Source organism: Zobellia sp. OII3 (assembly GCF_002211465.1).
GTDB classification, from domain to species: Bacteria; Bacteroidota; Bacteroidia; order Flavobacteriales; family Flavobacteriaceae; genus Zobellia; species Zobellia galactanivorans.
The window spans coordinates 115,343-173,013 of the sequence record NZ_MWRZ01000002.1; the positions used below are offsets into that span (position 1 = coordinate 115,343).

Annotated in this window: 46 protein-coding genes, 1 tRNA gene and 1 pseudogene (1 of these 48 cut by a window edge); 26 read left to right on the plus strand and 22 right to left on the minus strand. The window is 42.5% G+C overall.

Annotated features, from left to right (window positions below; translation table 11 throughout):
• Positions 1–219: 219 nt before the first annotated feature.
• The 5 genes from B4Q04_RS07630 (at position 220) to B4Q04_RS07650 (ending at position 8,063) form a co-directional block, all read left to right on the plus strand.
• Positions 220–1,170: a FecR family protein gene (locus tag B4Q04_RS07630; RefSeq protein WP_123772345.1), complete on the plus strand. Its 951-nt coding sequence runs from the start codon at positions 220–222 to the stop codon at positions 1,168–1,170.
• A 92-nt stretch (positions 1,171–1,262) separates the two neighbouring features.
• Positions 1,263–4,769 carry a SusC/RagA family TonB-linked outer membrane protein gene (locus tag B4Q04_RS07635; RefSeq protein ID WP_088696469.1) on the plus strand — a complete coding sequence of 1,169 codons (3,507 nt, stop codon included), beginning with the start codon at positions 1,263–1,265 and terminating at the stop codon, positions 4,767–4,769.
• Between the two features lie 12 nt (positions 4,770–4,781).
• Positions 4,782–6,515 (plus strand): RagB/SusD family nutrient uptake outer membrane protein, encoded by a 1,734-nt coding sequence (locus B4Q04_RS07640; RefSeq protein ID WP_088696470.1) that lies wholly within the window; start codon positions 4,782–4,784, stop codon positions 6,513–6,515.
• A 10-nt stretch (positions 6,516–6,525) separates the two neighbouring features.
• The gene (locus B4Q04_RS07645; RefSeq protein ID WP_161496052.1) at positions 6,526–7,392 is read left to right on the plus strand and encodes an endonuclease/exonuclease/phosphatase family protein; all 867 of its coding nucleotides are present in this window, start codon (positions 6,526–6,528) and stop codon (positions 7,390–7,392) included.
• Between the two features lie 146 nt (positions 7,393–7,538).
• A complete protein-coding gene (locus B4Q04_RS07650; protein WP_088696472.1) occupies positions 7,539–8,063 on the plus strand; it encodes an RNA polymerase sigma factor in 525 nt (174 codons plus the stop codon).
• 130 nt (positions 8,064–8,193) lie between these two features.
• On the opposite strand, the gene B4Q04_RS07655 is transcribed toward B4Q04_RS07650, so the two are convergent.
• Both B4Q04_RS07655 and B4Q04_RS07660 read right to left on the minus strand, forming a co-directional pair.
• Positions 8,194–8,979, minus strand: a complete 786-nt coding sequence (locus B4Q04_RS07655) for a ThuA domain-containing protein (protein WP_088696473.1) — start codon at positions 8,977–8,979, stop codon at positions 8,194–8,196.
• Positions 8,980–9,010: 31 nt separating this feature from the next.
• Entirely contained in the window at positions 9,011–10,315 is a 1,305-nt protein-coding gene (locus B4Q04_RS07660) for a sugar phosphate isomerase/epimerase family protein (RefSeq protein WP_088696474.1), read from the minus strand.
• Positions 10,316–10,641: 326 nt separating this feature from the next.
• Between B4Q04_RS07660 and B4Q04_RS07665 the strand changes: the two genes are divergently transcribed.
• From B4Q04_RS07665 to B4Q04_RS07675, 3 genes are read left to right on the plus strand one after another with little or no spacing between them, the layout of a single operon-like run.
• Positions 10,642–12,027 carry an endo-1,4-beta-xylanase gene (locus B4Q04_RS07665; RefSeq protein ID WP_161496053.1) on the plus strand — a complete coding sequence of 462 codons (1,386 nt, stop codon included), beginning with the start codon at positions 10,642–10,644 and terminating at the stop codon, positions 12,025–12,027.
• Positions 12,028–12,057: 30 nt separating this feature from the next.
• Complete coding sequence (locus B4Q04_RS07670; protein WP_201723382.1) at positions 12,058–13,254, plus strand: endo-1,4-beta-xylanase; 1,197 nt, start codon at positions 12,058–12,060, stop codon at positions 13,252–13,254.
• A 39-nt stretch (positions 13,255–13,293) separates the two neighbouring features.
• Positions 13,294–13,695, plus strand: a complete 402-nt coding sequence (locus B4Q04_RS07675; protein WP_088696477.1) for a hypothetical protein — start codon at positions 13,294–13,296, stop codon at positions 13,693–13,695.
• A 144-nt stretch (positions 13,696–13,839) separates the two neighbouring features.
• Here the strand turns inward: B4Q04_RS07675 and B4Q04_RS07680 are convergent, their stop codons facing one another.
• Both B4Q04_RS07680 and trpB read right to left on the minus strand, forming a co-directional pair.
• Positions 13,840–14,736 (minus strand): gluconolaconase, encoded by an 897-nt coding sequence (locus B4Q04_RS07680; RefSeq protein ID WP_201723383.1) that lies wholly within the window; start codon positions 14,734–14,736, stop codon positions 13,840–13,842.
• Between the two features lie 297 nt (positions 14,737–15,033).
• Complete coding sequence (gene trpB / locus B4Q04_RS07685) at positions 15,034–16,233, minus strand: tryptophan synthase subunit beta (RefSeq protein WP_088696478.1); 1,200 nt, start codon at positions 16,231–16,233, stop codon at positions 15,034–15,036.
• Between the two features lie 577 nt (positions 16,234–16,810).
• Between trpB and B4Q04_RS07690 the strand changes: the two are divergent.
• The 6 genes and pseudogenes from B4Q04_RS07690 to B4Q04_RS07715 form a co-directional block, all read left to right on the plus strand.
• A pseudogene (locus B4Q04_RS07690) lies at positions 16,811–16,996 on the plus strand (hypothetical protein); the annotation flags it as partial.
• 298 nt (positions 16,997–17,294) lie between these two features.
• On the plus strand, positions 17,295–17,993 hold the full coding sequence (gene rnhA, locus B4Q04_RS07695; RefSeq protein WP_201723384.1) for a ribonuclease HI: 699 nt from the start codon (positions 17,295–17,297) through the stop codon (positions 17,991–17,993).
• Positions 17,993–22,810: a RecQ family ATP-dependent DNA helicase gene (locus B4Q04_RS07700; RefSeq protein WP_088696479.1), complete on the plus strand. Its 4,818-nt coding sequence runs from the start codon at positions 17,993–17,995 to the stop codon at positions 22,808–22,810. The genes rnhA and B4Q04_RS07700 overlap by 1 nt, the downstream gene beginning before the upstream one ends.
• Positions 22,811–22,812: 2 nt before the next feature.
• The gene (locus B4Q04_RS07705) at positions 22,813–25,113 is read left to right on the plus strand and encodes an McrB family protein (protein WP_088696480.1); all 2,301 of its coding nucleotides are present in this window, start codon (positions 22,813–22,815) and stop codon (positions 25,111–25,113) included.
• Positions 25,106–26,326, plus strand: coding sequence for an McrC family protein (locus tag B4Q04_RS07710; RefSeq protein ID WP_088696481.1), 1,221 nt, complete (start codon positions 25,106–25,108; stop codon positions 26,324–26,326). Before B4Q04_RS07705 ends, B4Q04_RS07710 begins: the two co-directional genes overlap by 8 nt.
• Before the next feature lie 232 nt (positions 26,327–26,558).
• The gene (locus B4Q04_RS07715; protein ID WP_088696482.1) at positions 26,559–27,992 is read left to right on the plus strand and encodes a DNA/RNA non-specific endonuclease; all 1,434 of its coding nucleotides are present in this window, start codon (positions 26,559–26,561) and stop codon (positions 27,990–27,992) included.
• Positions 27,993–28,478: 486 nt separating this feature from the next.
• Here B4Q04_RS07715 and B4Q04_RS07720 read toward each other — a convergent pair.
• Positions 28,479–28,552, minus strand: a tRNA-Met gene (locus B4Q04_RS07720).
• A 137-nt stretch (positions 28,553–28,689) separates the two neighbouring features.
• Between B4Q04_RS07720 and B4Q04_RS07725 the strand changes: the two genes are divergently transcribed.
• Positions 28,690–29,073, plus strand: coding sequence for an START-like domain-containing protein (locus tag B4Q04_RS07725; protein WP_013995285.1), 384 nt, complete (start codon positions 28,690–28,692; stop codon positions 29,071–29,073).
• A 57-nt stretch (positions 29,074–29,130) separates the two neighbouring features.
• Positions 29,131–29,976 carry an aminotransferase class IV gene (locus B4Q04_RS07730; protein ID WP_088696483.1) on the plus strand — a complete coding sequence of 282 codons (846 nt, stop codon included), beginning with the start codon at positions 29,131–29,133 and terminating at the stop codon, positions 29,974–29,976.
• A 14-nt stretch (positions 29,977–29,990) separates the two neighbouring features.
• Here B4Q04_RS07730 and B4Q04_RS07735 read toward each other — a convergent pair whose 3' ends face one another.
• The 5 genes from B4Q04_RS07735 to B4Q04_RS07755 form a co-directional block, all read right to left on the minus strand.
• On the minus strand, positions 29,991–30,551 hold the full coding sequence (locus tag B4Q04_RS07735; RefSeq protein WP_013995287.1) for a YqgE/AlgH family protein: 561 nt from the start codon (positions 30,549–30,551) through the stop codon (positions 29,991–29,993).
• Positions 30,552–30,668: 117 nt separating this feature from the next.
• Entirely contained in the window at positions 30,669–30,941 is a 273-nt protein-coding gene (locus tag B4Q04_RS07740; protein ID WP_013995288.1) for an HU family DNA-binding protein, read from the minus strand.
• A gap of 174 nt (positions 30,942–31,115) precedes the next feature.
• A complete protein-coding gene (fmt, locus tag B4Q04_RS07745; protein WP_088696484.1) occupies positions 31,116–32,063 on the minus strand; it encodes a methionyl-tRNA formyltransferase in 948 nt (315 codons plus the stop codon).
• A gap of 49 nt (positions 32,064–32,112) precedes the next feature.
• The gene (locus B4Q04_RS07750; protein ID WP_013995290.1) at positions 32,113–34,011 is read right to left on the minus strand and encodes an ATP-dependent DNA helicase RecQ; all 1,899 of its coding nucleotides are present in this window, start codon (positions 34,009–34,011) and stop codon (positions 32,113–32,115) included.
• Positions 34,011–34,574: an AAA family ATPase gene (locus tag B4Q04_RS07755; protein ID WP_013995291.1), complete on the minus strand. Its 564-nt coding sequence runs from the start codon at positions 34,572–34,574 to the stop codon at positions 34,011–34,013. The genes B4Q04_RS07750 and B4Q04_RS07755 overlap by 1 nt, the downstream gene beginning before the upstream one ends.
• Before the next feature lie 87 nt (positions 34,575–34,661).
• On the opposite strand from B4Q04_RS07755, the gene B4Q04_RS07760 reads away from it, so the two are divergent.
• From B4Q04_RS07760 to B4Q04_RS07775, 4 genes are all read left to right on the plus strand, one after another.
• Positions 34,662–34,949 (plus strand): DUF493 family protein, encoded by a 288-nt coding sequence (locus B4Q04_RS07760; RefSeq protein ID WP_013995292.1) that lies wholly within the window; start codon positions 34,662–34,664, stop codon positions 34,947–34,949.
• Between the two features lie 79 nt (positions 34,950–35,028).
• Complete coding sequence (locus tag B4Q04_RS07765; RefSeq protein ID WP_013995293.1) at positions 35,029–35,685, plus strand: DUF4290 domain-containing protein; 657 nt, start codon at positions 35,029–35,031, stop codon at positions 35,683–35,685.
• 16 nt (positions 35,686–35,701) lie between these two features.
• Positions 35,702–37,009: a UDP-N-acetylglucosamine 1-carboxyvinyltransferase gene (gene murA / locus B4Q04_RS07770; RefSeq protein ID WP_013995294.1), complete on the plus strand. Its 1,308-nt coding sequence runs from the start codon at positions 35,702–35,704 to the stop codon at positions 37,007–37,009.
• 15 nt (positions 37,010–37,024) lie between these two features.
• Positions 37,025–37,345, plus strand: coding sequence for a GNAT family N-acetyltransferase (locus B4Q04_RS07775; protein WP_013995295.1), 321 nt, complete (start codon positions 37,025–37,027; stop codon positions 37,343–37,345).
• 58 nt (positions 37,346–37,403) lie between these two features.
• On the opposite strand, the gene B4Q04_RS07780 is transcribed toward B4Q04_RS07775, so the two are convergent.
• Entirely contained in the window at positions 37,404–37,853 is a 450-nt protein-coding gene (locus B4Q04_RS07780) for a VOC family protein (protein WP_013995296.1), read from the minus strand.
• A 299-nt stretch (positions 37,854–38,152) separates the two neighbouring features.
• Here B4Q04_RS07780 and B4Q04_RS07785 point away from each other — a divergent pair, with 299 nt between their 5' ends.
• Positions 38,153–39,202, plus strand: a complete 1,050-nt coding sequence (locus B4Q04_RS07785) for a DUF6340 family protein (RefSeq protein ID WP_088696485.1) — start codon at positions 38,153–38,155, stop codon at positions 39,200–39,202.
• Between the two features lie 20 nt (positions 39,203–39,222).
• Here B4Q04_RS07785 and B4Q04_RS07790 read toward each other — a convergent pair whose 3' ends face one another.
• From B4Q04_RS07790 to B4Q04_RS07800, 3 genes are read right to left on the minus strand one after another with little or no spacing between them, the layout of a single operon-like run.
• Positions 39,223–40,533, minus strand: coding sequence for a cryptochrome/photolyase family protein (locus B4Q04_RS07790; RefSeq protein ID WP_088696486.1), 1,311 nt, complete (start codon positions 40,531–40,533; stop codon positions 39,223–39,225).
• Positions 40,534–40,537: 4 nt separating this feature from the next.
• On the minus strand, positions 40,538–41,230 hold the full coding sequence (locus tag B4Q04_RS07795; protein WP_088696487.1) for an SDR family NAD(P)-dependent oxidoreductase: 693 nt from the start codon (positions 41,228–41,230) through the stop codon (positions 40,538–40,540).
• Between the two features lie 13 nt (positions 41,231–41,243).
• The gene (locus tag B4Q04_RS07800; protein ID WP_088696790.1) at positions 41,244–41,741 is read right to left on the minus strand and encodes an SRPBCC family protein; all 498 of its coding nucleotides are present in this window, start codon (positions 41,739–41,741) and stop codon (positions 41,244–41,246) included.
• 159 nt (positions 41,742–41,900) lie between these two features.
• On the opposite strand from B4Q04_RS07800, the gene B4Q04_RS07805 reads away from it, so the two are divergent.
• Together B4Q04_RS07805 and B4Q04_RS07810 are read left to right on the plus strand one after the other, a co-directional pair.
• Entirely contained in the window at positions 41,901–43,163 is a 1,263-nt protein-coding gene (locus B4Q04_RS07805; RefSeq protein WP_088696488.1) for a T9SS type A sorting domain-containing protein, read from the plus strand.
• A gap of 80 nt (positions 43,164–43,243) precedes the next feature.
• Positions 43,244–44,089: a DUF2911 domain-containing protein gene (locus B4Q04_RS07810; protein WP_013995302.1), complete on the plus strand. Its 846-nt coding sequence runs from the start codon at positions 43,244–43,246 to the stop codon at positions 44,087–44,089.
• 103 nt (positions 44,090–44,192) lie between these two features.
• On the opposite strand, the gene B4Q04_RS07815 is transcribed toward B4Q04_RS07810, so the two are convergent.
• The 7 genes from B4Q04_RS07815 to B4Q04_RS07845 all read right to left on the minus strand — a co-directional run bounded on the left by B4Q04_RS07815 (position 44,193) and on the right by B4Q04_RS07845 (position 52,114).
• Positions 44,193–45,935: a sodium:solute symporter gene (locus B4Q04_RS07815; RefSeq protein ID WP_013995303.1), complete on the minus strand. Its 1,743-nt coding sequence runs from the start codon at positions 45,933–45,935 to the stop codon at positions 44,193–44,195.
• A 107-nt stretch (positions 45,936–46,042) separates the two neighbouring features.
• A complete protein-coding gene (locus B4Q04_RS07820; protein ID WP_088696791.1) occupies positions 46,043–48,568 on the minus strand; it encodes a PIG-L family deacetylase in 2,526 nt (841 codons plus the stop codon).
• Positions 48,569–48,716: 148 nt separating this feature from the next.
• The gene (locus B4Q04_RS07825; protein WP_013995306.1) at positions 48,717–49,262 is read right to left on the minus strand and encodes a mechanosensitive ion channel family protein; all 546 of its coding nucleotides are present in this window, start codon (positions 49,260–49,262) and stop codon (positions 48,717–48,719) included.
• An 8-nt stretch (positions 49,263–49,270) separates the two neighbouring features.
• The gene (locus tag B4Q04_RS07830; RefSeq protein WP_088696489.1) at positions 49,271–50,218 is read right to left on the minus strand and encodes a septum formation inhibitor Maf; all 948 of its coding nucleotides are present in this window, start codon (positions 50,216–50,218) and stop codon (positions 49,271–49,273) included.
• Between the two features lie 36 nt (positions 50,219–50,254).
• Positions 50,255–50,836, minus strand: a complete 582-nt coding sequence (locus tag B4Q04_RS07835; protein WP_013995308.1) for a Maf-like protein — start codon at positions 50,834–50,836, stop codon at positions 50,255–50,257.
• A gap of 2 nt (positions 50,837–50,838) precedes the next feature.
• On the minus strand, positions 50,839–51,366 hold the full coding sequence (locus B4Q04_RS07840) for a KdsC family phosphatase (RefSeq protein WP_013995309.1): 528 nt from the start codon (positions 51,364–51,366) through the stop codon (positions 50,839–50,841).
• Entirely contained in the window at positions 51,350–52,114 is a 765-nt protein-coding gene (locus B4Q04_RS07845; protein ID WP_088696490.1) for a Rossmann-like and DUF2520 domain-containing protein, read from the minus strand. The genes B4Q04_RS07840 and B4Q04_RS07845 overlap by 17 nt, the downstream gene beginning before the upstream one ends.
• Positions 52,115–52,411: 297 nt before the next feature.
• On the opposite strand from B4Q04_RS07845, the gene ccsA reads away from it, so the two are divergent.
• The gene (gene ccsA, locus B4Q04_RS07850; protein ID WP_013995311.1) at positions 52,412–55,615 is read left to right on the plus strand and encodes a cytochrome c biogenesis protein CcsA; all 3,204 of its coding nucleotides are present in this window, start codon (positions 52,412–52,414) and stop codon (positions 55,613–55,615) included.
• An 11-nt stretch (positions 55,616–55,626) separates the two neighbouring features.
• On the opposite strand, the gene B4Q04_RS07855 is transcribed toward ccsA, so the two are convergent.
• On the minus strand, positions 55,627–56,211 hold the full coding sequence (locus B4Q04_RS07855; RefSeq protein WP_088696491.1) for an RNA polymerase sigma factor: 585 nt from the start codon (positions 56,209–56,211) through the stop codon (positions 55,627–55,629).
• 119 nt (positions 56,212–56,330) lie between these two features.
• On the opposite strand from B4Q04_RS07855, the gene B4Q04_RS07860 reads away from it, so the two are divergent.
• Both B4Q04_RS07860 and B4Q04_RS07865 read left to right on the plus strand, forming a co-directional pair.
• Positions 56,331–57,482, plus strand: a complete 1,152-nt coding sequence (locus B4Q04_RS07860; RefSeq protein ID WP_088696492.1) for a FecR family protein — start codon at positions 56,331–56,333, stop codon at positions 57,480–57,482.
• A 168-nt stretch (positions 57,483–57,650) separates the two neighbouring features.
• A protein-coding gene (locus B4Q04_RS07865; protein WP_201723385.1) for a SusC/RagA family TonB-linked outer membrane protein crosses the window boundary here: on the plus strand, positions 57,651–57,671 show its 5' portion. The gene runs 3,354 nt beyond the window's last position; 21 of the gene's 3,375 nt are visible here — the first part of the coding sequence; it begins with the start codon at positions 57,651–57,653; the stop codon falls past the right edge of the window.

Below are 57,671 nucleotides of genomic sequence, written 5' to 3' on the forward strand. Positions count from 1 at the left end.
TTTTTGGCTTACCCGGGAAGGGCTATTCTTTGACGGCCTTCTCATACTTCAAAAGACGAAGGCACTACTAGCGTTCTTACCTCTAATGTTAAGGGAATATTGTGTAGGGATAGAGGAATGTTACGTAATGATTAAATACCCGATATTCTCGAAACCCATTTACGTGTATAGCCATTTTTAGGTGTCTACTTAGTAGTAGCAACACTAAAAATTGTGCTTTTGAATACCGATGAATTCATAAAAATATTAGAGAAGTATGCTTCGGGTCACGCCACGGAAGAGGAAAGGGAGATCGTGGATGCGTATTTTGATAAACAACAATTACCATCTGACCTTACACCTCTATCTACAGCGAAGACAAAGTCGAATCTGTATCGACGAATAGAAGGGGAGATGAAAGAGGTCAAGCATATAGGTCCCTCGTACAGGTCCTTTTATAGCATAGGCATTGCGGCCAGTATTCTTCTTGTGATCGGCCTCTTTATATTTCTAGGCTACGGGCCCGAGCCCACAATGCGTACGGTACAAACCCGCTATGGCGAAAAGCAGGAAGTGCTATTGCCCGATGGTACTTTTGTGATGCTGAACTCTGGGAGCTCCATACAGTTTCCCGACCAGTTCCAAGAAGGTTTACGGGAAGTTGTATTGGAAGGGGAAGCCTTTTTCAGGGTGCACCGAGATACGAGCCGTCCTTTTCGTGTAAAGACCCAAGAGCTGACCACCGAGGTGTTGGGCACCTCGTTTAATATCAATTCATTTCCTGAGAAAGACAGCATTACCGTAAGTGTGGCCACGGGGAAGGTCATGGTAAAAAACAGCGATGGGCTAAAGGAAATTCTACTTCCCGACCATCAATTGCATTATCACAAAACCACATATGCTTATAGAAAATCGGCCGATGAATCTGCTATAGATGCAGCTTGGACCTCCAACACCATTTATCTCAATAACATAAGGCTTGAAGAGGCCCTATATATGTTGGAAAAATGGTTCGATGTGTCCATACGTCTATCCGACCCCTCCTTGGCAGATAAAAAAGTAATAGGGAAATATCGTAATCCCAATTTACGGCAGACCATGGAGAGCTTGAGTTTTTTACTCGGAATAGAATTTAAGGAGAAGTCGCCCTCTACCTATACAGTCATTCCTAAAACCCGCTTGCCTATGTAACATGTCCCCCTGAACAAAAAAAGCCTTTCCTACACGAATAGAAAAGGCCGAAGATTTTACTAAAAGCCTGAAGAACTAATAGAAAACCTAAAATGAAAATAAAAGTACTAAAAAATAGATTGAAGCTAAAAGTCATCGGATTTTTACTTCTGTCGACCTGTTTTACCGCGCTTGCAAAGCCAAGCAATGGAGAGGTCGATGAAATCAAAATTACGCTAGAGGAGAGCAATAAGACCTTGGTCGAAATATTCGATCATGTTGAAGCGGTTTCCCATGCCTCCTTTGTTTACAATGAAAGGATACAGCGTTTGAATATTACCAAAAGTGTCGATTTTAAAGATGCTTCACTAGAAGCGGTAATGTACCGTCTATCAAAAGAATTCCCCATAAACTATAAGATTATCGCCAAAACGGTCACCGTAACCCTTGCCGATATCGTACAAGACAAGGTGAAAGTTTCGGGAACCCTAGAAGACGTACAAGGCGTGGCCTTAATGGGGGTCGGTGTGATGGAAGTGGGGACCCAAAATGGTATTGTTACCGATTTTGATGGCAATTTTTCAATTCAAATGGCACGTGGCGGTACACTTGAGTTTTCCTATATGGGGATGTTGACCCAGACCATGACGATTTCGGAAGATCAATCGGGATTGATCGTTGTTCTTAAGTCTGACGAACAAATGTTGGAAGAGGTAGTCGTTATCGGCTACGGTAGCAAAAGCAAGGAAAAGCTGATCGATGCCGTAAACAAGGTCGATGTTTCCACTATCGAAAACAGACCGCTGTCAAATGCGGCCAATGCTTTGCAGGGGGTGAGCCCAGGTTTGAACATTACCCAATCAAGTGGTAAACCGGGGCAATCGCCTCGAATAAATATTCGCGGTTTTACTTCCATTAATGGAGGATCTCCCTTGGTTATTGTCGATGGGGTAGAAGGGGATATCAATAATTTGAACCCTAGCGATATTGAGTCCGTTAGTGTATTGAAAGATGCCGGTGCATCTGCCATTTATGGGGCCCGAGGTGCTTTTGGGGTAGTCTTGGTTACGACAAAAAAAGCGAAGAAGGGCAATATTTCCGTGAATGTAAACCATACCACGGCCTTTAGTTCCCCGACCATGAACACGGACTTTTTAACCGACCCGTATAAGTCTACCATGTTGGTCGATGAAGCGTTCAGAACGGCGGTAGGAAGGTCGTATACCGGTTATACCGAACAAGATTACGATGCACTTTTGGAAGTGTCCCAAGACCCGTCAAAGGCTAGGGTGGTCATCGATAATAGAAATGGGCGCGACCAGTACGTGCATTATGGGGCAACCGATTGGTGGAATACCTTCTTTAGAAAAAGCGCACCTTCGAACATTACCAATGTTTCCCTTTCGGGAGGCTCGGATAAGGTTAGGACGTTTTTCTCGTACCGAAACTATGAATCTACGGGTATTCTAAAGGTTCAAGATGATATCTATAAGCAATACAACTTAAGGGGAAAGATAGAGGTAGATGCGAATGATTGGCTGACCTTTACGAACAACATGCAGTTCAACCGTTCGAACGACCTACAACACGGGGGCAGTCAATACGGAAACTATGCCGACCCTTGGGGCAGTTTATTGTGGGTACATGCCATTCCGGCCTATAGCCCTACCAATCCCGACGGTAATGCACTTTGGAGAACCGAATTGAACAACTATACGGTCGGCGACGGGGTCTATGCGGCCCTCTTGCACGGTAAGTCAAAGCAAGAAACCGTAAATCAGGAATTCTCGAATATCGCTACAGCGGTCATTAGTCCTTTTGAAGGTTTGGATATTACTACGAGCTACGCCTTGCGAAAGCAAACCTACAACAGGTACCAAAGGTCAACGCGAATACCTTATTCCATATTTGTTGGGGAGGTCGGTACCATGGGTAGTGATCGTTTAAAAGAGTACAACACCCAATCGAGTTACGATGCCTTTAATATCTATGGAGAGTACAAAAAACAATTGGGCGACCATTTCGTGAGCGGTATGGTAGGTTTCAACCAAGAGTCTTTTGAAACCAAGAGTTTTGAAGCCAGCAAGCTGAATAGTATTTCAGATGATTTAAACTCCCTAGGTTTGGCCACCTCCAACGCCGAAGCCAGTGGTAGCGCCTCGGCCTGGGCCTTACAGGGTGTTTTTTACCGCTTGTCTTACGACTATAAGAAAAAGTATCTCTTGGAGATGAACGGTCGCTACGATGGATCGTCGAGATTTCCGTCTGATTATCGTTGGGGCTTTTTCCCCTCGGTTTCTGCAGGCTGGGTAGTTTCTAACGAAGATTTCCTAAAGGAGGTCCACGCCGTCAGCCAAGTGAAATTACGTGCCTCTTATGGGTCATTGGGCAACCAAAACATTGATGACTACGCCTATATCCCTACCTTGAATAAGGATATTGATTCCGGTTATGCCATGGATGGGTCTACCTTAGATTATATCGAGTCGCCCAACCTGAACCCAAGGGCAATTACTTGGGAAGAGGTAAAGACCTTGAATTTGGGTACCGACCTTTCCTTCTTTAAGAACCGCTTGACCACTAGTTTCGACTGGTATCAGCGCAATACCGAAGGGATGTTGACCAAAGGAGCGACTTTGCCGAGTGTATTGGGTGCCCCATCGCCCCAAGAGAATGCGGCCGATTTGCAAACTAGGGGCTTTGAACTGTCTTTGGGCTATAACGATTCCTTCGAAATTGGGAATGATTCTTTTGAGTTTTCGGTCGTAGGTACCTTGTCGAATTCCAAAACAAAAATTACCCGCTTCGATAACCCGAACAATAGTCTATCCGATTTTTATGAAGGTATGACGATCGGCGAGCTTTGGGGCTATGATGTGGAGGGACTCTTTCAAACGGAAGAGGAAGTGGCCGCCCATGCCGATCAGACCAGGGTGTCGAACCGAATTGTGGCCGCCGGAGGTCTACAGCCCGGTGATGTAAAGTATACCGACTTGAATAACGACGGGGTGATCGATGATGGTGAAAATACCTTGGAGAATCCTGGCGATAGAAAGATTTTAGGGAATACTGCCCCTCAATACCTTTATAGCTTTAAGTTGAATGCCGCCTACAAAGGTTTTGACTTTTCCGCCTTCTTTCAAGGTGTTGGCAAGCAAGATTGGTACCCGAATCGCGATTCGAGATTGTTTTGGGCCATGTACAACCGACCTTATGATTCCTTTATCCGAAAGGATATGGTCGGTGAGATCTGGACGCCCGAAAACACCGATGCGTATTACCCAAGGCTTTTTGGGTATATCGCACTTTCCGAAAGCGATGCACTGGGAGCGGTAAACAATCGATATTTACAGAGTGTGGCCTACCTACGGATGAAGAACCTGACTTTGGGCTATACCTTGCCAAGTGGTATTACCGAGCGTATGCCCTTCAATAAACTAAGACTTTATTTTAGCGGTGAGAACCTTTTGACCTTTAGTAAACTCACCGATTACATCGACCCCGAAGCGGCCAGTAATTCGGTAAACCTTAATTCTCCCTCGACTTCCACGAATAGGAGTACGGCCCAATCAACGCCGTTTTCCAAAATATATTCACTAGGTATTTCACTACAATTTTAAAATACACCCACTATGAAATTTAAATATACAATACTGATTTGCATCTTGCTTTTGGTTGGCTGTAGCGATGATTATCTCGATAAGGAACCGCTCTCCGACGTCACCGAGAACAATTTCTTTTTAAAGGCAAGCGATTTACAGCTGTACACCAATGGCTTTTATAGAATGTTGCCAAGTACGAGTATCTATGATGGGGACGCGGTTGCCGACAATATCGTTTCAACGACCCTAAGTGAGGAAATGAGAGGGGCCAGGACCATACCTACCACAGGCGGTGGATGGGATTGGGCCTATCTGAGGGACATCAACTATTTTATCGAGAACTACGAAAAGTGTGAAGATGAGTCCGCCAAGCTCCATTATAGCGGAGTGGCCTACTTTTTTAGGGCGTATTTCTATTTCCAGAAACTCCAAAGGTTTGGCGAAGTGCCCTATTACGAGACGACCATTAGTGCCGATGATATGGAAAGCCTTCAAGCACCACGCGAGAGCCGTCAGTTTATAACGGATCAGATCTTAGAGGATCTGGATCGTGCAATCGCCAACTTGAACGAGGAAGTCCAAGCCTATCGTATTACGAAATACAGTGCCCTTGCCCTAAAATCACGGGTGGCCCTATATGAAGGTACCTTTGGCAAATACCGCAATCTGCCCGGATTTGAAACCTATCTAAATGCCAGTGTCGATGCTTCCCTCGAACTGATGGAAAACTCGCCATACGGTGTGTATAGTACAGGAAGTACAGGCACTGATTACATGAACCTTTTCAATTCCCAAGATGCCCAGACCAGCGAAATGATCTTAAGTAGGCAGTTTACCCAAACGGTTGCCGTAGATCACAATGTGAACTACTATACTACCACGTCTTCTTACGGTAGGCCTGGTATGCCCAAAGACTTGGTCAACAGTTATTTGATGGCCGATGGTTCACGCTTTACCGATTTACCGAACTACAACCAAATCTTTTTTACCGATGAAGTGGCAGATAGGGATCCAAGGCTTTCGCAGACCGTGCGTACCCCGGGTTACACCCGTAAGGGAGAAGCTATGGAGCTTGCCCCGAACCTTGGGGCGACCATGACCGGCTACCAATTGATCAAGTATGTTTCGGAGCCGGTATACGATACCTATGACGAGTCGATTTCCGACCTACCGGTCCTTCGCTTTGGGGAAGTACTGTTGAATTTTGCCGAGGCCAAAGCCGAACTTGGCACCCTTAGCCAGGCAGATTTGGATGCATCGGTTCAATTGTTGAGAAATAGGGTAGGAATGCCCGCCATGAGCCTCGATGATGCCAATAGTAATCCCGATGCCTTTTTGGAAGACCAATACCCCAATGTTAGTGGGGCGAACAAAGGCGTAATTCTTGAAATCAGAAGGGAAAGACGTATAGAGCTCTATATGGAAAACCATCGTTGGAACGACGTTGTGCGTTGGAAGGCCGGTCAAGCATTGACCAAGCCCTTACGCGGACTCTATTTTCCCGGGGCGGGAGAGTACGATATGGATTCCGATGGGAATGCCGATGTGGTCTTGTTTGAAGGTGATGAGCCCGAAGGCCAGGTACAGGGGGTGCAGTACATTAAGATCGGGTCGGATATCTTCTTTGACGCCGATAATTTAATCGACCCGCAACCTGATTTCAACAATAGGATGTTTGACGAAGAGAGGGACTATCTATACCCTTTACCGAGAGTGGAGTTGCAATTAAACCCGAACCTGACCCAAAATCCGGGTTGGGAATAATATGAGGCAAATGAAAAAAATAAAGAAGATAAGTATACTGGCCCTACTGTTGCTAGGGCCCTTTTTATCCCGTGCACAGAGCGCCGAAGTGATAAGTGCCATGACCTTTAACATTAGGTATGCCAACCCCAAGGACGGAATCAATATTTGGGAAAACCGAAGGGACTGGCTTTGCGAGGGCATCAATTTTTTTGATGTGGATGTCTTTGGGGCACAGGAAGTGATAGAAAGCCAATTGAACGACATGGTCGAAAGGCTTCCTGCCTACGATTACGTCGGTATTGGAAGAAATGGGGACAAGGAAGGGGAGTTTTGTCCCGTATTCTTCAAAAAGGAGACCTTTGAACTCATGGACAGCGGCACGTTTTGGCTTTCAGAAACGCCGGAAAAGGTGAATTCCCAAGGTTGGGATGCAGCTTTGCCGAGAATCATGACCTGGGTAAAACTTCGAAAAATAGAAACGGGAGAGGCGTTTTATTTTTTCAATACCCATTTTGACCACCGTGGTAAGACGGCCCAATTGGAAAGTGCCAAGCTCATACGGCAAGAGATCCAAAAGATAGCGGGGGATAAGCCATTTTTGATTACGGGCGATTTTAATTTTGCGCCTTCCGAAGAGGCCTATACCGAATTGACGAGCGGAAAGCCCAAAAGCCTTGTCGTAATCGATAGTAAAAATAGCGCCCAAATGGTTTACGGTCCCGACTACACTTTCAACGGTTTTGCCTTGGAGCCTGATCAAAGTAGGGAACGAATAGATTATGTTTTTACTGCCCAAGGCGTAAAAGTCCATAAGCACCACATTATAGACGGGCAAAGGGGAGGCAATTATATTTCCGACCACTTTCCTATCAAGGTAATTGTTAGTTTACGTTAATGTCATGTTTAAAATGCCGCCTGCTGCATCAAAGTGGGCGGCATTTATTTTATCCTTTCTAACCATTTCTTAACAAAGGCATATAATCTAAATTACTTCGCGCGACTATAGCATACGTAATTTAGAGGCTCAATACCAACCCGAAAATGAGTGACCATTTATCTGATAAGGAGCTACTTGATAAAGTAAGATTGGGCGACCAAGAGTCATTCAGACAGGTCTACGATAGATATTTTAACGACCTATATGGCTATACCTCGGCACTGTTACAAGATCGGCAACTGGCAGAAGACCTGATACAGGAACTTTTTATACACCTGTGGGAAAAGAAGTCCACTATCGAAATCGAACATTTAAAGGCCTACTTGACTACGGCACTCCGCCGCAAAATCATCAATGTATATCGTAACAATAAGTACGTAGATTTAGATGAGACCATCATTGCGACCCTTCCCAGCCCGAATGGGATAGATGATAAGTTGCGTGAAAATGATTTGGAACAGGAGTTTAAGACCACCTTGAACAAGCTTCCCAAAAAATGTAGGAACGTATTTTATCTCAGTCGGATCAAAATGTACAAAAACAGGGAAATCGCCGAAGAGCTCGATATCTCTATCCGAACGGTCGAAGCACATATCAGTAATGCACTGCGGCATTTCAAGGTACACTAAACTGGAATAAACGACCAGCATGGACTCAAAAAAGCCATTGTGGCCTTAGTGAACCCAAATCCCTGATCATTTACCTGACAACCGAGATTAAATGCTCCGAGGCTTGCCTCGAAATCAAGGGGTATTCCTTTTAATGCCTCGCGGGCTTGCCCCCAGGTAGTTTACTTTCCCCCTGGGCGGCCCAGTAGATACCTCCGAACAGGTGGTCTAAAAACATTTGATCTTCAAACGCTTCGGGCTTATGGCCCAGTGCCGTATAAAAAGAACGCCCACCATCGTAGAATTGATACCATGCTATAGGGTGGTTTTTGCCCATACCTTTTAGCGGTATTTCGTCATATCCCTTCTGGTAATCATAGGTGTCTTCGTCTACGGATAGAAGTACTTTGATGGCATCAGATTTCAAGAGGTCAAAATTGTACCATTCGTCGCTCCACAACCATTTTTCCGGCAGATGTAGGTTTGAGGGGAAATTGGCATCATGATTGCTTAGAACGGCAGCTTGAAATTGCGGATGGTCCCTAAAAACCCCGCCTATAAGATTGTCGAACCAAAGGTTTCTGATCTCACTATCGGAGGTGGAGTGGACTCCCACGAAGCCGTTCCCGTTTTGAATGTGCGTTTGTAAAACCTTGAGCTGTTCATTGGTTAAATTGTCGGTATTCGCATTTAAAAATACCACCACGTCGTAGGAAGGTAATTTTAGGGCGAGGTCTTCGGAACTTTGCGTCCAATCAAACTTAAACTGATGTTCGGCGGCCATTTTGTGAAAAGCGTCTACCGCATTGGGAATACATTCGTAGTGCCAGGTGTCTTGTACGGTGAATAACAACACCTTAAATTGGTCTTGGGCAAAAGCCATATGGTTGAAAGTTAAAATGATAAAACAGGTGAATTGTAAAATTCTGGATTTCATAAAGTGAGTGTTGAGTGTTGAGAGTCGATTGTTATAAGATGTTAAAGTATAAATAGTTCCAAGCGGCATTGATGCTGTACCACACGGGATAATTAAAGGCTTCCACTTCGGCCACAACGTATTTTAGGCCAGCGGTTTTCGCATATTTAAAATATTCCTCAAAATCCATTTTCCCGCTTTGGCCCAATTCTTCGTAATCTTTTACATGCCAGCTTATAAAGCGGTCGTCGTATTTTTTAAAGTAGTCGATTGGGTCGACATCCGAAAAATGCATCCAGTATAGGTCGGCTTGAAAATGAACATATTCGGGGTCGGTATGCTCTATGAAGTAGTCATAGACCACCTGCTTCTCTATGGTTTTAAACTCATAGGAGTGATTGTGGTAGGCGAATTGAATTCCCCTTTCCTTACAAAGTTTCCCAATGGCATCATAGTAGGCACAATAGCGCTTGAGTTCGTCAAGGGTGGTGATTTCCTTGATTTGATTGTTCGATATGGTGAGGTATTCAACACCGGCCTGTTTGTGGTCATCGATGCATTCCTTCCACCATTTCATGGCTTTTTTCCACGCTTTATCGTCCTTCGTAGGCAGGTCGTAAAACGTCATAGATCCCGTAAACTTCAAATTGTTTTCTTCTACCAATTTTTTAAAGTCTAAGGGGGACAGTCCATAAAACGAGCGGTCTTTATAGACAAAGGTCTCAATATAGCTATAGCCCATCCTATCCAAATACTTCAAGGTTTGCTTAGGATCTTCCAGCATTTCATTGTGTACCGATACGAGCTGGATACCTATGTTTTTGTCCTTAGGGTTTTTCTTGATATAGCGGGTTTCCCAAAGCACCTCGTTTTGTGGGTCGGTCCCCTTTACATAAACATCGGTCTGGTGCTTAAAATCAAAAGTGACCGTCATGGTTTCTCGGCCTGTAAAGTCGCGGTCTTTCATTACCCAATGCTTTTTACTTGTAAATCCGCCTTTCCCCAGAAACATTTCACCTTGGGCACTTTTTCCCAATGCAAAAACGGAATCGGTCTTGGTGTCGTATCCGATAAGTTCTGTTAAGGTGTGTTTGTAGGTTTTCCCATCCCTTTGAAATACATCTACCGACATTGTGGAATGATCTATTTTAGGATAGTTGTTCATTTTGATACTTGGCAAGGGGGCGATACTGTCCGTTTTGGGACCGACCGAACTCACCCAAAAGCCTAAATACTGTTCCAATCTTTCCGATTGTTTCGGGATGGGCATTTGGGAAAAAAGGGGACAGCTTCCCATTAGAAAAAAGAATAGCGCGGACGTAATAGTGAAACGATGTAAATGCAAATTGTTGGTCATTCCTCTTCATTTTTATGGTAGTAAATTTAGAGGAGGCCTAGGCGTCACACTATAATCTTTGAAGCCATAATTATCATTTCTGTTGCAGATCGTCGCGTTTCCCGTTAAAAGGAACAGGGCATCCTATATCGGGATGATACCATTCTTCCGATCCTAGGGGGTAGAGTGGCGTTATATGTAGGAAAGAACAGGGGTGAAGCATGAGGGAATGCTACATCCTTACTAGACAATGCACAATTTATTATAGCATTCCGATAGGCTAAGCTATACTTTCGAAGCATGTGTTTTTAATGGAATCATCAGTAATCTTGTTAAATAATTTTGAAATGGAATTTAAAATAAAAAAAATCAAGAAATATTTACTGCTACCCCTTATCCTCTTTGGTTTAGGCTGCTCCTCCGATAAGGAAGGGTTCAATGACGATGTTGCGGGCGATGAAATTCAGGAGGCCAAGGTAGAAGCTTCCTTCGATTATACGATTTCCGACGAAGACCCTTATGCCATTTTATTGGACAATACTACGGAATCGGAGCGTGAGTATACCGCGGTTTGGGATTTTGGAAAGGGAGGCGAGAAAGTCGCGGATAAAGCGGGACTCGAAGAAGTGCGTTACACGGAAACCGGCGAATACACGATTACACTTGAGGTAAGCAATGCGGCCGGGACTTCAATCGCCAAAAAAACGATAAAGGTAGACCAGCGGTATGGTGTGTGCCCTACCAGTGGTTGCGAGGACCTATCGGACAAGGGGCTAAAGGAAGAAACAAATACATTTAGCGTTGGGGTAATAACCCAATCGTACCGAATTAACGAAGGAGGGAGCCACACTCAAGTATTGAAAAAGGAATTCAATAGTTTGACAGCGGAGTTCGAGATGAAGATGAATATCATGTATCCCTCGCAAGACAGCTATGATTTTAGTGCAGGCGATGCCATTGTTGATTTTGCGGTGGCAAATGACATGTACGTTCATGGTCACGCCTTAATTTGGCATGAAGCCTCTCCTGATTGGGTAGAGAATTTTACGGGTAGCGATGCTGAATTCGAAAAGATGGTAGAAGACTATATTACCACGACCATGACGCGATATAAGGGTAAGGTACGGTCTTGGGATGTCGTTAATGAAGCCGTTGACGAAAGTACGGGCAATCCCTTAAGAAACTCGGTTTTTAGGCAAAGAATGGGGGACGATTATGTCAAAAAGTGTTTTCAGTTTGCCCGTAATGCAGACCCCGAGGCTATTCTGTTCTACAATGATTTCAATATAGCGTCCAGTTCCGGCAAGAGGGCAGCCATATTTGATTTGGTGGATCACTTGGGAGATCTGATCGACGGTCTCGGGGCGCAAATGCACATTTCAATCGATAATCCTTCGGCCGTGGATATTCAAGCCGTGGTCGATGGGGCCGTTTCAAGAGGATTGAAGCTGCATTTTTCGGAACTCGACATTCGTACCAACTTGGAGAACGACAAGAACCTATCTTCGCTATCCGCGGAAAAGGCCGCACGCCAAAAGGCCAAATTCAAGGAAGTGGTAAACATATACAATGCGGTTCCCCCTGAAAATAAATTTGGGATTACCGTATGGGGCCTTCGCGACAATGAGTCTTGGTTGGTCGATTTCTACGGTGTACCCGAATGGCCTTTGCTCTTCGATGGGAATTATAATAAAAAACAGGCCTATGATGGTTTTTTAGAGGGATTGCGATAAGCGAAAATAGAGATATATTAAACGAAAAAGATGGTAAAAACAAGAGGTATTAAGCTAAGGACAATTCAGCTGCTAGGTCTTCTGTTGTTGGTGTCAATGGGCTGTAAGGAAAAGGAATGTAGTAAAAACACGAGCTTGGATACAAAGTCCGACACCAAGAAAATTCCCCTAAAAACAGCCTTTAAGGACCATTTTAAGATGGGGTCCGCCATAAACGGGGCGGTGGTTTCAGGGAAGGATGCGACCTCGCTACAAATCGTAACCCAAGAGTTCAATACGATTACGCCCGAGAATTGTATGAAGGCGGAATCCGTGAGCCCGGCGCGCAATGTGTATAATTTTGAGGAAGCGGATGCGTTTGTGGCCTTTGGTCAGGAACACAACATGTTTATCGTAGGCCATACCTTGATCTGGCATAACCAGACTCCCGATTGGTTTTTTACCAATGAAAAAGGGGCGCCGAATACGCCCGAGCAGCAAAAGGAGCAACTGCGAAAGCATATCGAGGCCGTAGCCGGAAGATATGCGGGAAAAGTGCATGCCTGGGATGTGCTCAACGAGGTTATGGACAATGATGGCTCCTATAGGTCCACGAACTGGATACAACATATAGGCGATGGGGATGAAATGGTAAAATTGGCCTTTAAGTACGCCAGTGAATACGCCCCTGACACCGAACTTTATTACAACGATTTTAATGCATGGCGACCCGAGAAGAGAGACGGGATCGTACGTATGGTAAAGATGTTGCAGGAGGAAGGTATCCGAATAGACGGAATAGGTATTCAGGCCCATTGGGGACTCAACTTTCCTAAGAACGCTTACATTCAACAAGCCATAGATGCCTATGCCGCTCTGGGGGTGAAGGTGATGATAACCGAGTTGGATGTAGACGTGCTTCCCTTGACCAAGGAAGGCCAGATCATTGGAACAAGTATGATGGAACCCCAATTTCAGTTAGAGGAGTTTGAATCCTTCCTAGACCCCTATAAAGAAGGGCTTCCGGATTCGGTTTCGGTGGAATTGGCCACCCGTTACAAGGAGCTTTTTGAGATCTTCCTAAAGAACCGCGATAAAATCGATAGGCTTACCCTTTGGGGCGTACATGACGGATTGTCTTGGAAGAATGGCTATCCCATCCCCAATAGAACCAATTATCCCCTTTTGTATGACCGGGACAAAAAACCAAAATTGGCCAAAGAGGCCATTTTAGAAACCGTAAAATAAAGAAAGTTTCCATTACAAATAGTTAAATAAATACAACGTATGAAAAATGTGATTTTTGCCGTATGGGCGATGCTATGTATAACAAGTCTTTCCTATGCCCAATCTTCGGATGCCGATAAGGGGGATTCGGACAAATTGCTGTTGACGATCTTCTTAAAACACGATCAGTCGATGAACCTGAACGAGATAGAGGAGGTTAGAAAGAAGCAGGGCTTCTATAAAAACTTCCCGCCCGAAGGGGTTTCCGTTGTGAACTGGTACGTAGTAATGGGGATTGGCCAAATGGTGGTGCTGGAGTTGCCCGCCTCAAAGCTTAAGGATGTAAATTTGGCCATAGAAAGAAGCGCTTGGAAAGCCTTTCGTTCCGAGATTTATCCTACCTATGATCTGTACCCTATCGTAGAAGATAAGCTTAACAATACATCAAAAGTGAGTTATTAAGGGGAATTCCAACCCATCCAACTTGCCGTAAAATTAAAACAGCATAGTTCTAAGGCGATTTGGATGGGTTCAAACCCTTCACGGGAAGGCGTCCAACCAAGGTTCTACAAGGTTTCTTGAGGGAGGAAGGACTTCCCTCCACAACTAATTTTTAAGCGGAACCGCATATATTTTTCCGGCCATCATATCGGGCACCAACAACCTTCCCCTATCTTCCTCCAGATAAAAATCCGCAGCCGATTCCAATCCTTCGATCAGTACGGTAGAGGCTTCGGTCTTAGGGTCTATTTTCCAAACTTTTCCAGAAACCCAACTACTGACGTAATAGTTGCCCTTACGATCTTGCTCTACGGCATCGGCCCCTCTATATTCACCTTTAAGCGGACGAAGCGCGCCATTTTCGGTAATCAGGAAATTTCCCTTGAAAAAAGCACCTACCATAAGGTTTCCATCCTTGTCAACCCCCACGCCATTGGGGTTTGGCATAAGTGGGGAAGTATCTTGTTTTATGGTAATGAGCCCTTCTGAACTTATATGGTAGATACGCCCAAGTTCTGGGACTTTCTTGGCTTCCTCACTATCTAGGGGCCATAAGTTATTTTCGGGGTCGCGCATGTATTGGGTCGCCCCCATATCGGCTACCAAGATTCCCTTTCCCTGAGCATCTAGGGAAACATCGTTCAAATAGAGGACGGTTTCGGGAAAGTCGCTTTTATCTACAAAAATACGGGCTTGGCCTTTTCGGTCAAGCTTCCAGATACGGGTCACATCGGAGAAGTACAGCTCCCCGTTTAGGTAGACGATTCCCTTGGGTTCATCAAAACCCTTGGCAAACACCTTTACACCCTTCTTGGAAATCTCTACCACTTCGCCATCCCCGGGTTCTTTTGCGTTCATTACGGTTACGTAATAGTTGTCGTTAAAGCCCTTGGTAATGCTCTCCGGTTTCATGCCCACTTCAACTGGAAATTCCACTTCGGCTTGTGCCTGAACTATACAAACGAAGAATAAGGCGATTAAGGTGATTCTTTTGCTTCCCATAATAGTGTTTTAGGTTTAAATGGTTGATAAACAGCCATTGTCCCGATAGGGCCATTAGGCCGATATTTTGGCGAAGGTCTTCGCAATAAAGTGAGACCTTTGGTTATGAATGATTGCTCAATTACAAAGCTATCAGTCCTTTAGCTTCGTGTATGGTAGTTATGAAGCAGATCGTATCAAAATTGTTGCGAGAGCGATTCCAATACTCATAAAAACAAAAAAAGGACCAATGCGCAGGCATGGTCCTTTTGTTTTCTAGTCCCCATAAATTCATAGGCTAGGGGAGGCTTAGGTGTTCTATTCCGGAAGGCCGTAGGTATCCACCACATAGTCGATATCCTTATCCCCTCTACCGCTCAAATTGATGAGTATGGATTTCTGGGGATGCTCTTGGGCCAGTTTTATACCATAGGCAACGGCGTGGGAGCTTTCAAGGGCGGGAATGATCCCTTCGAGTCGGCTTAGCTCGTAAAAGGCGTCTATGGTTTCCTTGTCGTTGATGATGTCGTAGTTGACGGCCCCCATGTCTTTGAGCATACTGTGCTCGGGTCCGACACCCGGATAATCGAGTCCGCTCGCCACGGAATATACCGGTGCCGGGTCGCCATTCTCATCCTGTAGGGTATAGCATTTAAAACCGTGGATGATGTTCGGGGTACCAAAGGTCATGGTAGCGGCATGCTCGCCCATTTCCAAGGAGCGACCTCCCGGTTCAACGCCGTGCAGTTTGCAATCATCGTCTTCGAGAAATGCCGAGAATATCCCTATGGCATTACTTCCTCCGCCCACACAGGCCACGACATGGTCGGGCAATTCCCCGGTCATATCCATAAACTGCTCTCGGGCTTCGATTCCCACCACCCGTTGAAAATCACGGACCATCATGGGAAAGGGGTGGGGACCTACCACCGAACCGATGCAGTAAATAGTGTTTTCAGGATCCTTAAGGTAGGCCTCAAAGGCCGAATCGACGGCTTCTTTCAAGGTTTTTAGACCGTGGGTCGCGGGCACCACCTCGGCCCCCAATATTTTCATACGCACCACGTTCGGATGCTGCTTTTTAATATCGACCTCGCCCATGTGTATTTCGCACTCCAATCCGAAATAGGCTGCGGCAGTGGCCAAGGCCACCCCGTGTTGGCCCGCTCCGGTTTCGGCAATCAGTTTCTTTTTACCGAGGTGCTTGGCCAGCAAGGCCTCGCCCATACAGTGGTTCAGCTTATGCGCTCCCGAATGGTTCAGGTCTTCCCGTTTTAAATAAATCCGTCCCCCGTATTTTTTGGACAAACGGGAACAATAGTAGACCGGGGTAGGGCGCCCCTGGTAATGTTTACGGATGCTACGCAACTCCTCTATAAAGTTGTGCGATTTGCTAATGGTCTGATAGGCATCCGTTATTTTTTTCATTTCGACCTCTAGGGCCGGTGGTATAAAGGCACCACCATAATCTTCGAAAAACCCTTGGTCATTCGGGTATTTTTTTAAGTAACTGCTCATGCTATGTTATTAAAATTAATTTTTGGTTCGCGCATCCCATAAAAATACGCAAAGCATTCAATTGAGCCCAAAGAGGGAATAGTAAATTAGGGGGATTTAGAAAAAGTTATCATTTCTTTAGGAAAAGAAGGCAGGGGTTAGACTTCGTGTTAGGTTGGTAGGGAGTTCGGGAGTAAGTGGTTTTGAGATTTTGCGGCAATATTGAATACTAGCAAAATTTATAAAGGATATAGAATCGCATGTTTGTGCCGAAATAGATACCCCCCTTAACCAACGACTATATTGCTTTGATTCTGTAAAAACAGTTCTAATATTCCAGCTTTACGCTTTTCCATAAAGCTTATTTAATAATGTTGTGTATTTTACACGATTATTAGATGGAATGGCGGGTTGTATTTAATTATTGAAGGTGAGGGCTTATAAAATCAGGCTTGTTGATTTCATATGAGCACAAACTGAATAATGGTAAATTAAATTTGGATAATAGGTAATGTGTTAACGATTCGATGCACGAGAAATAGCTTACAAAAATATAAAATGGTATTTTTAGCATTAGGCTGCCAAACCAATATTGTAGATGAATAAAAAAGAACTGTCAGAGCGTGATATATGCTCTAAATTCATTAATCCTGCTATTGAAAAAGCGGGCTTGAACATGAGAAAACAGGTTCGTGAAGAAGTGTCTTTCACTGACGGACGAATAATTGTTCAAGGCAAATTATACACAAGAGGCAAGAGTAAAAGAGCAGATTACATTCTTTATGTATGCGGAAAGTTATCTTTTAGAATATTATGTCAACCAATTTGGAGAACTTCCACCACTTAATGGGCAATATGGTAAATATGAATTTGCTGAAGCAGGACACTATTTATTAACTCACCATATTAAATTAGAACAACTTATTAATGTTGTAAACCAATGAACAAAAAGCCATTGTAAAGGTGAATCGTTTAATGGCCTTATGCGATAGTTTGGAAGAGCATATAGAAAACAGCCACACCCAAATAGCGCAACTCATGCAAAGTTGTTTGAGGGAGGTTTTTGAGGGAAGCTAAACAAAATGGAAAACAACGAAATTCCAGAAATAGAATTATTCACGGACGGTGGTGCAGAACCCAACCCCGGTAAAGGTGGGTTTGGTGTAATTCTGAGTTATAAAGGAAGAAAAAAGGAGTTTTTTGAAGGTTACGAGCTTACGACCAATAACCGAATGGAGCTAATGGCCGTAATCTTTGGCTTGGAAAAAATTAAGGTAAAAGCCAAGGTTACCGTGTATTCAGATTCTAAATATGTGGTAGACGGCATTGTAAAAGGTTGGGCAGAAAATTGGGAGCGAAACAATTGGACTCGAAAGAAGGGTAATTTAGTACTCAACAAAGACCTATGGGAAAGGTTGTTGAATGTTATCGATAAACATGAGGTGACTTTTAACTGGGTAAAAGGGCATGCGGGCCATGAGGAAAATGAACGATGTGACTTTTTGGCCAACAAAGGTATTAAGTCTGAGCATAAAAATACGGATGAAGGATACTTGGAATACCTTGAACATATAGATTGGTACCAAGAATCGAAAATTGAAAAAGAAGGTGATTTGTGTAGAAAGTGCAATACGCCTGTAGTTAAGAAGAGTACAAAGAAAAAAAAGTTAAAACCGGGTCAAAATTATTATTTTGAGTATTACTTGTACTGTACTAATTGTAAGACGATGTATATGGTAGAGGATGCAAAGAGAGAAGTGTCTAATAACAAATTGTTTTAATGCAGAATATTCTCTTTTTAGACATAGAAACCAATCCTAAAAGTAAAAGCGTTGATTACGGTGCAGTATTTAATAGTAAAGAATTGCACGAAAGGAATACCGTTAAACTTGAACAATGGATAAAAGAGGCAAAATATATTTGTGGTCATAATATCATAAAGCACGACATTCCTGAACTCAAAAAAAAATTGGGAAGTTTAATTTTTGAGAATAAGAAATATGTTGATACCCTACTATGGTCACCATTACTTTTTGTAAAACGTCCCAATCACAAACTCACCAAGGGCTACAGGATTGTAAATCCTTCAGAAGTAAATAATCCGCTTTCGGACTGTAAGTTAACTGAGGAATATTTAATAAAAGAATGTAATAGATTTAATGCCTTAAGTAGTTCAGAAAAGAGTGTTTATTATTCGCTTTTAAAAAATCAATCTACGTTTAATTCTTTTTTTGATTTGGTTGGTTTTAATAGCGACAACCTAGAAGTAACCAGTATAAAAGAATTATTACGAGAGACTATTTGTTCTAATATCAATTTAGAAAATTATATACAAAACAACCCGATTGCTTTATCATATGTGTTCACATTGTTAAAATTGGGAGATAAAGACGCTGTATTACCTCCATGGGTTCAGCACGAGTACCCAGAGACAGAACAAATTCTGGATCAAATTAGGTTTGATTCTTGCAGTGACCCAAAGTGCGGTTACTGTCAAAATAAATTGAATCCCAAGAAAGCTTTGCAGGAGTACTTTAATTATCCTGATTTTAGAAAGTTCGAAGAGAACAGGACCATAAGTTTGCAAGAACAAGCGGTGAAAGCTGATTTGCAAAGAGAATCCTTTGTAGCAGTATTTCCTACGGGAGGAGGTAAATCATTGACCTTTCAATTGCCGGCCTTAATGAGAGGAGCATCAACCAGGCATTTAACAGTTGTTATTTCCCCCTTGATATCTCTAATGAAAGATCAAGTTGATAATCTAAGGGATCGTTTTGGAATTACTAGGGCTGTTGCAATTAATGGGCTATTATCCCCTTTAGAGCGCCAAGAAGCTTTTGAAATGGTTTTGGATGGAAGAGCAGATTTGCTGTATTTGTCACCAGAGTCTTTAAGATCACCGTCTATTTATCGTTTATTACTTTCTAGAACCATTGGTAGAGTAGTAATAGATGAAGCGCATTGTTTTTCTAATTGGGGTCAAGACTTTAGGGTAGATTATCTTTTTATTGCAGATTTTATAAAGCGAATTCAAAAGGAGAAAAATGGGAACCAAATACCTGTATCTTGCTTTACGGCTACTGCCAAACCAGAAGTTATAAAAGATATTAAATTTTATTTTGAAGACAGGTTAGGACTTGAGCTGAATGAATACATAACCAATAAAGGAAGAACAAATTTATCCTATGAGGTTGTTAATGTTGAAGATCCAGCGCGCAAGATGAACTATTTGCTACCTATTCTCGAAACTTGTGAAAAACCCGTTATTATTTACGCTACAAGGACTAAACGTGTAGAGGAAATAAGTAGACTTATAAATGAAGCTGGTTTTGATGCCACTTTTTTTCATGGAAAATTAGATAAAGACCAAAAGAAAGAAAACATGAACCTCTTTATGCAGGAAGCAAAAGAAATAATAGTGGCAACGTCTGCTTTTGGTATGGGGGTAGATAAAGACAATGTTAAAACAGTCATTCATTATAATATATCGGATTCCTTGGAAAATTATATCCAAGAGGCGGGGCGTGCAGGTAGAGATGAGCGTATTCAGGCCAAGTGTTATATCTTGTATAGTGATGAAGATCTGAACAAACATTTTAGTTTATTACAACAAACCAAGCTTAACCATAAAGAAATTAAGGATATATGGAGAGCTATAAAAGGTCAAGCTAAATATCGTAGTAAAATTAGTCAGTCTGCTTTAGAGATAGCCAAAAAGTCTGGATGGGATGCAGAAATGCTAGATCTTGAAACTAAAGTAAAGACAGCGATCTCAGCATTAGAAAATCAAGGTTTTTTGGTTCGGTCTTTAAATACACCTAGAGTTTTTGCAGATAGTTTACTGGTAAAAAGTTTTAGTAGAGGACAAGATATTTTACACAAAAGCAAACGTCTCACTGAAGAGGATAAAAAAGATTGTGCAACAGTACTCAAAAGAATTATTACAGATAAAGAAACACGTGTAGATTATCTGGCGGATATTACGCAATTGAACACACGCAGAATACAAGATGTTATTCGCATATTAAGAGATCATGCAATTTTAGGTGATGCTAAAGATTTAACGGCTTTTTTAAATTTGGTGCAATCTAAGAATGGTTCTTCTAAGATATTAGATACAATAATAAAAATAGAAAAAGGCTTAGTTCGTCAAATTAAATCTAATAAAATTACCATTCCATTAAGGGAGCTTAATCAAAGGTTGTTAGATGATGGTTTGGTAGAATCTAATGTTGAACATATTAGATTGCTTTTAACATATTGGGACAAAAATAGATTTGTAAAGAAAAGTCGAAAAGACAAGGAGAGAGATATTTATGAAATTATTTTCCTTAATAAAGATAGGTTAGTTGATGATATTAATTGGCGGCATAATCTCACATTATCAACTCTAGGTTATTTAGAAAATCTAGCAAAATCAAACATAAAACACCAAGGTAATAGGGATGAAGTGCCAGTATCATTTAGCTTAATCGAACTAAAAGATTCTAATCAATTTATGGGAGAGCTCATAGAACAAAATACCAAGAAGTATGAGCAATGCTTATTATACTTAAATGATATAAAGGCAATCAAATTAGAAGGAGGCTTTATGGTTTCCTACAATAAGCTAAATATCTCAGAAGTTGATACTCAAAAAAGAACTTTTACGGTCGATGACTACGAAAAAATGAAAAAATTTTATTTACATCGAACAGAACAAATTCATATCGTAGGTGAATATGCAAGAAAATGTGTTGAAAATTATGAATCTGCTTTAACTTATGTGAATGATTATTTTACGCTAGACTATGAGGAATTTTTGGCAAGATATTTTCCCAGAAAGAAAAAAGAAATTCAGCGCTCAATAACACCAAAACGATTTATTGAAATCATTGGAGATTTAGATACAAATCAAAGTAAAGTTATAAATGATAACAAATCAGATAAGATCCTAGTATATGCCGGTCCTGGAAGTGGCAAAACAAAGGTATTAGTGCACAAGATTGCAAGTCTATTATTAATAGAAGATATAAAACCAGAACAGTTTTTGATGCTTACCTTTTCAAAAGCTGCAGCATTAGAATTCAAACAGCGTGTTAGAAAACTTATTCCTGAATATTCTGGATTAATAAAAATAAATACGTTTCACGGTTTTTGCTTTCAATTATTGGGGCAATTAGGAGATCTCTATAAATCACAAAATGTTATTAGAGATTGTATTAAGGCAATTGAAAATGATGACATTGATATTTCACAAATTGAAAACAAAAGCATATTAATGTTTGATGAGTTTCAAGATATTAATAAAGAGGAGTGGGATTTAATTGAATTAATAATTAAAAAAGCAGAAAATCCAAGGGTTATTGCAGTAGGAGATGATGATCAAAATATTTATAGTTTTAGAGGGTCATCTAATGCTTATATGTCAAAATTCAGAAAGTTCTACGGAGCCACACTTTATACCTTACCAAAAAACTATAGGAGTTATCCGGAGATAGTTGATTTTAACAATAGGGTTCTCGTTTATTTAAGTAATAGACTCAAGTCACAACGGCTAATTGCGGGTAAAAGTAGAGGAGGGGGCAGTGTTCATATTACAAAATATGATGGAAATTATATAGAGCGGCCCACATCTAATTACGTGGCAAATATGAATTTAACTGGAACAAAAGCTGTTCTGACAAGGACAAATATGGAAGCCCTCTTAATTAGTTCTTTATTAAATAAACAGGGTGTTGCAACGAGGTTGATAGCCGGTTTTGAAGGGTTTCGTGTATCTGATTTGTTCGAGATTAAATGTTTTGATCATCAGTTATTACAATCGATAGGTGAATCAGGTATTATTTTAGAATCAAATTGGGAAGATGCCATTACTTGGTTTAAACAGCAATTCCATAACTCCTTACATTTTCATACCTGTATGGATTTAATTCGAAAATTTGATTCTGTAAATCCTGAAAAAAAATTGCTGGTGGATTGGCGGGAGTATTGTAGGGAAATCAATATGGAAGATGCAATTAAACCTAATTCTGACAAAGTTATTGTGGCAACAATGCATAAATCAAAAGGGAAGGAGTTTGATCATGTAATAATGATGCTTAATAACTTCGATTACTCAAGTTCTGAATCAAGAAGGTTATTATACGTAGCAAGTTCGAGAGCAAAAAAAACGTTACATATTCATGCAAACGTGCAATTTTATGATGCTATTAAAGCAGATTATCTTTATACGTTAAAATATAAAGGTAAACTTGAACCTCCTTCCGAGTATGATATAATATTAAGTCATAATGATGTTAATTTAAGCTCACAGAAATATCCAGACGCACTAAGAATACTTAAGAGTATAAAAACAGGTGAAACACTACAGGCCGACGAAATGGATTTTGGAGGTGATAAAGTACCAGGATTGAAAAAGTCTAATAAGGGCAATTTATTATTGTTTTCAAAAAAATTCATCGAAAACACGTACAATCCAATGTTAAGTCATGGTTACAAGCTTTTTAATGCTCGTGTTGAATATATTGTGTTTTGGTACAATAAGGATGATAACAAACGATACAAAATTGTACTGCCAAGGTTAACATTTAAAAAGGATTTAAGTACATATCAATAATTATGAATTTTGATTTAGTAACAAAAGAACACATTATACAAGGTATAAAAGACTTTGAGGAAAAAGGATTTCCTAATGGTTTTGGACCTTCTTCAACGTATGACCTGATTTATGAGGGAAAAGCATATCCTCCAAAAGCTGTTATGGCTTATGCCAATTATCATGCAAGTGGGCGAAAAGTTGAACGTTATTTTAAAGGTGGGGTGGGTACGGATTGCTTTAAAGCTTTCGAACGGAATAATTTTGAACTAAAGGAAAAACAAATACTTACCAACTCAGAGCAAATCAAAAAGGAGTTTGCTCAATACTTACTTAAATACGCTCCGCCTTCTTATACCTCTTATCTAGGTAAGTCCATTAAATCTGTAAAAAGACGCTTGGACGAAATAGACACCTTTTTTCCTGAAAAAGATTTATTTGATGTTACAGAATCAACTTATAAAGATATTATTGATTATATCTCATTCAAAAACAGAAAATCAGAAAGGTTAAAAAATCAAGAATTTTATGAATATGATAGAAAGCATAGCAAGGGTATTCCTATTGCTATTCTAGGAAAGTCAAATTATATCAAATTCCTCGAAAAAAAGTTTAATGTTGATGTAACGAACTATTGGATTTTTCAAGGTAGTCCAAAAATTTATGATACGACAGCTGCTTTAAATGCCGGTCATGTAAGAAGCTGGAAGGTAGGCGCTCACGAAAAGAAAATTACTATCGGAGATAAAGTCATATTATGGCAAACAGGAGCCCAGGCGGGCTGTTATGCTTTGGGAGAGGTGATTTCCCAGGTTTCCCAATTTGATGAAGAAGATGAGGAGTTACAATATTATGTTGCCCCTCAAGCCATTAAAAATGGTGCTCGGGTTAAAATAAAAATTGACCACAATTTAACCGACCGGCCTGTTTTGTATAGGGATATTAAAGAAAATGCATTATTTAAAAATTTTAATGTGGGTAACCGAGGCACCACTTTTTCCGCGACCCAACAAGAATATGAAGAAATAAAGGCCTTAGCTATGGAACCAGATAATGATAACTCTCCGCCACTTGCCCTTAACACAATTTTTTATGGCCCTCCAGGAACAGGAAAGACCTATAGAACAAAAGACAAAGCCTTAAATATTTTAGGTGTTGATACTCAAGGTTTGGAACGAGAGGATGTAAAAGAGCTTTTTGCAAAAAAGGTAGAGGAAGGACGCATCGTATTCACTACTTTTCACCAAAGCATGTCGTATGAAGATTTTGTAGAGGGCATAAAGCCTGTAGTTGGAAATGACGGACTAGGTTATGAAGTGGTTCCGGGTATATTTAAAAAGTTGTGTCTATCAACTTCAGAAATATTCAAATCAGGTGATTTCTTCGGTAAGAAAAACCAATATCAAATTTTGGAAGTTAACGATAGCCTTATAAAATTGGAAAGAGGTTCAGGCATTGTGCATTTGGCAATGGACTTTATCAATGAATTGGTTTCCGGATTTTTACAGGGTACTATTACAATCGAGGATTTTGGTTCTACTAAACGTGACATATTACATCAAGAGCTTCCAACGAAATGGGATAAATACCTTTTTGGGTATGATAGTATGTTAAAAGCTTTGTTGGAATATGTAAAGGATAAGGAAGAAGCGTCAGAGAATGCTATTGAACCATCTAGGGTTCTTATTATTGATGAAATTAACAGAGGCAATATTTCGGCAATTTTCGGTGAATTAATAACCTTATTGGAGCCTGATAAACGTATAGGTGCGGCCGAAGAGGTAACGGTAAAATTACCCTATTCCAAAACCGAATTTGGAGTGCCTTCGAATTTATATGTCATTGGCACTATGAACACAGCCGATAGAAGTGTAGAGGCCTTAGACACAGCCCTAAGAAGACGTTTTGTGTTTGAGGAAATAATGCCGGACCCATCACTATTGTCAGGGATAACCTTTAACGGCTTTAATCTGGCACAGGTACTAATTACGATCAACGATAGGGTAGAGGCCTTATTGGATCGTGACCATACCATTGGGCATTCGTACTTTATTAAGTTGAACAGTAATGACACTAATGGATTGTCGAATGTATTTAAAAACAATATTATTCCCTTGCTTCAAGAGTATTTTTATAACGATTATGAGAAAATAGCTTTGGTATTGGGGCCGGGTTTTGTGAATGAAAAAGAAACAAAGAAGAATCTCTTTCCTAAGTTAAAGAATATTGAAGAGCCGGAGAATGATAGGGGCTTTGAGCTCATTGATTCCATTGATGATATAGAAGATGCTGTAGGGCAGCTATTGGGAATCGTTAATGAGTAAGCGTAAAAACATATTACAGGTCTTTGAACATGGTAAATTATACTATGGTCGGGAATATAATGGAATTTCTTTTGAAGAAAAGCATTTTAATGCCTTGGCTAAATTAAATCAGCTACATAACAACGAGTATTTTACCCTATTGCACAAAGGCATTAAATTCTCGCAATATGTAGGTGTCATCCAGATAGATGGCCTAACTATTGAGGTTTTACCCAAAATAGACGGGGGTTCGTCCAATGAAGCTTTATGGCAAAAAGTGTTGATCGATATGCTTCGCGCTACAAAGCGCTTGAATGTAAAAAAGGTGGGCCAGGCCAATGTGAATAAACAACAGATTCATTTGTTGGACATTTATTTTGAATGGTTTTTGAACGAAATACAATTATTGACCCACCAAGGATTAATAAAACAGTATAGAACCAACAAGGGGAATGTAAAGGCCTTAAAAGGAAAACTGGAGTTTGCCGTTGATATGAACCGAAACTTGATTCATAAAGAACGTTTTTACACCTCGCATCAGGTATATGATTATGACCACCAAATCCATCAAATTTTATCCCTGACCTTAAATATCATCAGTCAGTTTTCATCAGGAACTTATCTCTATTCAAAATGTAAACGGGTTCAGGCCAATTTTCCAGAAGTATCAAGGGTAGTTGTAAATGCCACTACCTTTAAGAAGTTGACCGTCAATAGAAAGACTCAGCCCTATAAGACCGCTTTGGAAATTGCACGGCTTATTATATTGAATTTTGCACCCAATATTTCAAGTGGTAAGGAAAACATGCTCGCCTTGCTTTTTGATATGAATAATCTATGGGAGGAATATGTTTTGGCCAAGCTCAAGGCAATACCGAATGAAGACTTGATAATTAAAGGTCAACAATTAAAACCTTTTTGGAACGGTATCAGTATTAAGCCAGACATTGTCGTTCATAAAGCGGGTAAGACCTATATTATAGATACGAAATGGAAGCATATTGGAAGGAGTAAACCTTCTACCCATGATTTAAGACAGATGTATGTCTACAATGAATATTGGGATTCATATTATGCGTTATTGTTATATCCATCCTTGGAAACTGAAAAACCTAGTTTTATTCCTTTTGAAGGAGATGTAAGGCATCAATGCGCAATTGGAAGATTAAATGTCCTTAGCGGGGACAAGCTAAATGAAAACTTGGGCGAAGAAGTAATTAAGTGGTTTTCTTAAAATATTTTGTCCTTGTTTTATCTGAGGTCGGCTTAACTGAGGCTGTCGTTTTTTTAGAAAGACCAGGCATAGTTAATGGCATGGTATGACTATCATGGCTTCATCCCAAGCTCTAAACAAATTAGCAATTACGCAAACAAGTAAAACTTTAATATCGCCCTAGTAATAAGTAAGTAAAATATTACATTATCTTTATGTCGTACTACACTGTACGATATAAAGTAATAGCCCTATGAAGTATTTCGCCCCGAATTACCTTGCTCTTTTTGTTCTGTCCTCTCTTTTTCTCGTTGCTTGTTCTAAAGAGGATTACCGTCCCGATCCTTATACGGCCCAGGAAGTTCCTTTAGAAGGACTTGCCATTAATGGCGAATTGGATGTACCTACGTATTACTATGATAATCAGGGGCCACATAAACACAAACCCAAGGGCTTAGTGGCTAAGGTGGTCGGTTTTACCGAAACCTTTGAATCGGGCAGCAAGGGAAGTTATGCGGCGGGCAGTGTAACTTTATCCCCTTCAGGGGAGTGGTATCTTGACGATGCTCTTTTAGGGGCTTTGGCCAATGATCGAAAGTTTGGGGCCAAGTCGGTGCGAATTAGGAATAGCGGGGCATTGACCATGAGTTTTAATATGGAGAATGGCGCGAGCAGCGTTCTTGTACGCCATGCGGCCTACGGTAATAATGGCCCATCGGATTGGAGGTTGGTAGCGTCCTACGATGACGGTGCAAGCTGGTACTTTGTCGGGGATACCATTACAACGGATTCCACCACCTTGAATACGGTGACATTTGAGGTAAATGAAACGCAAAGCGTTCGGTACGGAATCTATAAGGTTTCTGGCGGGGCCAATAGGATCAATATCGATAATATTGAAATTGATATAAATACATCGGGGGGAGGCGATAACCCGTCTATGGATAGTAACCTAACCTTTGGCAACCCCTCCAACGCCGCATCTTCGCCCGATAATTACTTCCTCTCGAAACCGGATTTTAGCCTTTCCTACAATAATAGCTATGGAACGGCCAATTGGGTGAGCTGGCATTTGAGTACGGCATGGACGGGTACTACCTCAAGGTGTAACTGTTTTAAATCGGATACCACCCTGCCCAATACTTTCTTTAGGGCGACCACCAGCGACTATACCAATTCGGGCTTTGACCGAGGGCATTTGTGTCCTTCGGCAGACCGTAATGGTAGCGAGGACTCCAATGAGAATACCTATTATATGACCAATATCGCACCGCAGGCACCGGACAATAACCAGAGGTCATGGGCCAATCTTGAGAACTATCTGCGTTCGTTGACCTTGGAAGGTAATGAAGTCCATATCATTTCCGGAGTGCTAGGAACCGGGGGCTCGGGAAGTAAGGGGGCGGCGAATACCATATCAAACGGCGAGATAAACGTACCGGATGCCTTCTGGAAAGTAGCCTTGATCTTGCCTAATGGAAGTAATGATATTCAACGTGTGACCACCTCCACAAGGGTGATTGCCGTACTGGTTCCCAATGACCAAGACATCAATACGGATTGGATCCAATTCAAAACCACGGTAGACAACATAGAAAGCTTGACCGGCTATGACCTTTTTGAGAACCTATCCGATCCCGTAGAATCGGTTTTAGAGGCAACAGTCGATACCGAACCCTCGGTCTAGCTAAGGCGTTTTACACAAGGAGGACTTAATTCTTGCGTGTACAGCCATGATATGAGGAAGTTGTTGGAACAAAAGCCCGGCTAATGGCTTCAATTACGCATATGAATGCATTAGAACCCCGATAGAATTAAAAATAGGCTGGGAGCAAGGAAGAAGGAAATAAGCGCACTCGTACAATCTTATAATGTCTAGAATTTGGTGGGTAAGTAATTCTTCGCTCGCTTGCTTTCTTTTTTAGCCTTTCTACACGGACATGTCCAAAAAAAAACAAGGCAACATCAAAGTGAATAGGGCAATCTCCAACTTAGAAATCACCATATAGGGCCGGGGCCATTTTGCAGGAATATAATTTCGGAGCGCCAAAGATAGAATTCAATAAAAAAGCATTTTGTAGGGGAGTGGCTTTCTAAAGAACGGAAACTAAAGGCATAAAAAAACGGCTTGTGTTTCTACACAAACCGTCTATTTTGCAGGTTTTGAACCTTGTAGCGAGAGAGGGACTTGAACCCTCGGCCTCCGGGTTATGAATCCGACGCTCTAACCAGCTGAGCTACCTCGCCGCGTTGTTATTTGAAAGCGGCTGCAAATATAAAGTTTATTTTTGTTCTTCAACAATTCTTTGCTAAAAAATTATTCTATGCGTTTTATTTTTTTATCATAAGGAAATCTATATATTGCCCAAAGAAAACACTAAAGAATGGACGATAAAATAAAATTTGAACTAGAATTTGTAGTACAATCCTCGCCACAGTTGCTATACCAGTATTTGTCAACTCCATCAGGGCTTTCCGAATGGTTTGCCGATAACGTGAACTCCAGAGGTGAAATGTTCAGTTTTATATGGGATGGCTCTGAAGAAGAAGCCAAATTATTGAAACGTAAAAGTGATGAGTTCGTTCGGTTCACATGGGTCGATAACGATGATGATTCATATTTTGAAATGAAGATCATAGTAGACGAAATCACTAAAGACGTATCCCTTTTTATAACCGATTTTGCCGAAGAGGATGAAGTTGACGAAGCTAAGATGCTTTGGCGTAACCAGGTAAGTGATCTCAAACAGGTTTTGGGCTCTGTATAACCTTAAATTATTAATATCACCTTATATTTGGTCCCGATAATTATCGGGACTTTTTTTATGGTAAACTACAACGGAGACCTTTTAGGAAAAAACACAAATTTTTTAAACCACAACAATCGCGGACTACGCTATGGCGACGCCCTTTTTGAAACCATGAGAATGGTCGGGGGAAAGTTGTTCTTTTGGGAAGACCATTACCTTAGGCTTATGGCATCTATGCGTATCCTCCGTATGGAAATCCCCATGCATTTTACCATGGAATTTTTGGAGGAGGAAATCAAAAAGACCATTGCGGCCAACGAGGGTATAGGCGAACAGCTCCGGGTGCGATTGTCCGTCCACCGAAACGATGGCGGCCTCTACACCCCCTTAACCAACGATATTTCATATATCATCGAGGTAGCGCCCCTAAAAGAGGCCTTTTATGTGGTAGACGAAAGTCCGTATGAAGTAGAACTTTTCAAGGATTTCTATGTGAATCGCGATATGCTTTCGACCCTAAAGACCAATAATAAGATTATTAATGTGGTGGGTAGTATTTTTGCCGAAGAAAACGGCTATCAAAACTGTCTTTTGCTCAATAACGACAAACAGATCGTAGAGGCATTGAACGCCAATGTTTTTTTGGTGAAGGAAGGAAAGGTGAAGACCCCACCCCTAGAAGATGGTTGCCTGAACGGAATCGTGCGTAAAAAAATGATCGAGATACTCTCTAAACTCGAAAATTTCGATTTTGAGGAAGCATCCATATCGCCCTTTGAACTACAAAAGGCCGATGAGTTGTTTGTAACCAATAGTGTAGTGGGCATACGCCCCATTACAAAGTACCGTAAAAAAGAATTTGGGAACAAGGTGGCCAAGGAGCTGCTGGGCAAACTAAATGCCATAGCAAGACTCGCATAGAGGCGGGGAGGCCTTTAGTTCAGGCTAGGGTTTTCAGGGGAGTTGGACCATAGGAGGTAATTACCGCCCAGTTCTACCATTTTTTCCTTCCAAAAGGCATCCGCCGATTTATGGATAAGGGCGCTTTCATAATCGTTTTCGACCACTATCCACGATCTAGACGAGAGCTCTTGGTCGAGTTGTAGGGAAGACCAGCCCGAGTAGCCCAAAAAGAAACGGATGTCTTCTTCCGAAATTACTTTTTTATTGATCAGTTGGATCGTATTCTCAAAGTCACCGCCCCAATAAATCCCATCGGAGATTTCTATGCTATTGGTAATGAGTTCGGGTACCTTATGGATAAAATACAGGTTGTCTTGTTCTACAGGGCCTCCGTTATAGACTTGAAAAGGAATCTCTATCTCGGTGATAAGGTCGCTGATACTGTATTCCAAAGGTTTGTTCAAGATAAATCCAACAGAACCTTCATCGTTGTGTTCCGCCAAAAGAACAACCGAACGGTTAAAGGAAACGTCACCGGTCAAGGTCGGTTCGGCGATTAGGAGTTTGCCCTTAGTTGGTTTAAGTTCTACCATGGTTTTGTAAACTATTATTATCTAAAATAAGACATTTCTTATAAAAACCAAACAAGGGGAAATAAAAAAAGCGTCGCACAATGTGGACGCCTTTCTATATTGTGGTCTAAACGACTACTAGTTTACTGAATTTGCCAAATCAGAACCTGCTTTGAACTTAACAACGTTCTTAGCTGCAATTTTGATGGTTTTTCCAGTTGATGGGTTTCTTCCTTCTCTTGCATTTCTCTTAGATACTGACCAAGATCCAAAACCAACCAAAGAAACTCGGTTACCTTTTTTTAGAGAACCCTCAACGTTTCCTAAGAAAGACTCTAATGCTTTTTTGGCTGCGGCTTTAGTGATGCCGGCATCTGCTGCCATTGCATCGATTAATTCTGTTTTGTTCATAATTTAAATAATTAATTGTTGTTAAACGAATTTTAATGTTGAACAAATTTATATGGATTTGTGTCGAACGCAAGTAAAAAGGGATGAAATCCATGTTTTTGTTAATAACTATGGGTGTTTGTTGATAAAGTAGGGCTTTTTTTACGCTTCTCGCAGCCCAATGGTGGTGGGGGTTTAGGCCATTTGGGCGTTTTTTTCGATTTTCAGACCATTTAAAACATCCTTGGTTTTCATTTTTCGCTTGCCCGGAAGCTGTATTTCTAGGAGCTTGATAAACCCATTTTCGACCGCCACTTTCATTTCCTTCTTATCGAACACGATGTCGCCCACCCTTAAATCGTGGTGCGTTTTTTCCTTCATCGCTTCGTAGATTTTTACAAAAATCTCTTCTTCCCCGTTTTTTAGATGGGTCCATGCGGCAGGGTAGGGACTAAGTCCACGAATATGATCGTAAATGGCATCCATGGGTTTTTGCCAATCGATTTGGCAGGTTTCCTTATGTATTTTAAAGGCTTCCTTTAGTTTTTTGTTCTGGGGCTGTGCCACCGTACTTACCTTATCTTCCGAAATAAGCTTTAAGGTCTTTAATACCAGGTCGGCGCCCATGACCATCAATTTGTCGTGCAGTTCACCCGCGGTGGTATCTTCTTCGATCTCCGTTTTTTCCTGTAATATGATTTCCCCGGTATCGATCTTATCGTCTATAAAGAAGGTGGTGACCCCGGTTTCCCTTTCCCCGTTTATAATGGCCCAGTTGATGGGGGCGGCACCGCGATAATCGGGCAATAGCGATGCGTGCAGGTTAAAAGTACCGTATTCGGGTATGGCCCAAACGGCCTTCGGCAACATTCGAAATGCCACGACTACTTGTATGTTGGCGTTCAGGGCCTTTAACTCGGCCAAAAACGCTTCGTTCTTCAGGTTGGTGGGCTGTAAGACTTTAAGCCCTTTTTCAACGGCATATTGTTTTACATGTGATTGCTGCAGGCTTCGGCCCCGGCCGGCGGGTCGGTCCGGTGCGGTAATGACCCCTACCACCTTATGGCCGTTTTCGACCAGTTTTGCCAAAATGGTTGTGGCGAACTCTGGGGTTCCCATAAAGACTATGCGTAAATCTTTCATTCGTATATCGTATTTATTATATCGTTATATAAGAGTAGGTCTGGCCACATCAGGTCAACTGGTACTCGTTCTTGGTGTTTATTTGAATCTTTCCGTTCTCGAGCATGGCCCGTAAAACATGTAATACCTCTTTTTGTTCGTGCGATGTATGGGCGATTAATGCCCTTGAACTATAGGGCCCCTTTTGCAATAAGGCCGCGATGTCTTTCTGAATACGTCCGTAATCGGGTCGGTCAGATCGGGCTTTTGACAAACAGACATCGCAAACACCGCAATCTTGGGTGTCTTCTTCCCCGAAATAACCCAGAACCTGTCGGCTCCTACATACCTTATTATTTTTTATATAGTCCAGCATCTGAAATACCTTTTCGGTTTTGATGCGGTTTTGCTCTTCTACCTTTTTCGCAAAAACATTGATAACAAGATCGTCTTCACGGGGTACAAGAAAGGTAATCTCTAGATCGCTATGCTGTGATTCGTAGGTAATGACCTCGTCTTTTTTCATTTGTTCCAGTACTTCGAGCACCCGTTTTTCGGAGCTATTGGTCTTTTTGGCCAATAAATGGGTGTTGATTTTTGTCTCAAAATCAAAAATACCCCCATAGGTCCTTAAGATGGTCTGGATGACATCGGCCGAGGCCTTGTGGGTATCGATATAGTCGAATATGGTTTCTTTGCTCGAAATGAACTGCACCGTGGTCTTCTTTGAAAATGCCTCGGAAAGGGCAATGACGGAATTACGGTCCAATATACGGAGGGCATTGTAGGCCAAAAACGAATTCAGTCCATAAGTACTCACAAATTTGTTGAAATTGAACTGCAGGGTTTCATTACTGCCCTCGCCGTATCCTATTTGAAAGTAATTGTTGAGCTTGTTGTATATCTTTTTTAAGAAGGCCGTATCGGGCAGTACGCTCAAAAACTGGTTTTTAAGTTGTTGCTCGTCATTGGCGTTCGTAATGAGCACGGCTTGTGCGGCCTGACCATCACGGCCGGCCCGGCCTGCTTCTTGGTAATAGTTTTCTAGGCAGTCGGGAATCTGGTAATGCACCACCAAGGAAACATCGGGTTTGTCTACGCCCATACCAAAGGCATTGGTGGCGACCATAACCTGCACCTTGTTGTTCAGCCAGAGCTCTAAGCGCTGGGTTTTCTCCTTTTTGGTTATTCCCCCATGAAAAAAGGTGGCGCTACAGCCTTTGGAATTCAGCAACTGGGAGAGCTCTACGGTGCCCCGGCGTGTGCCTACATAGATAATCACGCTCTTCCGGGCCTGTGAACACAGTTCTACCAGACGATGGCGTTTATCTTCTTCCCAAAGTACCTTCAAGGCAATGTTCTTTCTTGCAAAGGAATCCCTAACGATAATAGGGGCGGTCAAATGCAAGCTCTCTACGATATCGTCGGCCACCCTATGGGTAGCGGTAGCGGTCAGGGCTACCACAGGGGTCTGGGGCAAAAGTTTGCGGATCTCGGCACATTCTAGGTAGGCAGGCCTAAAATCATGGCCCCATTGTGAAATACAGTGGGCCTCGTCAATGGCTACCAGGTTTACGTTCATCTGGCGGATTTTCTCCTGTACCAATTCCTGTTGCAGGCGCTCGGGCGATAGGTATACGAATTTATACCCGCCGTAAAGGCAATTGTCCAACAGGTCCAAGAGTTCGTTAAAGGGAATGCCTCCCGTAAGGGCTATGGCCTTGATTCCCCTTTTTCTCAAGTTTTCCACTTGGTCCTGTATCAGGGCGATAAGGGGAGAGACCACAATACAGAGTCCTTCTTGCGCCATGGCCGGCACTTGAAAACAAATCGATTTTCCGCCGCCCGTAGGCAGCAAAGCCAATACGTCCCGCCGGTCTAAAATGGCGTCGATAATCTGTTTTTGGGACCCTCTAAAACTATCAAAGCCCCAATATTGCCGTAAAATGGATATCGGGTCTTCGTGCATTAGTATAGGTTTAGCTGTTTTAAGATAAATTCGGTACGTTCCTCTATGCTTCCTTTGGGGACAAGGGTAATAGGGTAGCCGACCTTTTCATAGGTAGACTTGAGATATTCATAAACACGTTCGGCCTCCTCAAAAGACTCAAAACGTTCGTTGTCCACTACGTGGATTTCCTTCCATGGCGGCATCAAAAGTATTTTGTCGTAGCGATAGATGTGGCATGGCCGCTCGAAGGCTTCGTCGTATTCCTGTCCGAAACAATTCATATAAGCATGTACATCGGGTATGCCACGGTCAAAAAAGACGACTTCGCCCACGGTGTTCCCCGCATCGGTATACTGTTTTATCCGTCCCTCCAAAAGCTGTTGGTTGAATTTTTTCGGGTCTTTGACCGAAACAATGGGGTTGACCGAAAAATCGGTATTGCCCGCTTCCTTCTTTTCAGAGAGGGTCATACTACGTATAAGCTCATGCACACAGGGAAAGCCTTTGCTCTCCAAATGTTCTATGACCGAAGTTTTGCCCGTGCTCGGGCCGCCTGTAATGACTACTTTTTTAAGCTCCAATAGTTAAATCTTATTCTTGCAAAAGTAATCATTCCCGAATGATTTTAAAATTGGGCCCGAACCGTTACCTTTGTACAAAATCGTAATATGGAAAATGAGAATCCAGAAGCGTTCTATAAACGCTTGCGTGAGCAATTAGGGGAGAGTACCACTTGGCCTTCCAATTACCTCTATAAATTTATTGTACAGAGCGATGCATCAAAGGTAGACCGGATCCATAAGATATTCGACAATACCGGTGCCGTAATCGAATCGAAGCGTTCCAAGAACGGAAAGTACACCAGTCTGTCGATTACGGTAAACATGAAAAACCCTGACGATGTAATAGCAAAATACAAGGAAGTGGGCAAGGTTAAGGGGGTTATCAGCCTATAAATAGTATTTGACCCATAATTTTCTTAATTTGCAGACGTTATAAGAACACTTCCTTATTTTTTAAGCAAAACTTTTCAATTTGAATTTAGTAGAAAACCTAGAATATAATACGGAACGGTCAAAATTGATCATTCCAGAATACGGACGTCATTTTCAAAAAATGGTGGATCACGCCATTTCCATAGAAGACGACGAAGAAAGAAACAAAGTGGCCCAGGCGATTATTAGCGTCATGGGAAATATTCAGCCACACCTAAGGGACGTACCCGATTTCCAACATAAATTATGGGACCAGTTATTCATTATGTCCGATTTTAAATTGGATGTAAAGTCGCCCTTTCCCATTACCAGTAAAGAGGTCTTGAGACAGCGTCCCGAGCCTTTGGAATATCCTCAGAATTTCCCGAAATACCGTTTCTACGGAAACAACATCAAACGTATGATCGATGTGGCCGTAAAATGGGAAAAAGGCGATATGCGCGATGGATTGGAATACGCCATTGCCAACCACATGAAAAAATGTTACCTGAACTGGAATAAAGACACGGTAGACGATAAGGCTATTTTCAAGCATCTTCTTGAACTTAGTGACGGTCAAATAGACCTGACGGGAGAGAGTCTTACCGATAGTGGCCAGTTCTTGAAGAACAGGGTGGCAAAAACCCCAAGAAACAACAACTCGGGAAAGAAAAATAACCAACGCAACAATAACAATCGCGGTAAAAAGCGATATTAATACTCCTCAATCTTACATGGGTACCTTTAAAATTGAAGGCGGTCACCAACTCTCTGGTGAAATCACGCCACAAGGCGCTAAAAACGAAGCCTTACAAATACTATGTGCCGTATTGCTTACCAACGACACGGTTACGATCCACAACATTCCTAATATAGTAGATGTCAATAAACTGATCGCATTGCTTGAAGATTTGGGCGTAAAAATCCAAAAGAAGGCAAAGGGATCGTACAGCTTTAAGGCTGACGACATCAATTTAGATTACCTACAGTCGGACCAGTTTAAGGAAGATGGTCGCGGACTTCGTGGATCTATTATGTTGGTCGGACCTTTATTGGCGCGTTTTGGAAAGGGATACATCCCTAAGCCCGGCGGTGATAAAATCGGTAGGCGTCGTTTGGATACCCATTTTGAAGGATTTATAAAATTAGGGGCCAAGTTCAGATATAACAAGGAAGAATACTTTTACGGGGTCGAGGCCAAAAAATTAAAGGGCACCTATATGTTGCTCGATGAAGCTTCGGTAACAGGTACGGCCAATATTTTGATGGCCGCCGTTTTGGCCGAAGGAAAAACGACCATTTACAACGCGGCCTGTGAGCCTTATTTGCAACAGCTGTGTAAAATGTTGAACCGTATGGGCGCCAAGATTTCCGGTGTAGGCTCGAACCTATTGGAAATTGAGGGGGTAGAATCCTTAGGGGGAACGGATCATACCATGCTTCCCGATATGATCGAAATAGGAAGCTGGATCGGCCTCGCCGCTATGACCAAAAGCGAATTGACGATTAAGAACGTAAGTTGGAACGACCTAGGACAAATTCCCACTGTCTTCAGAAAGTTGGGCATTACCTTGGAAAAGAAGGGCGATGATATCTTTATTCCCGCACATACCAACGGATACGAAATACAGAATTATATCGATGGCTCCATTTTGACCATAGCCGATGCGCCTTGGCCGGGACTCACTCCCGATCTATTGAGTATTATCTTGGTAGTGGCCACCCAGGCCAAAGGTGAAGTGCTGATCCATCAAAAAATGTTTGAAAGCCGTTTGTTCTTTGTGGACAAACTTATCGACATGGGCGCCAAGATCATTCTTTGCGATCCACACCGCGCCACGGTAATCGGCCACGATTTTAAATCGACCTTAAAGGCTACGACCATGGTGTCTCCCGATATTAGGGCAGGGGTTTCCTTGTTGATAGCCGCACTATCCGCAAAGGGTACGTCTACCATTCACAATATTGAACAGATCGATCGTGGATACGAAGACATCGATACACGCTTACGTGCTATCGGCGCCAAGATTTCCCGAGTATAATTAGTGTGTTTTACCATGGAAAAAAGAGATTATTCCCAGATACCCTTAGTGGATAAGAAAGGTGAGAAGGCTAGGTTTGAAATAGATGTTGACGGGCATATCGCCTTTGTGGAATACATGGTTTCAAAACAGGATATTGTCTATCTGACCCACACCGAAGTACCTTCTGAATTGGGAGGTCAAGGTGTAGGAAGTGCCTTAGTAGGGAAAGTGCTCGATTTTTTGAAGAAGGAAAAAAAGCAAATAGCACCTTTGTGTCCCTTTGTTGCGGCCTACCTCAAGAGGCATCCCGAAGTTGGGGAAGGTATTCTGGCCCCAGGGTACAACATCAAATAAACGTTTTAATCGTTTAGAGAGAATAAAAAAAGAGGCCCATGTGGCCTCTTTTTGTGTTTTAGTGCTTTGCGGTATTGATCTCTATCCAATACTTGTCGGGGTCTTGAATGTAAATCTGACGCACACCGTCGGAACGCAGGGTAACCGCGTTTTGCTCTCCGGGCCAGTCCCAATACGGAATGTTGTTCTTTTCCAAGTGGGCGATCATACCATCCAAATCTTGGGTAGAAAGGCACAGGTGCATCGATTTGTTCTTTTCAAAAGGGGCGAAATCTTTTTCTATAAGATGGATCTGAGAATTTCCACTTACAATAAACCAGCGAAAACCGGGCTTTTTATCCGGGTGGGGAGTTTCCTCCAGTTTTAGGATGTTGGCATAAAAGTCGGCGCTTACATCAGAATCTTCAACGACCAAGGCAAAATGGTCGATTTTAAAATCGAAAGTCTGCGCTTGAACACAGAGGGGGACGCCGGTAACAAAAAAGAGGGCAAGGAATAGGTTTTTCATGGGTAAGGACTAAAGTATGGTTTATGGAAATGCTTGCCACTGGGCCAGCACCTTATTGTAACGGGACGTAAGATACAAAAGCATTTTAATGTGGAACTAAAACCAGGGGGTGGATAGCTGTAAGTAAGGATTTTAAAGTCCGGTTTTTTAAGATTTCCCCTACTTTGTAGTGTTGTTGGTCGAGTTTATGGGTCATAGCTAGGCCTGAGGCAATAATTGGGGGCGCTTTTAGTTTAATATCGAACCTACTTTGCTTTTCTAAAAAATTTTGAAAAGCCTAACGATATAACTTTTGTCCCATGAGAAATCTTAACCGATTGTTTTCCGCATGTGTTATCCTACTACTTTTTTCTAGTTGTGCATCGACCAACAAACTTACGATGGGGGCTACGGAACCCGCCCGAATTACTTTGCCTTCCAATGCCGTTCGCATTGGGCTGATCAATAGGAGTATTCCTTCAGAAGAAAATAAGGTAGTCGATAAAATAGACAAGGTCTTATCGCTCGAAGGGCTTAACCTTGACAAGGAAGGTGCCGAATCTGCGGTAACGGGACTCTTTGATGAGCTTACCCGTAACGAACGTTTTGAGAGTATTACCATCATTAACGATATCGATGTGCAAAGAAAGGGTTTAGGGGTTTTTCCCGCAGCCTTGAACTGGCAAGATGTTCAGGAAATCTGTGAAGCCAATAATGTAGACGTACTTTTCTCTTTGGAATTTTACGATACCGAGACCAAGGTGAATTATGAGGCGACTACGGTGACCATTCCCAATAGCCTTGGAATAAAGGCTTCTTTACCGGGGCATAAAGTAACACTCAATACCGCCATAAAAAACGGTTGGAGGGTGTACGATCCACAGAGTAAGTTGATCTTGGATGAGTATATCGCCAATGACTATGTTACATCGGTAGGATCAGGGGTCAACCCCATGAAAGCCGTTGAGGCGGTAATAGGGAGGAAGGAAGCCGTTATACAACGCAGTAGCCATATCGGTAATTCATACGGTTACGATGTGCGTCCGTTACATAAAAGAATTTCAAGGGATTATTTCGTAAAAGGAACCGACAATTTTGTTGTGGCCAAAAGACGCGCCCAGACCGGAGATTGGGACGGAGCTGCCGCACTATGGGAAAAAGAAGTAAGCAACCCCGATGCCAAGGTAGCGGGTAGGGCCTGCTATAATATGGCCATCATCAATGAAATCAACGGAGATCTTGAAAAGGCCATGGAATGGGCTTCAAAATCGTATACCGATTATAATAACGGAGAGGCCTTACGTTATGTAAACATACTGAAATACCGTATGGCCGAGAAGCGTCAGTTAGAGCGACAACTTTCACGCTAAGCGAAAGTTGGACAATGGCCTTAGCTTAAGGCTTCCTTATAGGTGCTTAAACACCGTTCACGGGCTTCCTTATGGTCGACCATTTTATCGGCGTATTCCTTAGTGTTGTGTTCGGGGACCCATTTCGAGATATAGGTATGGTCTTTGTCAAATTTGTCGACCTGCGTCATTGGGTTGAAAATACGGAAGTAGGGTGCGGCATCCACACCGCTACCTGAGGCCCACTGCCAATTGCCTACGTTGCTGCTCATTTCATAATCCAACAACTTTTCGGCAAAATAGGCTTCGCCCCAGCGCCAGTCTATGAGTAAGTGCTTGCATAGAAAACTGGCTACCAACATACGTACGCGATTGTGCATATATCCGGTAGCATTGAGTTCACGCATTCCGGCATCGACCAGCTTAAAGCCGGTTTCCCCCTTTTTCCATTTTTCAAACTCACCCTCATTGTTCCTCCATGATATGCGATCGTATTTCTTTTTAAAGGCCTCATGCACCGTTCTAGGATAATGCCATAGGATCTGCATAAAAAACTCACGCCAGATCAATTCGTTCCAAAAGACCTCATTCTTTTCGGCTATGGCCTTTTTCATCATCTTTCGAACCGAAACGGTACCGAATCGCAGATGGGGACCTAAACGGGAAGTGCCGTTTTCAATGGCCGGATAGTTTCGGGTATCTTCATACTCCGCTACCAAGGTTGGGGTAAGGGTGTAATCGGGCACTTGTATGGAAGAGGTCTCAAAGCCCATATCCGATAGGCTAAGATTGGGTAAACGGGTATTTCGAAGGAGATGGTCCCTATAGGTGCTGGTGTAATGGATCTTTAAGTGCTTATCGGCTTCAAAAAGTGATTTCCATTTGTTTTTATAGGGGGTATAAACAATATAGGGGTCGCCATCGTTCTTTAGAATGTCGTCTTTTTCAAAAATGACTAGGTCCTTAAACGAATGAAAACCAACCTCTTTTGAGGCTAAAAGTTCTTTTACGGCCTGATCTCGTTTTTGTGCATAGGGCTCGTAATCGTGATTCGTATACACGGCATCGATAGTATAGGTTTCAAGAAGGTTTTTAAAAACGGATTCCGCAGTACCGTAATATAGGGCTATGGAACTGTGGTTATCATCTTGAAGGGTATCGCGCATGGCCTGGAGGCGTTCAAAGATAAAGGTGACACGGGCATCATCTTTTGGGAGGTTCTCAAGAATTTCCTTGTCGAATATAAAAATGGGCATAACGGCATGATTGCCTTTCAGGGCTTCAAAAAAGCCCAAGTTATCGTCTAGGCGTAAATCCCTTCGAAACCAAAATATGGAAATTGTATCCGACATAAGCTTAGCTTAAATTTAAGGTTGACATTCCACCATCCACTCCCATGACCTGACCGGTGATCCATGTACTTTTTTCACTGAGTAAAAAAGCGGCGGCACTGGCAATATCCTCTACTTTTCCGATGCGCTTTAGCGGATGTCTATGTGACATGGCCTCTATTTTTTTATCGTTGCTCAACAGGCGCTTGGCCAATGGGGTATCTACCAAGGAAGGCGCAATTACGTTGACCCGAATATTGGGAGCACATTCCGCGGCCAATGAACGGGCAAAACCCTCAACGGCCCCCTTGGCGGCAGCGATGCTGGTATGGTAGGGCATACCCGTACCCACGGCTACCGTGCTAAAAAGTACTATGGAACTACTCACGTCCATTAAAGGTAAAATAGTTTTTACCACTTTGACCATATTAAAAAAATTGAGTTGCATGTCCGTTTCAAAATTATCTAGGCCCATCATCTGAAAGGGCTTTAGGTTGATAGAGCCGGGGCAGTATACAAAGCCGTGCAGTTGGTCGGGAAGGGCAGTGGTGTCGATAGTATCATTATTACTATCAAAAGGCAGGTGTATGGCGTTGGTATTACCTAGTTGTCCAAAACTTCGCGAGGCTACATATACGGAATATTCGTTCTGAAGTTGTTTTACCAATTCAAGTCCGATACCGTATGAACCCCCGATTAATAGTATATTTTTTTTCATCTCTCGCTTAGGTTTAAAAGGATCTAAAGTAAAGTTCCCTGCTTCCGTTTTCTAGGGTTCCGAAGAGTTCGATCAGTTTTTTTTCCCGATAGGAAAAAATCTGCTGCAGCTGTCGTTTGACAACAATAGGGTGGGCAAGGCGACCAAAGATGCCAAAAGGAATTTTGTAATCGATGATATCCTCCATTTCCACACCACCTTCAACGGCTTTGATAAAGTGCTTGTGATGCCATAAGGCATAGGGGCCAAAACGTTGTTCGTCTACAAAGTATTTTCCTTCCTGTACATGGGTAATCTCGGTGACCCATTTGGTAGTATAGCCTTTAAAGGGGGAAACCGTATATTGAATGATCTGTCCGGAAAACATGGGCCGGTCGTCGCCAGACAATATTTCAAAACCCATGTGTTCGGGGGTGATGATTTTTAGGTTTTTTGGATCGGCCAAAAATGCCCAAGCGGCTTCCGGAGTTATCGGAAGCGATTGTTTGGCGTGTAACTGGTATAACTTCATATACAAATATAGCTTTATTTTGTTTAATAATTTTGCTTTATTGATAAACAAAATAACATCATCGGTATACGACACTCCTACGGGACTTCTTGATTTTAAATGAAATAAGGAGGATGGAATATTGGTTTTGATTTTGTACATTTCCCTCAGAACCGGATTATGGGAAAGAAAAGATTGTTTCTGGCGCTTTTTTTTATCGGTCTATCCCTGTCGGCCCAAGAAGCCATAAGGGAAGTAGGCGAGATGCCCGATGGCCTGTCTGAAAGTTCGGGACTCCTTTTTTTTAATGATCGACTGATTACCCATAACGATTCGGGAAACTTGCCCGAGCTGTATGAAATCGATACCCTTTCGCTTACCATAAGCCGTACCGTAACCATAGGGAACGTATCCAACCACGATTGGGAAGATATCGCCCAAGATGAAACCTTTATCTACATTGGTGATTTTGGTAATAATAACGGAACCAGGGAAAACCTGGCCATTTATCGAATTGCCAAATCCGATTATTTGACATCGAATACCCTGATGGCCGAAAAAATTGAGTTTAGCTACGAAGACCAAACGAGTTTTGAAAACAACGGGAATAGCGATTGGGATGCCGAGGCCTTGTTTGTTATGGAAGACCAGCTGGTCGTGCTGACCAAACAATGGAATACCCAAGGAACGGTGGCCTATGCCGTGCCCATCGAACCCGGAAGTTATAAGGCCAAAAGACTGGATGGATATGCTGTGGATGGTTTGGTCACGGGGGCCGATTATGACCCCGTATCCGGGCAACTCTATCTTGTGGGATATAGTCCAAGTCTTTCCCCTTTCTTGTACAAGATCGATGGGGCAAGCAAAACCAATATTTTTGAAGGGCCCGTTGAACGGCTGAAAGTAGACGTGAACGTGGCACAAATAGAGAGTATTGCCCAAGTGGATGCCGAAACCTATTTCCTGAGTTCGGAGCGTTTTGAAAGAGCGGACCTTGGTTTTTTACTGAAGTCAAAATTATATGCGTTTTCAACCGACCCTGTAGATACCGAAGAAGAGGAGGAGCCAGTGGAAGAGGAAGAACAGGCTGAAGAAGAGGAAGAAGGGCAGGAAGAAAATCAAGAGTCAATTGACGAAGGGGAAGATGAAGGAGCGGTCGATCCTATAATAGGAGGGCCCGACCCAGAAACGGATGGACTTCCATCAGATAGATTGATCTTGAAAAAACAATTCGGCAGTCCGTTTTTGGAATATCGTTTAAGTCATGACGATAGGGTTTTGGGAAGGGCTTTATACGATGCTTCGGGCCGGCGTATGGCCTATACATTGGGCAGTCGTATCGATAGTAATTCAATAGATATTTCAGGATTAAGGACGGGACTTTATTTTGTTACATTGGTTCTGGAGAACGAGGTGCTTTCCCGGGCTTTTATCGCCCCATAATTCGGCTTTATTTAAGAGTTTGTTAACAGATTAGGAGGGGTTTATATTTAGATTTGTAAAAATCTAAAAATTAATTCAAAATGAAAAAAATTCTATTCTTAGCGAGTGTAATGCTTGCTTCTGTTACAATGCAGGCCCAGATTGCGACGCCGGCACCGAGCCCGGCCTCTAAGTTGCAGCAGACCGTCGGTTTGACCGAGGTAACCGTTGAATATTCAAGGCCTTCTATGCGTGGAAGGACGATTTTTGGAGGACTTTTGGAGTACGGTAAACTTTGGAGAACCGGTGCCAATGCCCGAACCAAAGTCACCTTTAGCGACGACGTAAAAGTAGACGGACAAGAGCTCAAGGCGGGTTCTTATGCCCTTTACACAAAACCAGGAAAAACCTCTTGGGAAGTTTTCTTCTATACGGAAGCCGATGGAGGGGGAACACCTAAAGAATGGGATGATAGCAAGGTAGCCGCAAAAACTACGGCGCAGGTGTATCAATTGCCTGTCGATATCGAAACTTTTACGATTACTTGGGACGACTTGGGTACCAACACCGCAAATTTAGGATTGATGTGGGAAAGAACCTATGTGGCCGTGCCTGTTGAGTTTCCAACCGACAGCAAGGTAATGGCAAGTATCGAAAAGACTATGGCAGGAAGCCCTAAGGCCGATGATTACTATGGAGCGGCCGTGTATTATTCAAGTGAAGGAAAAGACATTAAAAAGGCTTCCGAGTGGATGGACAAGGCCATGTCAATGATCGAAGAGCCTGCGTTTTGGCAATTGCGTCAGCAGTCGCTTATCCAAGCTAAGTCAGGGGATAAAAAGGCAGCTATCAAAACCGCTAAAAAATCCTTGAAAAAAGCGAAGGAAGCAGGTAACGATGATTACGTTAAAATGAATACCGAATCAATCGAAGAGTGGAAGCGCTAAACAATCCTTTACTTTATAAGCTATAAAAAATCCCGGCTCCTTAACGGAACCGGGATTTTTTTATGGCTTGTGAAAATACAAAGCAAGTCGTATTCCCTAGTATCTATGTATTGGAGGATTCTATCGGCGGTTTCTTCAGTAAGCGGTCGAAGCCTTCAAAGACAAGGGCCATTAGAATTACCATGCCCGCACCTATGAAGTTCAACCATAAATAGCCTAGTTTTTCTTCCCCGGTAGGGTAGATATAGATAAGGTTATAGAAGAGTACGAAAATTATAAGTTGGGTCAACAGGGCGGCAAAAAATACGGCGTTGCCCTTTACGAACTTAAAGAAAAAGGCCAATAGAAAAATACCAAGTACGTTACCGTAAAAGATGGAGCCGATAATATTCACCAGTTGGATCAAGTTGTCAAAAAGGTTGGCGATACTGGCAATGAATATGGCTATGATTCCCCATAGCAGGGTGAATCCCTTGGTGACCTTTACGTAATGGGCCTCGCCCAAGTCGGCCTTCGCATTCCTTTTGTATAGGTCAAGGGCCGTTATGGTACCTAGGGCGTTCAGCTCCGATGCCGTTGAAGACATGGCCGCCGAAAGAATGACGGCGAGGAGTAAACCTATGAGTCCTTTAGGTAGGTTGTTAAGGATAAAATGGATAAAAACGTAATCCTTGTCATTGGTTTCGACGATGTCATCGGCCTGTTTGATCAGGGCTCGGGCCGCGGCGCGATTGGTACTGTCTTTGGTGTTAAGGCTGATGATTTGCAATTTGGCCTCTTCGACCACGCTGTATTCCTTTAATTCAAGGGCCGCAGAAAATTTGTGTTGGGCCATTTTCTTTTCTTCTTCCAAACGCTCTTGTCCCTTTTGTAGAATGCTATAGTCGTCGGCGTATTCAGAATTCATAACCGCTTCGGTAGCCGCAGGGTTGAAATTCAAGGGGGAGGGATTGTATTGGTAGAATACAAATACCATAACCCCCACCAAAAGGATAAAGAACTGCATAGGTATTTTTAGAATACCGTTAAAGACTAACCCTAGTTGACTTTCGCGCAATGATTTTCCTGAAAGGTAACGCTGTACTTGGCTTTGGTCGGTTCCGAAGTACGACAAGGCCAAAAAGAGTCCTCCAGTAATGCCACTCCAAAAGGTATATCTGCTTTTGGTATCAAAGCTGAAGTCCACAATGTCCAATTTATTACTGGCACCGGCTATTTTAAGGGCCTTTCCGAAGTTGATATCGGCGGGCAGGTAACCGAGGATAAAGAAGAACGTGATGAACATACCCGTCATGATGATGAACATCTGTTGCTTTTGGGTAACGCTTACCGCTTTGGTTCCTCCGGAAACGGTATAAATGATAACGAGCACCCCGATAATGATGTTAAGGGTGCGTAAGTCCCATCCGAGCACGGCAGAAAGAATGATGGAGGGCGCGAAAATAGTGATACCCGCCGCCAAGCCGCGTTGGATCAGAAATAGAATGGCCGCTAAGGAGCGTGTTTTTAAATCAAATCGATTCTCTAAAAATTCATAGGCGGTATATACCTTCAGCCTGTGATATATAGGCACGAAGACCAAACATATGATGATCATCGCCAAGGGGAGTCCGAAATAGAATTGAACGAAGCCCATACCATCGTGAAAGGCTTGCCCTGGCGTAGATAAAAATGTAATGGCACTGGCCTGGGTGGCCATAACGGACAGACCTATGGTCCACCATTTGGCATCCTTCCCACCACCGACATAATCGTTCACGTTTTTGCTGCCACGGGTCTTATAGACGCCGTAGGCCACAATGAACAGCAGTGTACTCGATAAAATAATCCAGTCTAATGTTCCCATTTACGTAAAAGCGGTCATTAAATAGCAAAAAATCAGCACGTATACGATGTTCAGTATGAGTACTAGCGAATATTCCTTTTTCCAATCGAACTTGTCTAACATAGTATTTAATTCAATTTGGTGGGTTGTACGTTCTTTTCTAAAGAAAGCATATTGGCGAACAACTTATAGGCCCCTGGCACACCGGCGGGCAATTCCCTAAAGAAACTCAATCCGGTATAGATATAGTTCCCTTTTCCGTAAGGTGTCACCAAAAGGCTTCCCTTTTTCGGGGATTCCCCCTTGTCGTGCATAGAGAGAACAGGTGTAAACTCCTTGGACCATTCATTTGGAAAATAAAGTCCGCGTTCCTGTACCCATCCCTCAAAATCACTTTGGCCGATCGTATTCGGGTAATTCATAAGTGCGTGTTTTTTGGCCAATATCTTTACTTCTGAATTTTCATCCGTTACCCTATCACGGGATAAGGTGATGGGGTAGGGCGCCAAATTTTCAAGTTGCTTACCTCGTCTGCTGGCCGTATTGTACTGAACGATCAGATTACCTCCGTTTTCAACGTAGTCGAAAAGATAACGCTGTTTGAATTTCAGTTCCTCTACCACGTTATAGGCCCGAATGCCTACAACGATTGCATCGTACTTGTCTAAGGAGCCCTTAGTAATCGTATTGGGCTCAATAATGTGTACAATGTAACCAATTTGTCTCAAACTTTCGGGAACTTCATCGCCGGCCCCTACAATATAGCCGATATGTTGCCCCGATTTTTTAATGTTCAAACGTACGACCTTGGCTTCTGAAGGTAGCAATACCGACTGGGTAGGAACATGGTCGTAGGCTATGGTCACCAATTCCTTGGAGATTTGCTTCCCGTTTAATTTTATGATCGGTGAAATATAACTTTCATCTTCGTTTTCCGGTGGGGTCAATGTGAAAACAAGGGTTTGCTCGTCGCCTTTTTTGGCAATTTCAAAGGCTTGCGATGCCACATCTACCTTCCATCCCTTCGAATGCTGCAGTTCTAGCTCGCCTTTGATATTATCGGCATGGGCCCTGATGGTCACCGGTATGTTTTTAGACTTGCCATCCGCAAAGATCAAGACTTTGTCGTTAAATCGGGCGGTAGCTTCGGGCAGCACTTCAAAGGGCTGAAATAGCTCTCCCTTGTCAGGTTTTGCATAATGGTGTATAACGGGGCGTTCAAATGCTATGGTGCGACCGCTTAGTTCAATTTCGAACTTGGCCACAAAGGCGCGTGGGGTTTCGGGCTTGCCGATAAGTTTTTGGTCGCCTACCTTGTACATGCCCAAACTCCCTTTTTCCTTTAACCAATACGGACTGGTGAATTCTGTGGTCTTTGGAATCTGCAATTCGATTTCAAAAGTTTCCTTTTTATTGTTCGCTAAGGGGATGGAAGGGGCAATACGGGCATCTGAAGAAGAAATAGATATATTTTTTAACTTCATTTGCACGGAACTACGATTAACGGCTTCAATGTTTACTTTAACCTTTCCTCCTGGATTGGCCAAAGCCGTTTCCGCTGAAGCTTCGAGGTATAGGCCGCTTATATCGGCAATGATGTCTTTTAATTCCTCTGTCTTAAGCTTCCTCCAATAAGGGTCGTCTACTTTTTGAAGCAAGTCGTATGCAGCCACCAATTGGGGCAGATGTTTTGATGGGTCGGTGAAGTCAAAGTTCCTTTCCACTTCATACAAAATATCCCCAACGGCTTTACCACCCGATACGCGAGACCAAGAGGTGTCGATACCTTCGAAAATATCGCCCGAATTTTTCGGCATCGTTCCTTTCAACAACTCTATATATTCGTTTTCTGAGCCTCTTTGTGATAATCGGCCAAAGCCTTGGCACAAGTGTTGGCTACTCGCCAAAGCGGCGATCTCGTTATTCGATTTTCCTAAAATAGGGTAGTAGGTGCCAATGTCTAAATGGGCCATGTTGGACTTGTCCGCTTTTTTGAATTTTTCCTCGCTGCCATAAAACCACCACGAAGTGTTGAAAAACAACCTTTTGGGTTGCCAAGTTTCGGTGAGTTCTAATTGATCGCTATAGGCATTCTTGTCATTAGCGAGGTCAAAGGCCTCAAAACTCAACATGGCGGAAGAGGTATGGTGCCCATGTGTGGTACCGGGACTCCTATGATCGAAACGGTTAATGATCACATCGGGTTTGAATTTTCTGATAGCCCAGACAACATCGCCCAATACGGCTTCCTTATTCCATATTTTTAAGGTTTCATCAGGGTGTTTGGAGTAGCCGAAATCATTGGCCCTCGAAAAAAACTGTTCCCCGCCGTCAATGCGCCGCGCCGCCAAAAGTTCTTGTGTACGTAAGACCCCTAACAGCTCACGAAGTTCCGAACCGATCAAATTCTGGCCTCCGTCGCCCCTCGTCAACGAAAGATATCCCGTACGAGCCTTAAGCTTGTTCGAGAGATAGGAAATCAAACGGGTATTCTCATCATCGGGGTGGGCCGCTATATAAAGCGCGGTACCCAAAAAGTTTAATTTTTCCAGAGAATGGTATATTTCGGAAGAGGACCGTTGCTCGGGTTTTTGTGCAACGACCAGGGACGATGATAAAAGTATTCCTGTAAAGAATACTAGAAAATAGCGCATAAAGTTGGTTTTTGTTCGGTAGAAGCCACTATTTAGTAGAGGTGGCACCATACCAAAGATAGAAAGTTTAAAGGGCTCGACTGCTTTTTTAAAACTTCTTTAACAAAATAGATTTCCCTCTTGTTGCACTAAAGAATCCTCTAGGGCACTAGGCTTCCTCACTACCGTCAGGATCGTCCTCCGAATTATAGATAAGCGTAACCGCTTTTTGCATCATCAGGTTGTTCGGATAGATGAGGAGTTCGCCATTTTTCTTTCGTAAACTCACATGAAAAGCCCTTATATCCTCTATTAAAAAAGGTTCTTCAATTTCCATGTCCTTATCCATGATCTTCACTCGATCGCCAATTTTAAACGGGAAGGAGAAAAATAAGATGACACCTGCCGTTATATTGCTCAAAATAGACCAACTGGCGAATAGGGCCACCCCTATAACCGCAAATACCGAAGAAAATACGAGGCCTACTTCCCTAAAGTTAACGCCCCAAATAAATGAGATGACACCAAAACCGATTACAGTCCATAAGGTGGATGCATATTTGGTGATCAACAGGGTTCTTGCCTCGACAATATCACTGATCCTGCCGATTTTACGAATAGTCTTATCGGTTATAAATTTTAGAATGATCAGCAGGCCAAAGGTAATGACGGTTCCGATCAATTCGTGTCTGTAGGAAAAAAGAAATTCTTGCATAGCACTAACTATAGGCCTAAACTATCGCGCAAAGATATATGCTTATTTCCGTTTTGTCGCCAATAGGGCGTTTTTAATGTGCTGATTTTCGTAGCCGTAGAAGTCATAATTTTTGCGTTCTTGCCAAAACCGCTCGAAAAGGTATCGGACCAGCTTTCGATACTATGCGGAAAAGCGGTCGTAAAATTGATTTTTAAGCTTCTTTCTAGCTCGGGATAGGCTATTTCGTAAGTGGAAATGCCGTCTTTGCTACTTAGACTGGTAGTTGACTTATATGGTTTTAATTCTTTGTGGGACAAGCGAATATATTCCAACGAGGGGATAATGGTCAAATCTCCCGTAGGTAAACTTTCAGGAGAGATCCGGATTTTGTTCCAAAGCTCGTTTTCAAGTATGGTTTTCTCTAGTTTGAAGTCTTGGTCGGCCTCGCTTTCGAAATAGGAATGCGATGTAATATCAAATTGTTCCCGATTATTCAGCTGAGCATATACCTGTCCGCACCACTCTTGTGCCGAAAATGAAACCTTGACTGCATGGTCGTTATCGTGTACCGGATAAAAGGTACTCGTCATTATAGAGTAGGGGTAGATGCCCGTAAGGTATTTTTTGGTCGCGTTGAGTTTTAGTACGGGGATATTGTCAGGATGGTTTTCGTCCGCTTTCACTTGCTTTTCTTTCAAGAAAGGCTCGGTGACATATATAAGGACCGATTTGCCATCTCTGATTTCGCCATAACGAGCCAGTTCTAGTTTATAGGATGTAATCTCGGCATCACCGGCGTACCAATAGGCTTTAAATTCTTCCGAGAGGGATTTTTTGGGGAGCTTCTGGGCCTTTTCGGAATGAAGGGCCATAGCTTGTTCCTCATTTTTATTGGTTTCCTTACAAGATTGGACAGATGAAACCCATAGGGCAAGAAGTATGGTCAATAAGCCTTTCGGTATTGCAGTTTTCATAGGATAGTAGTTTTGTTTAAAAATAATCAAAAAGAACTACTTGACCATTTCAATTAACGTTTTGTATACCAATTGGGTAGGGAGTCCTACTACATTGGGGTACGATCCTTTTATCTCTTCAATGCCTGTTAGGCCTATCCATTCTTGAATGCCATATGCCCCGGCCTTATCAAAGGGCTTGTAGGTGTTGATATAGTATTTGATTTCCTCGTCGGATAGTTCCCTGAACTTCACCTGTGTCACCTGGTGGACAACTTTTTGCGAGCTGGAAGTGGTAAAACAGACCGAGGTAATGACTTCGTGCCAATCACCGGAAAGGGCCTTGAGCATCTCAAAAGCTTCTTGGGCATCGGCTGCCTTGGCCAATGATACGCCCTTGTGCCAAACTACGGTGTCGGAGGTAAGCAGTATTTCCCCAGGGGCCAAGGAGCCTTTAAAGGCACTGGCTTTTAGTTGGGCCAAATAATCGCTGATTTCGCTTCCCTTTAACTCAGGGGGATACACCTCGTCGACCGATTTGAGCCGGACCTCGAAGGGGAGTCCCATTTCCTTTAAAAATTGATGTCTTCTAGGGGAACCGCTGGCCAATATCAGGGTGTGGTGTTTCAGGTCTAGCATAATCAATCGTTTGCTGCGCTAAAATTGCCGGCCCAATCGCCCTTTACTTTCAGTACTTGTTCAATGACGTCCCTGACACAACCTTCGCCGCCATTTTTATGGGAAACGTACATTGATATCGCCTTTACTTCGGGCACCGCGTTTTGAGGGCATGTTGGGAGGGCTACCCTTTGCATGGGGGGGATGTCGGGAATGTCATCGCCCATGTACAACAGGGTACTCGTATCGATGCCGTGAATGTCCATGTACTCTTCCAATACCTCCATTTTATGGTGGGCCCCCAAATAGATGTCGGTGACTCCCAAGGCTTGCAGACGCTTACGTACCCCTTCGTTGGTACCTCCGGAGATAACGCAGATCTTATAACCTTTTTTCAGGGCGGTCTTTACGGCGTAACCGTCTTTGACACTCATGCGTCGCAGCATTTCGCCATCGGTGGTTATCACTAAGGTGCTATCGGTAAATACACCGTCAACATCAAAAATAAAGGTATCTATATCTTTAAGGTACTCTTTATAGCTCTTTTCCATAAGTTGTTTGTATTGATTTGCTCAGGAGTTCATAAACTGTTTTGAACTCGGGATTTTTTATTTGTTCTAAATGCTTCGTGATCGTTTTGGAGTCGTTTCGCCTGGCCGGTCCGGTCTGCGCGGCGTAAGGTGAAAGGGTCTCTATTTTTTTTGCGGTTTCCTGAATGAGGGGGGCCAGAATTTTAAATGGAACCTTGTTCTCTTCGCAAATTTGTGCGCCTATATGGTATAGGTGATTGGTAAAATTGTTTACAAAAACGGCGGCCAAGTGAAGGCTTCTTCGCTCTTCGGTCCCTATCTCATACACACTTTCGGAGATGCGGGCCCCGAGTTCCTTTAATAGGTTTAAATCTTCCTCGTTTTTGGCCTCTACACAAATCGGCACCTTGCTAAAATCGACCGGATTGGACGAACTAAAAGTCTGTAAAGGATAAAAGACCCCGCTTCTTTTGTGTCGCGAAAGTTCTTCCATGGGGGTGCTTCCGGAGGTGTGCGCCACCAATTTATTTTTATCCGTAAGAAGCTCTGATACAGTTTTTATGGAGTTGTCACTTACTGCGATAATATAAATATCGGCGTCCGCTAGTACCGAAAAATCGGAAGACGTTTGGACCTGTGTTGCAAACTTGGATAGGGCTTCTTCGTTCCGGCCGACAACTTCTACGACCTTTACGCCGTCGGCCTGTAAAAAAGCCTTGAATAAGTGAGTGGCCACATTGCCGGTACCTAAAATACTAAGCTTGATCATGGGGCGAAAATAAGCATATATTTACGTATAGAAGGCTTTGTTCCTTTGAAAAATATGCTTTCGCCGGATAGCTTGAACATTGCAAATGGAACGGGGAGTTTTTTGTAAGATAAGCGATTCGTAAAAAGAGGCCCCAAGGTTTTATATTTTTGAAATGGACTTCTTTTTTTCAAAAAGACTTCATAAAATTTTCACTTATAATTAACAGTATTGTCAAGACTTTAGGGCTGTCAATTTTCCTGTAAATAATAAAAAGGGCGTATTTTTGCGTGCTGAAAACCAATTCAGCTGCTGACGATGAACATGCTCAAAAAATTCTTTTTCTCCACTCGCTTGATGTCCGTTCTTTTTATAGTCTTTGCGATAGCAATGGGGCTAGGCACTTTCGTCGAAAGTAAATATAGCACTGAAACGGCTAGGATCTGGATATATAACGCGTGGTGGTTTGAGGCGATCATGGTCTTTTTTGTCATCAATTTTATCGGGAACATGTTTCGCTACCGTCTTTTGAGGTGGGAAAAATGGGCGGTCTTGGTACTTCACCTTTCATGGATATTCATTATCATAGGGGCTTTCGTTACCCGATATATCAGTTATGAAGGGGTAATGCCCATACGTGAGGGGAATTCTGAAAAAATATTCTATTCCGATAAGACCTATCTAACGGCCCATGTTGAAGGTGAGGTCGAAGTAGAGGTAGATGGTGAAGAGAAAAAGGAGTTCCAAAGAAAAACGCTTCAAGAAGATATCATTGTTACGCCTGAGGGACTAAAATCGAATTTACCCTGGAAATCGGACTTCAAAGGGATTCCTTTTACCATTTCATATGTAGATTTTATCAAAGGGGCCAAACAAGGATTGGTTCCCGATGAAAACGGAAAAACCTATTTAAAGATCGTTGAGGCCGGAGATGGCCAGCGTCACGAGCATTTCTTGGAAAGCGGAACGGTTACGAGCATTCATGGCGTACTTTTCGCCTTGAACAAAGAAACCGATGGCGCTATCAACATTTTTGAGGATAAGGGCGAATATAAGATCAAATCCGCTTTTGACGCGAGCTTTATGCGTATGGCCGACCAGTTTCAGGGCCAAGTGGCAAAAGATAGTTTACAAGAACTGCAATTGCGCTCCTTGTACAATACGGCGGGTATGCAGTTTGTTATTCCCGAACCGGTAGTAAAAGGCAAGTATGGCGTAGTTAAAGTGCCTAAGGAGGAAGTGACCGATGCTACCATGGATGCCTTGGTCGTTGAAATTAATGTCAACGGTGAAAAAACCAGGCAAAAATTATTGGGAGGTAGGGGTAGTGCCGATTTTACCGATAAGATAAGTTTGGGCGGTCTTGACTTTAAGCTTAGTTATGGCTCTAAAATTTACGAATTGCCCTTCAGTATTAAACTCAACGATTTTATAGCTGAAAAATACCCCGGAACGGAACAGGGCTACAAATCTTTTATGAGCAAGGTGACCGTAGAAGATGACCGTCCGTTCGACTATAGTATCTATATGAACCATATTTTAGACCACAGGGGCTACCGCTTCTTTCAGTCGAGTTTCCATCCCGATGAAAAGGGAACGGTCTTATCGGTCAATCATGACCAATGGGGAACCGGCATCACTTACTTGGGATACTTCTTACTTTATATCGGACTTATGGGGATTATGTTCTTTGGAAAAACACGCTTTAAGGATTTAGGGGCATCGTTGGAAAAGCTCAAGGGCAAGAAGGCCAAACTTACCGGTATTCTTGTTCTGGGAATGTTATTGAACGTCAACGCCCAAGAACATACCGCCGATGACGGTCACGACCATAACAGTTCCGCACCTACACAGCAACAGATCGATTCAGTGTTGCGTACGACCATCGTATCTAAAGACCATGCCGAAAAATTCGGAAAACTGGTGATCCAAGACGATGGCGGGCGAATGAAGCCGATCAATACATTTTCATCGGAGTTGCTTCGAAAACTTAGTTTAGACGATATTTATAAGGATATGAATGCCGACCAGGTATTCTTATCGATGATGTTGCGCCCTGCCGCATGGTATAACGCCCAGTTTTTAGCGGTCGACAAAAAAGGAAAGAACGATAGTATAAGGCACGTAATCGGTATTCCGGAAGGTCAGACCCACGCCAAGGCTACCGATTTCTTTGATGAAAAGGGAAATTACAAATTGGAGCCCTTTTTGAGACAGGCTACCGCGACCAATATTCCAAATCAGTTCGACAAGGACCTTAAAGAGGCCAATATCCGTTTGAGCCTTTTAGACCAGGCCTTAAGTGGTAGGATCGTAAAGATCTTCCCCTTGTTGAACGACGAGAACAACAAATGGATTTCGGCCGTGGAATTTAGGGGAGGCCAATACCAGGTTTCCGATTCCCTTTATGCCAATTTTATAAAGAATTCACTTCCCTACTACCTAATGACCTTGCGCAAAGCCAAGGAAACAGGTGATTACACTGATGCCGATAAGCTTTTGGAGGCCTTTAAACAGAACCAATTGAACCACGGTGCGGAAGTCTTGCCCTCACAGGCCAAGATCAATACAGAAGTGGTGTACAATAAGCTCGATATTTTTAACTACCTCTACCGCTTATATGCCATGGTAGGAGTGTTGATGTTCTTTGTGTTGATTTTCCAGATCTTTAAAGACCGTTCCATCTGGCGCGCCACCGTTTACTTTTTTAAGGGAACGATTTTTATTCTGTTCCTGTGGCATACGGCAGGGTTAATATTGCGTTGGTATATTTCAGGACATGCACCATGGAGTGATGCCTATGAGAGTATTCTGTATGTATCGTGGGCAACCATGGGGATGGGACTACTTTTTGCGAGGAAAAGTGATATGACTATCGCTGCATCGGCTTTTGTTGCGAGTATGCTATTGACCATAGCCCACTTGAATTGGGTCGACCCTGCAATTTCCAATTTGGTTCCCGTACTGGATAGTTATTGGCTAATGGTACACGTTGCGGTTATTGTGGCGAGCTATGGACCGCTTTCCGTAGCCATGATTCTAGGTTTGGTCTCCTTGATTCTTATGATTTTTACGAACAAGAAGAACAAGGCGGCAATGGAGTTGAATATTAAGGAATTGACCATAATTAACGAATTGTCGATGACGGTAGGTTTGGTCATGTTGACCATAGGGAACTTCCTTGGGGGGCAGTGGGCCAATGAAAGTTGGGGGCGATATTGGGGTTGGGACCCCAAGGAGACCTGGGCACTGATTTCGATTATGGTGTACGCTTTTGTACTTCATGCACGCCTGGTACCCGGTTTGCGCAGCAAATGGACCTTTAATTTTTTAAGTGTTATAGCCTTCGGTAGTATTATGATGACCTACTTTGGGGTGAACTACTATTTGGTCGGACTGCACAGTTACGGACAGAGTGGTGCCGCGGCCATAACACCCGATTACGTATGGTACATTGCTCTCGGAGCCGTGATTCTCGGGGCTATCAGTAATTGGAGGTATAGGGTCAACTATGTAAAATAGCCCTTAGGGTTTTAGTTAGGCCTTGTCACTGGGTATAGAATAAAGAACATACTTTTGTATTCGGTCGCGAGCTCCTTTCTCAGGGTAGAAAAGGCTTTGGTAATCTGGGCCTCGACCGTCTTTATGGAAACGTTGAGATGGTGGGCAATCTCTAGATTGGTCAATCCTTCATTTCTGCTGAGCAAGAATACTTCCTTACATTTGGGAGGAAGGTTTTCTATTTCCCTTTTAATTTTTGAAATCACCCCTTCCAAGGAAATATCGTCATGGGCGGCCGTAGCTTTTTCCAAAGCATTGAAGTACTTCTGCTCCAACACCATTGTTGAGCGCTTCTTTTTGTATTGGTTGATAAACTCGTTATGTACCGATTTGAAAAGGTAATTCTGTAAAGAGGCCGTAATACTTATTTTTTTGCGCTGCTCCCAGGTCCTTAAAAATACATTTTGCAATATATCTTCTGCCAAAGCATGATTGTTGGTTAAGGTCAAGGCATATCCATACAAGCGTCTGTTGTAATGGTCGACCAAATAAATGAAAGCTTCTTCTTCTCCGTTTTTTAATCGCTCAATTAAAAATATATCCTTTTCGTTATTCATAAAATATTAAGGTTGGTCATGGTCTTAAGGGGGAATTATTACAAATATGTAAAAAAAATTACAAAATAATTAGGGTATTGTGAATTTGCTTTGTCATTACTAATAGAAAAGGCATAAATGTGATACTTCCAGAAACGGAAAACCGTATTTTAAAATATCTGACCAACGAAGCAAGTGCTGATGATCTGGACTTTCTGTCCGATTGGATTCTCGTGAGCGAGAACGAATCACGCTTTGAGGCATATGTTAAAATATATTTTGAAACAATGTTGGCTATGAACGAACCGGATACGGACAAGATAAAGAAAAAGCTTTTAGAGGAAATCAAACGTGATAAACGGAAGACCTCTGGTGCGCGGTTTCAAAATATGTTCAAATATGCCGCTGTGGCCGTTTTGTTCTTGACTATTGGCTATTTGTACCAAATCGATTTCTTCGGCAAAAAGAAAAACGAGGCCCTTGTTCCGGGCGAAGCCCAGATAACCATAACCATGGACAATGGTACGGTAGAATCTTTGGACCCCAACAGAAAAGGAAAGGTTAAGGATGCCAAGGGCAATGTGGTAGGAAATCAAGACAAGGGAAAACTGATTTACACGGGGAACCCCAACTCCAAAGAATTAGTCTATAATACCTTACATGTGCCCTATGGCAAAAGGTTCGATCTTGTTTTATCTGACGGCACCCGTGTATTTTTAAATTCAGGGACTACCATGCGTTACCCGGTTACATTTCATAAAGACAGGGATCGAACGGTTTTCTTGGAAGGGGAGGCCTATTTTGAGGTAACCAAGGATGATGGCCACCCCTTTGTGGTCAATGCCGATGAAATGAACGTAAAGGTGTTGGGTACAAAATTCAACGTTTCCCATTATCTCGAAGACTCAAGTATCAACACCGTACTTGTTGAAGGGGCCGTGGAGCTACACAATAAAGGAAGCCTTAGTGGAGAAGCTGTGCCTCTTGAGCCGGGATTTAAGGCGGAAATGAATAAGGGCGACACCGAGATTTCCATAGAAAAAGTGAATACTAGGGTATACACGGCATGGATCCAAGGAAAGCTGATTTTTAGGAATAGTTCTTTTCGACAGATACGCCAGACCCTAGAAAGAAAATACAACATCAAGATTCATAACGGGAACAAAAATCTCGATGAGCAATTGTTCGATGCCACCTTTGACATTGAATCGATCGATCAAATACTGCAGTCGTTTAGTAAAAGTTATGCCATAACCTATAAAATAATAGACAATGAAGTGATCATAGAGTAAAAATGACCAAAAGACCATTGGGGCAAAAAAAATCGGAAAATGCGGACACATTTCCCGATTAGCTTAAAGTGGTCTAAACTAAATTAAACCAATTAACACCGTAAAATTATGAAAAAACTCTTTAACTCAAGGGGTGTGTGCGTATGCACGTTAAAATTAAGCTTGAAGATGAAACTTACCGTGCTTCTT

What these genes read in the sequence shown, in the direction of transcription:
- rnhA (WP_201723384.1), top strand. Translation starts at nt 17,295, where the DNA reads ATGGAAAACAACGAAATTCCAGAAATAGAATTATTCACGGACGGTGGT.
- B4Q04_RS07700 (WP_088696479.1), top strand. Translation starts at nt 17,993, where the DNA reads ATGCAGAATATTCTCTTTTTAGACATAGAAACCAATCCTAAAAGTAAA.
- B4Q04_RS07830 (WP_088696489.1), bottom strand. Translation starts at nt 50,218, where the DNA reads ATGAAAACTGCAATACCGAAAGGCTTATTGACCATACTTCTTGCCCTA.
- B4Q04_RS07710 (WP_088696481.1), top strand. Translation starts at nt 25,106, where the DNA reads ATGAGTAAGCGTAAAAACATATTACAGGTCTTTGAACATGGTAAATTA.
- murA (WP_013995294.1), top strand. Translation starts at nt 35,702, where the DNA reads ATGGGTACCTTTAAAATTGAAGGCGGTCACCAACTCTCTGGTGAAATC.
- B4Q04_RS07655 (WP_088696473.1), bottom strand. Translation starts at nt 8,979, where the DNA reads ATGAAATCCAGAATTTTACAATTCACCTGTTTTATCATTTTAACTTTC.
- B4Q04_RS07635 (WP_088696469.1), top strand. Translation starts at nt 1,263, where the DNA reads ATGAAAATAAAAGTACTAAAAAATAGATTGAAGCTAAAAGTCATCGGA.
- B4Q04_RS07650 (WP_088696472.1), top strand. Translation starts at nt 7,539, where the DNA reads ATGAGTGACCATTTATCTGATAAGGAGCTACTTGATAAAGTAAGATTG.
- B4Q04_RS07840 (WP_013995309.1), bottom strand. Translation starts at nt 51,366, where the DNA reads ATGGAAAAGAGCTATAAAGAGTACCTTAAAGATATAGATACCTTTATT.
- trpB (WP_088696478.1), bottom strand. Translation starts at nt 16,233, where the DNA reads ATGAGCAGTTACTTAAAAAAATACCCGAATGACCAAGGGTTTTTCGAA.
- B4Q04_RS07725 (WP_013995285.1), top strand. Translation starts at nt 28,690, where the DNA reads ATGGACGATAAAATAAAATTTGAACTAGAATTTGTAGTACAATCCTCG.
- B4Q04_RS07785 (WP_088696485.1), top strand. Translation starts at nt 38,153, where the DNA reads ATGAGAAATCTTAACCGATTGTTTTCCGCATGTGTTATCCTACTACTT.
- B4Q04_RS07845 (WP_088696490.1), bottom strand. Translation starts at nt 52,114, where the DNA reads ATGATCAAGCTTAGTATTTTAGGTACCGGCAATGTGGCCACTCACTTA.
- B4Q04_RS07800 (WP_088696790.1), bottom strand. Translation starts at nt 41,741, where the DNA reads ATGAAGTTATACCAGTTACACGCCAAACAATCGCTTCCGATAACTCCG.
- B4Q04_RS07730 (WP_088696483.1), top strand. Translation starts at nt 29,131, where the DNA reads ATGGTAAACTACAACGGAGACCTTTTAGGAAAAAACACAAATTTTTTA.
- B4Q04_RS07640 (WP_088696470.1), top strand. Translation starts at nt 4,782, where the DNA reads ATGAAATTTAAATATACAATACTGATTTGCATCTTGCTTTTGGTTGGC.
- B4Q04_RS07680 (WP_201723383.1), bottom strand. Translation starts at nt 14,736, where the DNA reads ATGGGAAGCAAAAGAATCACCTTAATCGCCTTATTCTTCGTTTGTATA.
- B4Q04_RS07775 (WP_013995295.1), top strand. Translation starts at nt 37,025, where the DNA reads ATGGAAAAAAGAGATTATTCCCAGATACCCTTAGTGGATAAGAAAGGT.
- B4Q04_RS07665 (WP_161496053.1), top strand. Translation starts at nt 10,642, where the DNA reads ATGGAATTTAAAATAAAAAAAATCAAGAAATATTTACTGCTACCCCTT.
- B4Q04_RS07750 (WP_013995290.1), bottom strand. Translation starts at nt 34,011, where the DNA reads ATGCACGAAGACCCGATATCCATTTTACGGCAATATTGGGGCTTTGAT.
- B4Q04_RS07815 (WP_013995303.1), bottom strand. Translation starts at nt 45,935, where the DNA reads ATGGGAACATTAGACTGGATTATTTTATCGAGTACACTGCTGTTCATT.
- B4Q04_RS07805 (WP_088696488.1), top strand. Translation starts at nt 41,901, where the DNA reads ATGGGAAAGAAAAGATTGTTTCTGGCGCTTTTTTTTATCGGTCTATCC.
- B4Q04_RS07835 (WP_013995308.1), bottom strand. Translation starts at nt 50,836, where the DNA reads ATGCTAGACCTGAAACACCACACCCTGATATTGGCCAGCGGTTCCCCT.
- fmt (WP_088696484.1), bottom strand. Translation starts at nt 32,063, where the DNA reads ATGAAAGATTTACGCATAGTCTTTATGGGAACCCCAGAGTTCGCCACA.
- B4Q04_RS07855 (WP_088696491.1), bottom strand. Translation starts at nt 56,211, where the DNA reads ATGAATAACGAAAAGGATATATTTTTAATTGAGCGATTAAAAAACGGA.
- ccsA (WP_013995311.1), top strand. Translation starts at nt 52,412, where the DNA reads ATGAACATGCTCAAAAAATTCTTTTTCTCCACTCGCTTGATGTCCGTT.
- B4Q04_RS07670 (WP_201723382.1), top strand. Translation starts at nt 12,058, where the DNA reads ATGGTAAAAACAAGAGGTATTAAGCTAAGGACAATTCAGCTGCTAGGT.
- B4Q04_RS07790 (WP_088696486.1), bottom strand. Translation starts at nt 40,533, where the DNA reads ATGTCGGATACAATTTCCATATTTTGGTTTCGAAGGGATTTACGCCTA.
- B4Q04_RS07780 (WP_013995296.1), bottom strand. Translation starts at nt 37,853, where the DNA reads ATGAAAAACCTATTCCTTGCCCTCTTTTTTGTTACCGGCGTCCCCCTC.
- B4Q04_RS07675 (WP_088696477.1), top strand. Translation starts at nt 13,294, where the DNA reads ATGAAAAATGTGATTTTTGCCGTATGGGCGATGCTATGTATAACAAGT.
- B4Q04_RS07760 (WP_013995292.1), top strand. Translation starts at nt 34,662, where the DNA reads ATGGAAAATGAGAATCCAGAAGCGTTCTATAAACGCTTGCGTGAGCAA.
- B4Q04_RS07825 (WP_013995306.1), bottom strand. Translation starts at nt 49,262, where the DNA reads ATGCAAGAATTTCTTTTTTCCTACAGACACGAATTGATCGGAACCGTC.
- B4Q04_RS07795 (WP_088696487.1), bottom strand. Translation starts at nt 41,230, where the DNA reads ATGAAAAAAAATATACTATTAATCGGGGGTTCATACGGTATCGGACTT.
- B4Q04_RS07820 (WP_088696791.1), bottom strand. Translation starts at nt 48,568, where the DNA reads ATGCGCTATTTTCTAGTATTCTTTACAGGAATACTTTTATCATCGTCC.
- B4Q04_RS07740 (WP_013995288.1), bottom strand. Translation starts at nt 30,941, where the DNA reads ATGAACAAAACAGAATTAATCGATGCAATGGCAGCAGATGCCGGCATC.
- B4Q04_RS07660 (WP_088696474.1), bottom strand. Translation starts at nt 10,315, where the DNA reads ATGACCAACAATTTGCATTTACATCGTTTCACTATTACGTCCGCGCTA.
- B4Q04_RS07715 (WP_088696482.1), top strand. Translation starts at nt 26,559, where the DNA reads ATGAAGTATTTCGCCCCGAATTACCTTGCTCTTTTTGTTCTGTCCTCT.
- B4Q04_RS07705 (WP_088696480.1), top strand. Translation starts at nt 22,813, where the DNA reads ATGAATTTTGATTTAGTAACAAAAGAACACATTATACAAGGTATAAAA.
- B4Q04_RS07810 (WP_013995302.1), top strand. Translation starts at nt 43,244, where the DNA reads ATGAAAAAAATTCTATTCTTAGCGAGTGTAATGCTTGCTTCTGTTACA.
- B4Q04_RS07735 (WP_013995287.1), bottom strand. Translation starts at nt 30,551, where the DNA reads ATGGTAGAACTTAAACCAACTAAGGGCAAACTCCTAATCGCCGAACCG.
- B4Q04_RS07645 (WP_161496052.1), top strand. Translation starts at nt 6,526, where the DNA reads ATGAAAAAAATAAAGAAGATAAGTATACTGGCCCTACTGTTGCTAGGG.